This is a genomic window from Streptomyces rubradiris, assembly GCF_016860525.1.
Lineage (GTDB): Bacteria > Actinomycetota > Actinomycetes > Streptomycetales > Streptomycetaceae > Streptomyces > Streptomyces rubradiris.
The window spans coordinates 2,983,443-3,041,113 of sequence record NZ_BNEA01000015.1 but is presented as its reverse complement, the minus strand read 5'-3'; the positions used below and the strand labels follow the sequence as shown (position 1 = coordinate 3,041,113).

The 57,671-nt window shown below is 70.3% G+C and carries 40 protein-coding genes (1 of these 40 only partly in view); 16 read left to right on the top strand and 24 right to left on the bottom strand.

Features of this window, described 5'->3' with window-relative positions:
* Positions 1-143 precede the first annotated feature (143 nt).
* The 4 genes from Srubr_RS26475 to Srubr_RS26460 form a co-directional block, all read right to left on the bottom strand.
* Positions 144-734 carry a malonic semialdehyde reductase gene (locus Srubr_RS26475; protein ID WP_189997452.1) on the bottom strand — a complete coding sequence of 197 codons (591 nt, stop codon included), beginning with the start codon at positions 732-734 and terminating at the stop codon, positions 144-146.
* Positions 735-928: 194 nt separating this feature from the next.
* A complete protein-coding gene (locus tag Srubr_RS26470) occupies positions 929-1,159 on the bottom strand; it encodes an exodeoxyribonuclease VII small subunit (protein ID WP_189997451.1) in 231 nt (76 codons plus the stop codon).
* Positions 1,156-2,364: an exodeoxyribonuclease VII large subunit gene (xseA, locus tag Srubr_RS26465; protein WP_189997450.1), complete on the bottom strand. Its 1,209-nt coding sequence runs from the start codon at positions 2,362-2,364 to the stop codon at positions 1,156-1,158. The genes Srubr_RS26470 and xseA overlap by 4 nt, the downstream gene beginning before the upstream one ends.
* A 199-nt stretch (positions 2,365-2,563) precedes the next feature.
* Entirely contained in the window at positions 2,564-3,922 is a 1,359-nt protein-coding gene (locus Srubr_RS26460) for an APC family permease (RefSeq protein ID WP_189997449.1), read from the bottom strand.
* A 64-nt stretch (positions 3,923-3,986) separates the two neighbouring features.
* Between Srubr_RS26460 and Srubr_RS26455 the strand changes: the two genes are divergently transcribed.
* A complete protein-coding gene (locus Srubr_RS26455; protein ID WP_189997448.1) occupies positions 3,987-5,003 on the top strand; it encodes a 4-hydroxy-3-methylbut-2-enyl diphosphate reductase in 1,017 nt (338 codons plus the stop codon).
* A gap of 29 nt (positions 5,004-5,032) precedes the next feature.
* Entirely contained in the window at positions 5,033-5,779 is a 747-nt protein-coding gene (ppgK, locus tag Srubr_RS26450; RefSeq protein ID WP_189997447.1) for a polyphosphate--glucose phosphotransferase, read from the top strand.
* 218 nt (positions 5,780-5,997) lie between these two features.
* Here the strand turns inward: ppgK and Srubr_RS26445 are convergent, their stop codons facing one another.
* Positions 5,998-6,378, bottom strand: coding sequence for a DUF6542 domain-containing protein (locus Srubr_RS26445; RefSeq protein ID WP_373319191.1), 381 nt, complete (start codon positions 6,376-6,378; stop codon positions 5,998-6,000).
* 491 nt (positions 6,379-6,869) lie between these two features.
* Here Srubr_RS26445 and ychF point away from each other — a divergent pair, with 491 nt between their 5' ends.
* A complete protein-coding gene (ychF, locus tag Srubr_RS26440) occupies positions 6,870-7,958 on the top strand; it encodes a redox-regulated ATPase YchF (protein ID WP_189997445.1) in 1,089 nt (362 codons plus the stop codon).
* A gap of 258 nt (positions 7,959-8,216) precedes the next feature.
* Here the strand turns inward: ychF and asnB are convergent, their stop codons facing one another.
* The 5 genes from asnB to Srubr_RS26415 form a co-directional block, all read right to left on the bottom strand.
* Positions 8,217-10,052 carry an asparagine synthase (glutamine-hydrolyzing) gene (gene asnB, locus Srubr_RS26435; RefSeq protein ID WP_189997444.1) on the bottom strand — a complete coding sequence of 612 codons (1,836 nt, stop codon included), beginning with the start codon at positions 10,050-10,052 and terminating at the stop codon, positions 8,217-8,219.
* 59 nt (positions 10,053-10,111) lie between these two features.
* Entirely contained in the window at positions 10,112-10,300 is a 189-nt protein-coding gene (locus tag Srubr_RS26430; RefSeq protein ID WP_189997443.1) for a ferredoxin, read from the bottom strand.
* A 39-nt stretch (positions 10,301-10,339) separates the two neighbouring features.
* Positions 10,340-11,557, bottom strand: coding sequence for a cytochrome P450 (locus Srubr_RS26425; RefSeq protein WP_189997442.1), 1,218 nt, complete (start codon positions 11,555-11,557; stop codon positions 10,340-10,342).
* An 81-nt stretch (positions 11,558-11,638) separates the two neighbouring features.
* A complete protein-coding gene (locus tag Srubr_RS26420; RefSeq protein ID WP_229926825.1) occupies positions 11,639-12,652 on the bottom strand; it encodes a 3-oxoacyl-ACP synthase III family protein in 1,014 nt (337 codons plus the stop codon).
* Between the two features lie 13 nt (positions 12,653-12,665).
* A complete protein-coding gene (locus Srubr_RS26415; protein WP_189997441.1) occupies positions 12,666-13,424 on the bottom strand; it encodes a thioesterase II family protein in 759 nt (252 codons plus the stop codon).
* Between the two features lie 257 nt (positions 13,425-13,681).
* Here Srubr_RS26415 and ccrA point away from each other — a divergent pair, with 257 nt between their 5' ends.
* Both ccrA and Srubr_RS26405 read left to right on the top strand, forming a co-directional pair.
* On the top strand, positions 13,682-15,016 hold the full coding sequence (gene ccrA / locus Srubr_RS26410; protein ID WP_189997440.1) for a crotonyl-CoA carboxylase/reductase: 1,335 nt from the start codon (positions 13,682-13,684) through the stop codon (positions 15,014-15,016).
* Between the two features lie 34 nt (positions 15,017-15,050).
* A complete protein-coding gene (locus tag Srubr_RS26405) occupies positions 15,051-16,826 on the top strand; it encodes a 3-hydroxyacyl-CoA dehydrogenase family protein (RefSeq protein ID WP_229926824.1) in 1,776 nt (591 codons plus the stop codon).
* Here Srubr_RS26405 and Srubr_RS26400 read toward each other — a convergent pair.
* Complete coding sequence (locus Srubr_RS26400) at positions 16,798-19,581, bottom strand: helix-turn-helix transcriptional regulator (RefSeq protein ID WP_189997439.1); 2,784 nt, start codon at positions 19,579-19,581, stop codon at positions 16,798-16,800. The two genes, Srubr_RS26405 and Srubr_RS26400, sit on opposite strands and share 29 nt — an antisense overlap.
* 273 nt (positions 19,582-19,854) lie before the next feature.
* Here Srubr_RS26400 and Srubr_RS26395 point away from each other — a divergent pair, with 273 nt between their 5' ends.
* The 5 genes from Srubr_RS26395 to Srubr_RS26375 all read left to right on the top strand — a co-directional run bounded on the left by Srubr_RS26395 (position 19,855) and on the right by Srubr_RS26375 (position 33,987).
* A complete protein-coding gene (locus Srubr_RS26395) occupies positions 19,855-21,060 on the top strand; it encodes a beta-ketoacyl-[acyl-carrier-protein] synthase family protein (RefSeq protein ID WP_268257592.1) in 1,206 nt (401 codons plus the stop codon).
* 206 nt (positions 21,061-21,266) lie between these two features.
* Positions 21,267-22,409 (top strand): cytochrome P450, encoded by a 1,143-nt coding sequence (locus tag Srubr_RS26390; RefSeq protein WP_229926823.1) that lies wholly within the window; start codon positions 21,267-21,269, stop codon positions 22,407-22,409.
* Between the two features lie 2 nt (positions 22,410-22,411).
* Complete coding sequence (locus tag Srubr_RS26385; protein WP_189997436.1) at positions 22,412-24,517, top strand: beta-ketoacyl synthase N-terminal-like domain-containing protein; 2,106 nt, start codon at positions 22,412-22,414, stop codon at positions 24,515-24,517.
* Complete coding sequence (locus tag Srubr_RS26380) at positions 24,510-31,322, top strand: type I polyketide synthase (RefSeq protein WP_189997435.1); 6,813 nt, start codon at positions 24,510-24,512, stop codon at positions 31,320-31,322. The genes Srubr_RS26385 and Srubr_RS26380 overlap by 8 nt, the downstream gene beginning before the upstream one ends.
* Positions 31,306-33,987 (top strand): amino acid adenylation domain-containing protein, encoded by a 2,682-nt coding sequence (locus Srubr_RS26375; RefSeq protein ID WP_189997434.1) that lies wholly within the window; start codon positions 31,306-31,308, stop codon positions 33,985-33,987. Before Srubr_RS26380 ends, Srubr_RS26375 begins: the two co-directional genes overlap by 17 nt.
* Before the next feature lie 64 nt (positions 33,988-34,051).
* Here Srubr_RS26375 and Srubr_RS26370 read toward each other — a convergent pair whose 3' ends face one another.
* Positions 34,052-35,266, bottom strand: coding sequence for a beta-ketoacyl-[acyl-carrier-protein] synthase family protein (locus Srubr_RS26370; protein WP_203855059.1), 1,215 nt, complete (start codon positions 35,264-35,266; stop codon positions 34,052-34,054).
* A gap of 154 nt (positions 35,267-35,420) precedes the next feature.
* Here Srubr_RS26370 and Srubr_RS41015 point away from each other — a divergent pair, with 154 nt between their 5' ends.
* Positions 35,421-36,080, top strand: coding sequence for a coenzyme F420-0:L-glutamate ligase (locus tag Srubr_RS41015; RefSeq protein WP_229926822.1), 660 nt, complete (start codon positions 35,421-35,423; stop codon positions 36,078-36,080).
* Here Srubr_RS41015 and Srubr_RS26360 read toward each other — a convergent pair.
* The 6 genes from Srubr_RS26360 to Srubr_RS26335 form a co-directional block, all read right to left on the bottom strand.
* Positions 36,017-37,006 (bottom strand): sugar phosphate isomerase/epimerase family protein, encoded by a 990-nt coding sequence (locus Srubr_RS26360; protein WP_203855058.1) that lies wholly within the window; start codon positions 37,004-37,006, stop codon positions 36,017-36,019. The two genes, Srubr_RS41015 and Srubr_RS26360, sit on opposite strands and share 64 nt — an antisense overlap.
* A 2-nt stretch (positions 37,007-37,008) precedes the next feature.
* Positions 37,009-37,926 (bottom strand): myo-inosose-2 dehydratase, encoded by a 918-nt coding sequence (gene iolE / locus Srubr_RS26355; RefSeq protein ID WP_189997432.1) that lies wholly within the window; start codon positions 37,924-37,926, stop codon positions 37,009-37,011.
* Between the two features lie 17 nt (positions 37,927-37,943).
* On the bottom strand, positions 37,944-38,489 hold the full coding sequence (locus tag Srubr_RS26350; protein ID WP_189997431.1) for a hypothetical protein: 546 nt from the start codon (positions 38,487-38,489) through the stop codon (positions 37,944-37,946).
* Positions 38,490-38,511: 22 nt separating this feature from the next.
* Positions 38,512-39,654 carry a ferritin-like domain-containing protein gene (locus Srubr_RS26345; protein WP_189997430.1) on the bottom strand — a complete coding sequence of 381 codons (1,143 nt, stop codon included), beginning with the start codon at positions 39,652-39,654 and terminating at the stop codon, positions 38,512-38,514.
* 66 nt (positions 39,655-39,720) lie between these two features.
* Positions 39,721-41,634: a GMC family oxidoreductase gene (locus tag Srubr_RS26340; RefSeq protein WP_203855057.1), complete on the bottom strand. Its 1,914-nt coding sequence runs from the start codon at positions 41,632-41,634 to the stop codon at positions 39,721-39,723.
* Between the two features lie 468 nt (positions 41,635-42,102).
* The gene (locus Srubr_RS26335; protein WP_189997429.1) at positions 42,103-43,779 is read right to left on the bottom strand and encodes an NAD(P)/FAD-dependent oxidoreductase; all 1,677 of its coding nucleotides are present in this window, start codon (positions 43,777-43,779) and stop codon (positions 42,103-42,105) included.
* A gap of 1,242 nt (positions 43,780-45,021) precedes the next feature.
* Between Srubr_RS26335 and Srubr_RS26330 the strand changes: the two genes are divergently transcribed.
* Positions 45,022-46,545, top strand: a complete 1,524-nt coding sequence (locus tag Srubr_RS26330) for an NHL domain-containing protein (RefSeq protein ID WP_189997428.1) — start codon at positions 45,022-45,024, stop codon at positions 46,543-46,545.
* Between the two features lie 61 nt (positions 46,546-46,606).
* On the opposite strand, the gene Srubr_RS26325 is transcribed toward Srubr_RS26330, so the two are convergent.
* Together Srubr_RS26325 and Srubr_RS26320 are read right to left on the bottom strand one after the other, a co-directional pair.
* Entirely contained in the window at positions 46,607-47,113 is a 507-nt protein-coding gene (locus tag Srubr_RS26325; RefSeq protein WP_189997427.1) for a hypothetical protein, read from the bottom strand.
* Between the two features lie 43 nt (positions 47,114-47,156).
* Complete coding sequence (locus tag Srubr_RS26320; protein WP_189997426.1) at positions 47,157-48,251, bottom strand: hypothetical protein; 1,095 nt, start codon at positions 48,249-48,251, stop codon at positions 47,157-47,159.
* A gap of 399 nt (positions 48,252-48,650) precedes the next feature.
* Here Srubr_RS26320 and Srubr_RS26315 point away from each other — a divergent pair, with 399 nt between their 5' ends.
* The gene (locus Srubr_RS26315) at positions 48,651-49,370 is read left to right on the top strand and encodes a hypothetical protein (RefSeq protein WP_189997425.1); all 720 of its coding nucleotides are present in this window, start codon (positions 48,651-48,653) and stop codon (positions 49,368-49,370) included.
* A gap of 67 nt (positions 49,371-49,437) precedes the next feature.
* Positions 49,438-51,276 carry an FG-GAP-like repeat-containing protein gene (locus Srubr_RS26310; protein ID WP_189997424.1) on the top strand — a complete coding sequence of 613 codons (1,839 nt, stop codon included), beginning with the start codon at positions 49,438-49,440 and terminating at the stop codon, positions 51,274-51,276.
* 391 nt (positions 51,277-51,667) lie between these two features.
* Here Srubr_RS26310 and Srubr_RS26305 read toward each other — a convergent pair whose 3' ends face one another.
* The 4 genes from Srubr_RS26305 to Srubr_RS26290 all read right to left on the bottom strand — a co-directional run bounded on the left by Srubr_RS26305 (position 51,668) and on the right by Srubr_RS26290 (position 55,798).
* On the bottom strand, positions 51,668-52,087 hold the full coding sequence (locus Srubr_RS26305; protein WP_189997423.1) for an SRPBCC family protein: 420 nt from the start codon (positions 52,085-52,087) through the stop codon (positions 51,668-51,670).
* Positions 52,088-52,132: 45 nt separating this feature from the next.
* Positions 52,133-53,143 (bottom strand): aldo/keto reductase, encoded by a 1,011-nt coding sequence (locus tag Srubr_RS26300; RefSeq protein WP_189997422.1) that lies wholly within the window; start codon positions 53,141-53,143, stop codon positions 52,133-52,135.
* Between the two features lie 449 nt (positions 53,144-53,592).
* The gene (locus Srubr_RS26295) at positions 53,593-54,162 is read right to left on the bottom strand and encodes a hypothetical protein (protein ID WP_189997421.1); all 570 of its coding nucleotides are present in this window, start codon (positions 54,160-54,162) and stop codon (positions 53,593-53,595) included.
* A 364-nt stretch (positions 54,163-54,526) separates the two neighbouring features.
* Positions 54,527-55,798 carry a serpin family protein gene (locus tag Srubr_RS26290; protein WP_373313585.1) on the bottom strand — a complete coding sequence of 424 codons (1,272 nt, stop codon included), beginning with the start codon at positions 55,796-55,798 and terminating at the stop codon, positions 54,527-54,529.
* A gap of 292 nt (positions 55,799-56,090) precedes the next feature.
* On the opposite strand from Srubr_RS26290, the gene Srubr_RS26285 reads away from it, so the two are divergent.
* Both Srubr_RS26285 and Srubr_RS26280 read left to right on the top strand, forming a co-directional pair.
* Positions 56,091-57,170 carry a DUF4190 domain-containing protein gene (locus Srubr_RS26285; protein ID WP_229926821.1) on the top strand — a complete coding sequence of 360 codons (1,080 nt, stop codon included), beginning with the start codon at positions 56,091-56,093 and terminating at the stop codon, positions 57,168-57,170.
* 162 nt (positions 57,171-57,332) lie between these two features.
* Positions 57,333-57,671, top strand: partial view of a GntR family transcriptional regulator gene (locus Srubr_RS26280; RefSeq protein ID WP_189997419.1) — the start only. It continues 414 nt past the right edge of the window; the window shows 339 of its 753 coding nt (coding positions 1-339); its start codon is at positions 57,333-57,335; the stop codon falls past the right edge of the window.

Here is a 57,671-nt window from a genome sequence, read left to right as displayed (position 1 = left end):
CGCGTGCGGCGACACCGGCACCCCTCGAACACGACGCCGGCCTCCACGACCCCAGCGGGTCATGAAGGCCGGCGTCACGCTCGCCCCGGATTTCGCCGACGGTGGCGCTTCAGCGCCGGGGCCGGCTCATGCGTACGGGAGCGTCAGACGGTGGTGACGACGTCCTCGTAGGACAGGCGCGGGGAGCGCGGGAACCAGGCGTCCGGGCCCGGCTTGCCGATGTTGACGACCATCAGCGGGGTGTGGTCGTCGTCCAGGAACTCCTTGCGGACGCCCTCGAAGTCGAGGCCGGTCATCGGGCCGGCGGCCAGGCCCGCGGCGCGGACGCCGATGATGAAGTACGCGGCCTGGAGGGTGGCGTTCATCGCGGCGGCGCTCTCCCGGACCGCACGCTCGCTGAAGAAGGCGTCCTTGGCCTGCGGGAAGTGCGGGAAGAGGGCCGGCAGCTCCTCGTGGAACTCGTTGTCCGCGGACAGGATCGCGACCAGCGGGGCGGCGGCGGTCTTGGGCTGGTTGCCCTCGGCCATGAGCGCGACCAGGCGCTCGCGGGCCTCGGGGGAGCGGACCAGGGTGATGCGCAGCGGGCTCTGGTTGAAGGCGGTGGGGCCGTACTTGACCAGGTCGTAGATCGCCTGTACCTGCTCCTCGGTCACCGGCTCGTCGGTGAAGGTGTTGGCGGTACGGGCCTCGCGGAACAGCAGGTCCTGGGCGGCGGGGTCAAGAACGAGAGACATGCGTGTACTTCCTGGGGTGCGCGTCCGGTCCGACGGGAGGCCGGACCGGCTGACGCGGTCGACCCTACGCCAGCGAGGTTTAACGTTCAACTAAGAGGGGGGTGTGGTGAGCCGCCTCACAGCCGGGCGGCCGACAGCCCGGACGGTTCGCACCGGCTGACCGTTTGACCGGCGGCCCGTGTGCCCCGTGCCGCCTACTCGTCCGAGCCCTCGGAGCCCTCCTCTTCCTCGGCCAGCGCCGCGTCCAGCCGGGCCCGGGCCCCCTCCAGCCAGCGCCGGCACACCTTGGCCAGCTCCTCGCCGCGCTCCCACAGCGCCAGGGACTCCTCCAGCGTCGTACCGCCCGCCTCCAGCCGCCGTACGACCTCGATCAGCTCGTCCCGGGCCTGCTCGTAGGAGAGCGCCTCGTCCACCTTGCTCGTCATCCGTCCACCTTCACAGTCAGTTCACCGTCGGCGACGCGGGCCCGCAGCGCCTCGCCCGCCGTCACCTCGGCCGGATCGCGCACCACGTGCCCGTCCGCCCGTTGCAGCACCGCGTAGCCGCGCCGCAGCGTCGCCGCGGGGGAGAGGGCCACCACGCGCGCGTGCGTGTGCGTCAGCTCCGAGTCCGCGCGGTCCAGCAGATGTCCCAGCGTCCGCCGGCCGCGCTCCAGCAGGGACAGCACGTGGTCGGCGCGCTCGTCGAGCATCCGGTGCGGGTCCTGTATCGCCGGCCGGGCCAGGGCGTGCGCCAGCCCGCGCTCCTCCCGCTCCACGAACGCGGCGGCGCACCGCCGGGCCCGGTCGCGCAGCATCCGCACCCGCTCCAGCTCCTCGCCCACGTCGGGCACGACTTTCTTGGCCGCGTCCGTCGGCGTGGAAGCGCGCAGATCGGCGACGTAGTCCAGCAGCGGGGTGTCCGGCTCGTGCCCGATCGCCGACACCACGGGCGTACGGCAGCCGGCCACCGCCCGCACCAGCTGCTCGTCGGAGAACGGCAGCAGATCCTCCACGCTGCCGCCGCCGCGCGCGACGATGATCACGTCCACCTCGTCCATCGCGTCGAGCTCCTTGACCGCCTGCACGACCTGCGGGACGGCGTGCACGCCCTGCACGGGGACGTTGCGCACCTCGAAGCGGACGGCGGGCCAGCGGTACCGGGCGTTCTCCAGCACGTCCCGCTCCGCGGCGGAGGCCCGCCCGCACACCAGCCCGATCAGCTGCGGCAGGAACGGCAGCGCCGTCTTCCGCTCCGGCGCGAAGAGCCCCTCCGCGGCCAGGGACTTCTTCAGCTGCTCCAGCCGGGCCAGCAGCTCACCGACGCCGACGGGCCTTATCTCGGCGGCGCGCAGGGACAGCTGGCCGCGGGGCGCGTACCACTCCGGCTTCGCCAGTACGACGACACGGGCGCCCTCGCCGACGACGTCCGCGACCGCGTCGAAGACCTGGCGGTAGCAGGTCACGCTGACGGAGATGTCGTGCGACGGGTCGCGCAGCGTGAGGAACACGACACCGGCGCCGGGGCGGCGCGACAACTGCGTGATCTGCCCTTCGACCCACACCGCGCCGAGCCGGTCGATCCATCCCCCGATCAGCCGCGACACCTCGCCTACGGGCAGGGGGGACTCCGGGGACGTGTTCACAGCCATGCGGTCGAGAGTAACGGCCGGTACTGACAGCGGGGTGGCCGTGCGGTTGTGTGTGGCGGGGGCCGGGGGCGTGCGCTGGTGGGGGTGAGGGTGCTCGCCGCTTGCGGGTGCGGGTGCGCCGGGGTCGCTCGCGCGCTTCCCGCGCCCCTTCGGAGCCCGCAGGCCCGGCTGCCCGCGTCCTCCGGGACGCACCGGCCGGCTATCCGGGAATCCGTCCCCGCTGCCCCGCCAGCACCCCCAGCCCGATCACCAGCCACACCGCCCCCACCACCTGGGCCACCCCGGACGCCGCCACGATGACGGCCACCGTGATGCCGGCCCCGGCCACCGGCACCAGCACGTGCCGCCACCAGCTGACCTCCCCCCGGCGCCGTACGAAATACCCCACCACGCTCGCGTGCAGCAGCGTGAACGCCGTCAGCGCGCCGATGTCGACCACCGAGACCAGCTTGTCCAGCCCGTCGTCCCGCCGGGCCGCCCACCCCGCCGCGACCAGCGTGACCACCGCCGCGCACAGCAGCGCGACCCGCGGTACGCCCCCGTCCGTCCGGGACAGCCCGCGCGGCAGCCGCCGGTCGCGGCCCATCGCGAACAGCAGCCGTCCGGCCGCCGCCTGCCCCGCCAGCGCCGCGAACGCCGCTCCGAGCGCCTTGCTCGCGGCCACCAGATCGTGCAGCCACGTGCCGACCGAGGAGTCCACCGCGTCGTAGAAGGCCGACCCCTGCCGCCCCGGATCGCGCGCGAGCTCCGCGGAGGACACCGGCTCCAGCAGCGCCACCAGATACGTCTGCGCAACGAACAGCACCCCCGCCAGCGCCAGACAGAACAGCAGCGCCCGCGCCACCCGCGCCGAGCCCCCGGTGACCTCCTCGGCGAACGTCGCGATGGCGTCGAAACCCAGGTAGGACAGGACCGCCACGGACACCGCGCCGAGCACCGCGGCCGCCGCGAAACCACCTTGCGTACCGTCCCCCGTCAGCGGCGACAGCGGCCCCCGCTCCGCCCCGTCCCGGGCCAGCACCACGACGGCCGAGACCACGAACACCAGCAGGACCGCGATCTCCAGGGCCAGCACGGCGAAGCCCACGCGCGCGGCGACCCGTACGCCCCACAGGTTCAGCAGGGTCGTGAGCACCACGGCCAGCGCCGTCCACACCCACCGGGACACCTCCGGGACCAGCGCGTTCATCGCGATCCCGGAGAAGAGGTAGGCCACCGCGGGGATGAGCACGTAGTCCAGCATCGCCATCCAGCCGGCGACGAACCCGGCGCCCTTGCCGAGCCCCACGCGCGCGTAGGCGTACACCGACCCCGCCTGAGGTACGACCCGCACCATCTGCGCGTAGCTGAACGCCGTGAACCCCATGGCGACCGTCGCCACCGCGTACACCAGCGCCACCGCGCCGTGCGATCTGGCGTCCAGCGCCCCGAACACCCCGACCGGCGCCATGGGGGCGATGAACAGCAGCCCGTAGACCACGAGGTCCCGCAGGCCCAGGCTGCGCCGGAGGCGATGGCCCGCGTCGGCGGCGGAGGTTGTCGTTCCGGTGTTGGACATACACACAAGTCTTCCCCGCGCGGTGTGGGGAAGCGATCTCTGCGCTTGTGAACGCGGCCTTACGATGGGACGCATGACCGCTTCGTCTGGCCGCCGTGTCCTGCTCGCCGCCCCCCGGGGCTACTGCGCCGGCGTGGACCGCGCCGTGATCGCCGTCGAGAAAGCCCTGGAACAGTACGGGGCCCCGATCTACGTCCGGCACGAGATCGTCCACAACAAGTACGTGGTGCAGACCCTGGAGAAGAAGGGCGCCATCTTCGTAGAGCGCACGGAGGAAGTGCCGCCCGGCAACATCGTCATGTTCTCGGCGCACGGCGTCGCGCCCGTGGTGCACGAGGAGGCCCGCCAGGGCCGGCTCGCCACGATCGACGCCACCTGCCCCCTTGTCACCAAGGTCCACAAGGAGGCCGTCCGGTACGCCGCGGAGGACTACGACATCCTCCTGATCGGGCACGAGGGCCACGAGGAGGTCATCGGCACCTCCGGCGAGGCCCCCGACCACATCCAGCTGGTCGACGGCCCCGAGGACGTCGCCAAGGTCGAGGTCCGCGACCCGTCCAAGGTCGTCTGGCTCTCCCAGACCACCCTCTCCGTCGACGAGACCATGGAGACGGTCGACGCCCTGAAGACCAAGTTCCCGGGGCTCGTCTCCCCGCCCAGCGACGACATCTGCTACGCCACCCAGAACCGCCAGCTCGCGGTGAAGCAGATGGGCGCCGAGGCCGAGCTGGTCATCGTCGTCGGCTCGCGCAACTCCTCCAACTCCAAGCGGCTGGTCGAGGTCGCCAAGCTGGCCGGCGCCCGCGACGCCCACCTGGTGGACTTCGCCAGCGAGATCGACGAGTCCTGGCTGGACGGCGTGACGACCGTCGGCGTCACCTCCGGCGCCTCCGTGCCCGAGGTGCTGGTCGAGGAGGTCCTGGAGTGGCTCGCCGAGCGCGGCTACGGCGACGTGGAACTGGTCAGGGCGGCCGAGGAGACCATCACCTTCTCGCTGCCCAAGGAACTGCGCCGCGACCTGCGCGAGGAGGCGGCGGCGCTGGTGGCCGAGCGCGGCGGGAGCGGTACGCCCGCGGCGTGACTGTCAGTGGTCCGTCGTAACGTGGAGCCATGCAGATCTTCGGCGTGGACATCGGCGGATCAGGGATCAAGGGCGCTCCCGTGGATCTTGACCGGGGCGACCTGGCCCAGGAGCGCCACAAGGTGCTCACCCCGCACCCGGCGACGCCCGGCGCCGTCGCCGACGGGGTCAAGCAGGTGGTGGACCACTTCGGGTGGACCGGGCCGGTCGGCCTGACCTTCCCCGGAGTGGTCACCGGCGGCGCCACGGTCCGTACGGCCGCGAACGTGGACCCGAGCTGGATCGACACGGACGCGCGCGCGTTGTTCGCCGACCGGCTCGGCGGCCTGCCGGTGACCGTGGTGAACGACGCGGACGCGGCGGGCGTCGCCGAGATGGAGTTCGGCGCCGGCCGGGGCCGCCGGGGCACGGTCATCCTGCTCACCTTCGGCACCGGCATCGGCAGCGCCGTCTTCGTGGACGGCGCCCTGCTCCCCAACACGGAACTGGGCCACCTGGAGCTCAACGGCCACGAGGCCGAGAAGCGCGCCTCCAGCAAGGCCAAGGAGGACCAAGACCTCAACTGGGAGCGGTGGGCGCGCCGCGTCCAGCGGTATCTCCGGCACGTGGAGATGCTGTTCTCGCCGGAGCTGTTCATCATCGGCGGCGGGGTCAGCCGCAAGGCCGACAAGTTCCTGCACCTCATCGAGGACGTCAAGGCCGAGATCGTCCCGGCGCGACTCCAGAACAACGCGGGAATCGTGGGAGCGGCGATGAGAGCGGCGCAGTCGGCGTGAGACGGGGGGAACGGTTGGCCTGAGGGGGCGGAGCGGTCGGCCTGAGGGGGCGGAGCGGTCGGTAGCTCGCGGTGCCTGCGGGAAGCTCGCCGCCTGCCGGGCCACGGTTGACGGCGCCTGCCGACTACAGGCCCGGCCGGCCTCCGAGCCCCTCCGGGCCCCGGGCTCCGGTGGGGAGTGGCTCGCCCGGCCGACCGGGAACCCGGGCCCCAGCGGCGTCAGCCGCGCCGCTGTCGTCCCCGCACCCACCGCACCCGGCGGACGAGCACGATCGCCGCGGCCAGCAGCGTCCCCCCGTACAGCCACCCGGCCTGAGTGGCGAGCCCGGTGACCAGCCCCATCAGCCGGCCGAGCAGCCCCCCGCCGCCCTCCGCGACCGGCAGCAGCCCCACCGCGAACGCGATCGGCAGGACCACGGGCGCGCTCAGCACGTCCCCGCCGCGCACCCACAGCGCCGTCAGCACGCACACCGGCAGGAACAGCACGCCGTAGACCGCGGGGGAGGCACCGAACAGCAGCTGGTCCAGGCAGCCGAGCAGAAACATGGCCACGGTGCAGAACAGACCGCTGCCGAGCCCGGTCAGCCGGGGATTGGGCAACCGGGGCCCTGGGGACACGGTCGCGGACGCCCCCCGGGGCCGCCGCCCGGACCGACCGGCCCCCGCACCACCCCCGCTGCCGCCGCTGCTCGCACGGGCGCCCCCCGGCCGCCGTCGGCCCTGGGAGGGCATCGGAGAGGAAGGACCCATCGGAGCCGTAGGAGAGACAGGAGTCCCCGAGGCCCTGGGACCCGGCGACGACCCGGGGGCCGGCGACGGCGGGGGCTGCCGCAGGCCTCTGGGGCGCTGGGGCGGCATGCCGCGTCGCGGTCCGTCGTTCGGGGGTCGCTGCCTGTGTTGCTCCACAGGGACCAACCTAGGTCTGTTTATGTGCTGAATCAGCCCCCAGACACGCCGGGCGGGGGAGCTTGGCCGGGTGCCCGACGCTCTCGTGAGGCGGACGCGCGGGACGCCGTAAACTGGTGGATCGGCCAGTGTCGGTCTCTGGCCCCTGGCAGCCCCTGGCCCACTCAACTACGGGAAGTCGCAACGTGTCGCTCACGATCGGAATCGTCGGCCTGCCCAACGTCGGCAAGTCGACCCTGTTCAACGCCCTGACCAAGAACGACGTGCTGGCGGCCAACTACCCGTTCGCCACGATCGAGCCGAACGTGGGCGTGGTCGGCGTGCCCGACGCCCGCCTCGCCAAGCTGGCCTCGATCTTCAAGTCGGAACGCATCCTCCCGGCCACGGTGGACTTCGTCGACATCGCCGGCATCGTGCGCGGTGCCTCCGAGGGCGAGGGCCTGGGCAACAAGTTCCTGGCCAACATCCGCGAGTCCGACGCGATCTGCCAGGTCATCCGCGCCTTCAAGGACGAGAACGTCGTCCACGTCGACGGCAAGGTCTCGCCGAAGGACGACATCGAGACGATCAACACCGAGCTGATCCTCGCCGACCTCCAGACCATCGAGAAGGTCCTGCCCCGCCTCCAGAAGGAGTCGCGGATCAAGAAGGACATCGCGCCCAAGGTCAAGGCCGTCGAGGAGGCCAAGGAGATCCTGGAGAAGGGCGAGACGCTCTTCGCCCACGGCATCGTCCAGGGCAGCGAGCGCGCGGAGCTTCTCCACGACCTGCACCTGCTGACGACGAAGCCCTTCCTCTACGTCTTCAACGTCGACGAGGACGAGCTGGTGGACGAGGACTTCAAGAACGAGCAGCGCGCCCTGGTCGCTCCCGCCGAAGCGATCTTCCTCAACGCCAAGCTGGAGGCGGACCTCGCCGAGCTGGACGAGGAGGAGGCCCTGGAACTCCTCCAGTCCGTCGGCCAGGACGAGCCGGGCCTCGCGACCCTGGCCCGCGTGGGCTTCGACACCCTCGGCCTGCAGACGTACCTGACGGCCGGCCCCAAGGAGTCCCGCGCCTGGACGATCAAGAAGGGCGCCACGGCCCCCGAGGCGGCCGGTGTCATCCACACCGACTTCCAGAAGGGCTTCATCAAGGCCGAGGTCATCTCCTTCGACGACCTGGTGGAAACCGGCTCCGTCACCGAGGCCCGAGCCAAGGGCAAGGCCCGCATGGAGGGCAAGGACTACGTGATGCAGGACGGGGATGTGGTGGAGTTCCGGTTCAATGTGTAGCGGGTGACTTACCGCTGCATCGCTGATCTGGCAAACGTGCAGGCAAATGGGGGCTGACTCTCTCGGGTCAGCCCCATATCTTTACCGTGCTGGATAGGTGCTGGATTCTCTGACCTCTCGTCATCTGTCATCACCCTCCATATCCGTACCGTGCTGGATACCTGCGGGCCGCGTGGGCGCCACGAGGGTGCGCGTAAAGCACACCGCGGGCTGGGCTCGACCCCGCTAGGGGAGCGAGCCCAGCCCGCGGTGGCCAGGTCAGCCGAGTTTCAGCGTCGGGTTCCGTAGGTCGAGCCACGTCGCCAGGTCGAGCGAGCGTTCCAGTACCGTCCGCTGCTGGAGGCTGATGGTGTCCTGGTCCGCCCTCATCGCCTCGCTCAGGCGGTCCCGGCTGCACAGTGCCAGTGCCGGGTGGTCGCGGTGGAGGAGGTCGGCGACCTGGGACTGGACCGCCTTGAGGTACTGCGGGTCGAAGCTGCTGGGGTAGCCGCTCTTCTTACGGTCGGCCACGGACGGTGGCAGCAGGTCGCGCGCCGCGGCGCGCAGCAGGCTCTTCTCCCTGCCGTCGAACGCCTTCAGCGACCACGGGGTGTTGAACACGTACTGCACGAGCCGGTGGTCGCAGAACGGGACACGCACCTCGAGCCCGGCCGCCATGCTCATCCGGTCCTTGCGGTCGAGCAGGGGCTGCATCTTCCGCGTCACGTTCAGATAGCAGACCTGACGCATCCGCTTCTCCAGGCCGGTCTCGCCTTCCTTGAGCGGGACCTCTTTCAGGGCGCTGAGGTAGTGGTCGCGGACGTAGGTTCCCAGGTCGAGCCGGCGTGCCAGGTCGTCGTCCAGCAGGCCGCCCGCTTCGAAGAGGGAGCCCTTGCCCGCGAGCCAGGGGAAGGTGTCCGCGTAGCGGAACCTGTCCTCGTGGAACCATGGGTAGCCGCCGAACAACTCGTCCGCCGACTCCCCAGAGAGCGCCACCGTCGAGTGTTCGCGGACGGCCTTGAAGAGGAGGTGGAGCGAGTTGTCCCGGTCGCCGATCCCGTTCGGGAAGTCCCGTGCGCCGACGGCCGCCCGCCGTACCTCCGGGTCGGCAAGCGCGCTGCCGTGGAGCATGATGTCCCGGTGGTCGCTCCCCACGTGCTCGGCCACCGCGTGCGCGTACGGGGTGTCCCGGGTGGGGGCGAGGTCAATCGCCTTGAAGTTCTTCTCCTGGTCCGGGAAGTCCACGGCGAAGGTGCGGACCGTCTCCCCGTGCTTCCTGAGCTGCCGGGCCGCGAGGGCGGTGATGACGGAGGAGTCGAGACCGCCGGAGAGCAGCGTGCACCGGGGGACGTCCGCGACGAGCTGCCGGGAGATGATGTCCTCCAGCAGCTCCCTGACGTGCGCGACGGTGGCCTGCTGGTCGTCCGTGTGCTCGTCGGCTTCGAGGCGCCAGTAGGCGTACTCCCGCAGCCCGTTGACGTCGGTCACGGCGACGTGACCGGGGCGCAGCTCGCGCATGCCCTCCCAGATCGCGTGCCCCGGGGTCTTGGCGAAGGAGAACATCTCCCGCAGCCCGTCCAGGCCGACGATGGCGGAGCAGAGCGGGTTCGCCAGGATCGCCTTGGGCTCGGAGCCGAAGAGGGCGCCGTCCTCGGTCTCGTAGTAGTAGAAGGGCTTGACACCCAGCCTGTCCCGGACCATGACGAGCTTCTCGGTGCGCGCGTCCCAGATGGCGAATGCGAACATGCCGTTCAGGTGCTCACCGATCGCCTCACCCCACTCCAGGTACCCGCGGAGCACCACCTCGGTGTCCGAGTCGGTGGTGAAACGGTGCCCGCGGCGGCGGAGTTCGGCGCGCAGTTCGGGGTAGTTGTAGGTCTCTCCCGAATACACCATCACCACGTCGCCGTCCCCGGTCTCCACCCGCATCGGCTGCGCGCCGCCGGGCAGGTCGATGACGGCGAGCCGCCGGTGGCCAAGGGCGGCGTGCCGGTCCGCCCACGTGTCTCGTGCGTCGGGACCGCGGCAGGCCATGGTCTCGGTCATCGCGTCGAGGATCTGCGACTGCTGCGTCAGATCCCGACGGTACGAAACCCAGCCGGCAATACCGCACATGGCGATCAAACCCTTTTCTCGACGTTGGTTGCATCACATCCGCTGATCCGGCCGTGGAATCACTCCACGTGGATGACATTCGCCGGGCAGACGGCCGCGGCCTCCTCGACCGCTTCGCGCAGGTCGTCGGAGGGTGACGGGTTCAGGAGAACGACGATCCCGTCGTCGTCCTGGTCGAACACCTCGGGGGCAACGAGCACACACTGCCCGGCGCCACAGCACTTCTCCTCGTCAAAAGTGATCTTCACGCGTGTTTCTCCTGATCAGACAGCGGGAATGGGGCGTCGCTACCACGTCACGGGCAATGCGTGGCAGCCGTAGACCAGCATGTCGCTGCGGAACGGAACGTCTTCGAACTCCACAGCGAGGCGCAGCTCCGGGAAGCGGCGCAGGAGGGTGTTCAAAGAGATCTGGAGTTCGGCTCGTGCCAACGCCTGGCCGAGGCACTGGTGGACGCCGTAGCCGAAGGCGACGTGACGCTGGGAGTTGGCGCGCCGCGGATCGAACCCGTCGGGATCCGGGAACACCTCGGGGTCACGGTTCGCCGAGGCGAGCGCGCAGATGATGCCCTCTCCCGCCTTGATGACCTGACCGCCCACCTCGACGTCGGCGGTCGCCGCCCGACGGGGCCCGCTCCGGGTGACGCTGTGGAAACGGAGTAGCTCCTCGACGGCTCCAGGCATGAGCGACGGGTCCTTGCGCAGCTCCTCGGCCGCGTGCGGGTACCGCAGCAGGGTCAGCGCGCCGAGGCCGATCATGTTGGCGGTGGTCTCGTGTCCGGCCACCAGCAGGAGAGCGGCGGTACCCACCACCTCGTCGTGGGTGAGTTCGCCCGCTCCCATCCTGTCGTGGATCAGTCCGCTCAGGATGTCGTCGCCCGGGTTCCGTTCCTTGCCGGCGACCAGCTCGCGGAGGTAGGTGAGCAGTCGCGCCCGGGCGGCGGTGCGCTCTTCCTCGGCGTTCACCCGAGACATCACGGTGGCGGTGATGCTCTGGAAGACGTCGTGGTCCTCGTCCGGTACCCCGAGCAGCAGACTGATGACCGACGACGGAAGCGGCAGGGCCAGTGACCTGACGAGGTCCACGTACCCGGGGGAGCCCGCTGCCTCCCGCTCGGCCTCCATCGCATCGCACAGTTCGTCGGTGATCTCCTGGATGCGGGGGCGCAGGGCCGACACGCTCTTGACCGTGACATGGGGCGTGAGCATCCGCCGGCGGCGGGTGTGCTCAGGAGGATCGGTCCGGATCAGGCTGCCCGCTTCCCCGGCGGTGACCATGCCGCTGCGCGGAAAACCCGGGGCGGCCGAGTCCGAACTGAACCGCGGGTCGGAGAGGACGGCCCGGACGTCCTCGTACCGGGTGATCAGCCAGGCCCAGCTTCCGTCCGGGAGTGAGACACGGCTGACCGGTTCCTCGACGCGGAGCACCGCGTACTGCGGAGGAGGAGAGAACGGGCAGCCGCGCGGGGGTTCGGCGGGCAGCGGAGAGACGGGCTTGGACAACATCACGTTACTCCTGGAATTCGGCTCGCGGACGGTCAGCCGTCCGCGACATGGGTGGGACGTCCGCGACATGGGTGGGATCCGTCAGAGGCCCCAGGCGAGCAGAGCGGCACTCGTTGTCATGCCGCCTCCGAACCCGGCCAGCAGGACCAGGTCTCCGTCGGACAGCTCTCCGGAGCGGTGCGCGTGGTCGAGTGCGAGCGGGACGGAAGCGGCGCCCGTGTTCCCGTGGCGGGCCACGGGCAGGTGAGCCCGCGCACGGGGCAGGCCCAGGTTCTCCAGGACCTCCCCGAGCATCGCGCCGTTGGCCTGGTGGGGGATGAAGTGCCGCACCAGGTCGGGTGGGACCGAGAGATCTCGCAGCAGGGCCTGGACCGCGCGGGGCAGCTCGCGCATCACGTACGCACGCACTTCACGCCCGCGCATGCGGAAGAAGTGCTCACCCCTGGCGAGGGTCTCGGCGGACGGCGGAGTCCGGCTGCCGCCGGCGGAGATGCCGATGAGGTCGAGCAAGCGGCTGTCCGTGGCGGAGTGACTGCCCAGGACGCCCCGCTGCGCGGGGACCGGGCCGAGGACCACGGCCCCCGCTCCGTCCCCGAACAGCGGCGCGGTACGCCGGTCGGTGGGGTCGATGACGCGTGAGTACACCTCGCTGCCGATCACCAGGGCGGGTCCGCGGCTCGCCCCGTCACCGGCGAGCATGCGCGCCGCGACGTCCAACGCCACGACGAAACCCGCGCAGACGGCGTTGACGTCGAAGCTCGCGGCACGGCCCGCGCCCAGACGCTGCTGGACGATGGCGGCGGTGGGTGGCTGGGGCTGGTCGGGAGTGGTGGTGGCGACGATGACCCAGCCCAGCTCCTCCGCCGTGAGCCCGGCGTCCTCCAGTGCCCGTCGGCCCGCCTCCGCGGCGAGGTCGGACGTCGCTTGGTGGGCGGCCGCGTAACGCCGTTCGATAATCCCGGTCTTGCGCTCGATCCATTCGGGGCTCACCCCCGTCGACGCGGCGATGTCCTGATTGCGGACCACGTGATCGGGCAGATAAGAACCGGTACCCCATACTCCCGTGCGCAGCGGTCCGGATGAATAAGCGGGCACTACGTCCAGTCCTTCAGGGTGATACGGGGAGCAGGGCGCCCTGGATTTCCTTTACGATCGCGTCGTGGTTTTCCAGGAGGTAGAAATGGCCACCGGAGAACACGTCGAGCCGGAACGACTGGGTGGTGTGACGGCTCCAGTGATGGAGTTCGCTCACCTCCACCCGGGGATCGGACAGGCCGGTGAAGGCGCGGAGTGGGCAGTTCAGGACGGGGCCGGCGACATACTGATAGGTCTCCGCGGCGTGATAGTCGCTGCGTATCGCCGGAAGAATGATCCGGAGTACTTCCTCGTCGCCGAACACTTCTGAACCTGTGCCGTCCAGGGCGCGTATGTCATCGACGATCTCGCTGTCCGAGAGCCGGTGCAGTCCCGTGTCGACGTTACGGTGCGGGGCCGGACGCCCGGATACGAAGAGCGTCTCGGGCTCCTGGCCCGCCTCCTGCAGTCGCAGGGCGACTTCGTAGGCGAGGGTGGCGCCCATGCTGTGCCCGAACAGCGCGTATGGCCGGTCGAGTTGCGGGCCGACGCTCTCGGCGATGTGATCGGCGAGCTCGTGTATGTGCGGGATGTTCGGCTCCGCGCGACGGTCCTGCCGGCCTGGGTACTGCACGGCCCAGACGTCCATGGCCGGCGACAGGTCCCGGGAGAAGGGAAAGAAGAAGCTGGCGGATCCGCCCGAGTGCGGGAAACAGAGAAGCTGGAATTCTGCTTCGGACGAAGGGTGGAACCGGCGTACCCAGGAGGCGGCGCCGACGGGGCTGTCAACCACTCTTTCCCTCTCCAAGAAGAACTGTGTCGGGCAAGCATTCGGCCGGGATCGGGCGGCGGCCTGCGTCCCCCATGATGCATGAGCGAGTGAGGGGCCAACAATCCCCTACCCCCTTTTGACCAGGCGCGTAGGGCCCCCTCAAAGACCCTGGCCGCCTTTTTAGGGGGTTGCCCCGGGAGCCGGGCTTTCTCTAGGGTCGACCCGGTCATATACGGGTGCAATATCCACCGTCGTGCCAGCCTCGGGAGGAAACCCACGTGAAGGAAATAGTCGATGCCGTCCTCTCCGGTACGGCAACGCCCGGCGACTACGCGGCACTGCCCCTTCCGGACAGCTATCGGGGCGTGGTCATCCGTCGCGAGGACGTCGGAATGTTCGACGGCGTGGACTCGCGGGTGAAGGATCCACGGAAATCCCTTCACGTCATGGACGTCCCGGTGCCGGAGCTGGGCCCGGGCGAGGCCCTGGTGGCCGTCATGGCCTCCTCGGTGAACTACAACTCCGTGTGGACCTCGATCTTCGAGCCGGTGCCGACGTTCGCCTTCCTGGAGCGTTACGGCAAGCTCTCGCCGCTGACCGCGCGGCACGACCTGCCGTACCACGTCATCGGCTCCGACCTGGCCGGCGTCGTCCTGCGCACCGGCCCGGGCGTCAACGCCTGGAAGCCCGGCGACGAGGTCGTCGCGCACTGCCTGAGCGTCGAGCTGGAGTCGCCCGACGGCCACGACGACACGATGCTCGACCCCGAGCAGCGCATCTGGGGCTTCGAGACCAACTTCGGCGGCCTCGCCGAGATAGCGCTGGTGAAGACCAACCAGCTGATGCCCAAGCCCAAGCACCTGACCTGGGAGGAGGCGGCGGCCCCGGGCCTGGTGAACTCCACCGCGTACCGGCAGCTGGTGTCCCGCAACGGCGCGGCCATGAAGCAGGGCGACAACGTCCTGATCTGGGGCGCGAGCGGCGGACTCGGCTCGTACGCGACCCAGTTCGCGCTGGCCGGCGGCGCCAACCCGATCTGTGTCGTCTCCTCCCCGGAGAAGGCGGAGATCTGCCGCTCGATGGGCGCCGAGCTGATCATAGACCGCAACGCCGAGGGCTACAGGTTCTGGAAGGACGAGCACACCCAGGACCCCAAGGAGTGGAAGCGGTTCGGCAAGCGCATCCGCGAACTCACCGGCGGCGAGGACATCGACATCGTCTTCGAGCACCCCGGCCGCGAGACCTTCGGCGCCTCCGTCTACGTCACCCGCAAGGGCGGCACCATCACCACCTGCGCCTCCACCTCGGGCTACATGCACGAGTACGACAACCGCTACCTGTGGATGTCCCTGAAGCGGATCATCGGCTCGCACTTCGCCAACTACCGCGAGGCGTACGAGGCCAACCGCCTGATCGCCAAGGGCAAGATCCACCCGACCCTGTCGAAGACGTACTCCCTTGAGGACACCGGCCAGGCGGCCTACGACGTCCACCGCAACCTGCACCAGGGCAAGGTCGGCGTCCTGTGCCTCGCCCCCGAGGAGGGCCTGGGCGTGCGCGACCACGAGATGCGCGCGCGGCACATCGACGCCATCAACCGGTTCCGGGTCTGACCTGGTACACGGCAGCACGAGAGGTAAGAAGAGCGTGCACCGCAAGACGGTGGAAGAAACGGTCGTCGGAGTCGTGGGACTCGGGACCGTCGGAGAGGCCCTGCTGGGCCTGCTGAGCGAGGCGGGCTGTCGGGTCGTCGGCGTGGACCGCGACCTCGACGTACTGGCCAGGGTCGAGCGGCGCGTCAAGGCGCGCGGGGAAGGCGGCGCCTTCGACCGGCCGCCGCCGACCCTGACGGCCGACATCGGCTCCCTGGCCGAGGCCGACCTCGTGATCGAGGCCGTGGACGAGGACCTGGCGGTCAAGAGCACTCTGCTGCACCGGCTGCACGGGGTCTGCGCCGGCACCACCGTGTTCCTCACGACGACCGCCTCGCTGCCGCTGTTCCGCCTCGCCACCGCGTCCCGGCGGCCGGAGCGAACCGTCGGTCTGCGCCTGCTCAGGCCGCCTGCGGCGGGGGGCCGTGCGGACGTGGTGCCCACCTCGCTGACCTCAGATGACGCGATCAGCGCGGCGAGGGAACTCACGGCGGCTCTCGGCCTCGAACCCGCCGCCGTCGAGGTCCAGGCAGGCGGGCTCGCCACCGGACTCGTCCACGCTTTCGTCAACCGTGCCGCCGTGATGGTCGCGCAGGGCTTCGCCGCCGCCCAGGACATCGACACCGCCATGCGGCTCGGCTGCGGACTGCCGTCCGGCCCCCTGCAGCTCATCGACGAACTGGGCGTGGACGAGGTGCACGCCGGCCTCACCGCGCTGTGCGAGCGCACCGGTGACGCCCGGTACCGGCCGGCCCCGCTGCTCAGCTCGATGCTCGACCGCGGCACGCTCGGCCGGAAGAGCGGCCAGGGTTTCTACCGCTACGACGACACCGGTCGCCGGATCGCCGCAGCGGACGCCCCTCGCGTCCACGGCGGTTCACCGGCAGCGCCTCTCGAGCACGTGGGGGTGCTCGGCTCCGGCACGATGGCGCGGGGCATCGCGGAGGCCTGCGCGGTGGCGGGGTTCCGGACCACGCTGGTCGCCCGCAGCCCGCAAAAGGCCAGCGCGTCCCTGGCCTTCATCGAGAAGTCACTGGCCAAGGCGGTACGGCGGGGCAAGGTCACGCCGGCGGGCGAGGCACAGGCCCGCGCCTGCCTGACGACCGCCGACGACATGGTCGCTCTCGCCGACTGTGACCTGGTGATAGAGGCCGTCGCGGAGGACCTCCTGCTGAAGCGCAGCCTCTTCGCCCGGCTGGGCAGGGTGTGCCGGCCCGGCGCGCTGCTCGCCACGACGACGTCCAGCCTGCCGGTCGCCGCCTGCACGGAACCGGCGGGACGGCCGGAGGACACGCTCGGCCTGCACTTCTTCAATCCCGCGCCGGTGATGAAGCTGGTGGAACTGGTCCGCACCCCGGCCACGGGAGAGCGTGCCGTCGATGTCGCGCACGCGTTCTGCGGCACGCTCGGCAAGGTCGCCGTGGCATGCCCCGACCGGGCCGGGTTCATCGTCAACCACCTGCTCTTCCCGTACCTCGCCGACGCGGTGCGGCTGCTGGACGAGCACGCGGTGGACGCCGCGGACGTCGACGGAGCGATGGAACGCGGCTTCGGTTACCCCATGGGCCCCTTCACGTTGCTCGACAGCATCGGGTTGGACGTCTCCCTCGCCATCCTGCGCTGCCTGGACACGGAGTTCCCGAAATCCGGGTACGAACCCCCCGTACTCGTAGAGGAGTTGGTCGAGCAGGGCTTCCTGGGACACAAGTCGGGACGGGGGATACGCGGGCCCCGGGAACGGGTCAGCTCCGGCGCGACTCGAAACGGCTGAGCGCCACCGGCACGGCGGCTCTGCCCCGGACCCCCAGCTTCCGGTAGACCCGGGTGAGATGCTGCTCGACTGTGCTGGGCGTGACACACAGCCGGGCGGCGATCTCCCGGTTGGTCAGCCCCTCGCAGACCAGCCGGGCGACCCGGTGCTCCGCCTTGCTCAGCCTCACCGGCACGTCGGCGTCGGGTGCCGCCCCGCCCGACACGGCCCGTGCCCGCGCGCTGCGGAGCCGCTCGTGCAGGAGACGTGCCTGCTCGCGCAGCCACGGGCTCCCGGCGTCCGGCTGACCCAGTTCCTCGTTCAGCAGCCGGTCCGCTTCCGCCAGGTCTCCCAGGGCGATCTGCGCCTCCGCCGCGTACACGCGCCAGGCCGTGAACACGGAGACGTTGAGCTTCCAGGCCACCATCAGGTCCCTGCAGGCATAGAAGTCACCGAGCGCCGCCCGGTAGCGGCCCTCGGACAGATGGTGCCGGCCGCGGGCCTGGAGGTAGTGCAGACCGGGCAGCGTCTGGAACATCAGATGAGGGACCGGGATCCGGAAACACGCGGCCGACGCCTCGGCGTCCCCGAGGGCGGTACACGCCAGCACCTTCGCGGACAGGGGCAGACCGATGGCGACGCCCCACGCGGCCGCGGGGAGCAGGCCGAGCGCCTGTTCCGCACGCTCCCGCGCCGTCGTGAAGTTGCCCAGCCAGCTCTCCAGGATCGCGCTGGAGGCCAGCAGAAGCGCCTGCGCGGTGGGGGTGCGCCGCGTGTGATCCGCCACGAGTGCCTCGCACCACTCGGCAGCCCGCTCCAAACGTGCCGCACGGATGAGGGCGATCAGCGCGGCCATCGCCGGAGCCACCGGCGGGTTGTGCGGTATCAGGGCCTGCAGAAGCCGCTCGGCCGCGTCACGTGCCTCCTCGGTCGGGCCGTTGGTGAGCAGCGAGGTGAGGATGAGGGCTCCGTCGCGGTGCGGGTCGACGGACACGACGCTCTGGCCGGGGTCGGGCCCGGACACCGGGGGGCCGTGGTGGTACCGGGTGCCGAAGGTCGGGTAGAAGTACGCGAACCACACGTGCAGTGCGTGCAGGCGGGCCTGCAACTCGTCGGTGCACTCACCTGGCGCGGCATCGAGGTCGGCGAGGATCTCGTCCGCCTCCTGGGGCCGTCCCGACCACAGCAGATACACGACGAGCAGAACACTGTGCTTCCGGCTCAGGCGCCCGGCGCGGTGATCGTCCAGCAGATCGGTCAGGTACCAGCGCACCGCGCCCGGGTCCACCTCCCATTCCGCCTGCGCCAGTTCGGCCATGACCGTCGCACGCAGCGGACCGTCGGCACACGCCGCGTAGGCGGCCCGGAGGAACGTGATGGCCCGCTCGGCGTCCTGGTCGTGCAGGGCCTGAGCGCCGGCTTCCCGCAGCGCGATGACCGCCCAGTCCTCGTGCAGGGGGCGCGTCTGTACCAGGTGACCGGCCACCTCGGTCAGATCCGCCTTGCTCTCCCGCAGCACCTGGGCGGCGGTGCGGTGCAGCAGTTCCCGCTCCTCGGCCGGTGTGCTGTCCAGGACCACCAGGCGAGAGGCCGCCAGGCGGTAGTGGGTCCCGTCGGTCAGACCCGCGGCCTCCAGGACACCGCGGGCGCGCACGGCCTCGCTGGCGGACATGCCGAGCATGTGGAGCAGCCGCTCCACCCGTTCCGTGGTCGCCGCGTCGCCCAGGACGGCGAGAGCCCGCGCGGTGCGCAGGACGTCCTCGGTCAGCAGGTCGTGAATGTACTGGACGGCGAACCGTACGGCCCTTCCGTCCTCCGGCGGCTCGGCCGGATCCCCGTCCTCCGGCGGCACGGTCGGCGCGCCGGCCGCCGGGGCTGCCGGCCTGGCGGCCACCTCACGGGTGGACCAGTCCGCGGCGAGCGCCTGGAGCAGCAGCGGACTGCCGCCGGCGGCCTGCTGCCAGACAGGTGCCGCACGGTGAGCCGGGCCCCGGCCCAGACGTTCGGCGATCATCTCCTCGGTGCACGCCGTGCACAGGGCTGCCAGGGTGATCAGGGAACACCGGGGATTGCGTACGTACTCGGCGGTCAGCGCGAGGTTGTCCTCGGGCAGGTCGGAGCGGGCGGTGAGCAGGAGCAGGACCCGCAGGGACTCCACCCGCTGGATGACGTGGAGCAGGCACCGCAGGCTCTCGCCGTCGATGTGGTGGGCATCGTCGACGATCACGATCAGGGGGGCCTGCTTGGCCGCCGCGGACACGGTGTCGTACACGGCGCCGGCGGCCGTGCTCGGCGCCTCGGGGAGCGCCGCGAGCGCGGCCGGGGAACGGCCCAGGCCGGCAAGGAGCTGGCTGACGAGCCCGAAGGCGAACGAACGCTCCGTCGCGGAGGCCACGGCGCTCACGACGACCGCGCCCGATCTCTCCGCACGCGCCCGGACGTGCGAGGCGAGTGAGCTCTTGCCCGCCCCAGGGGGACCGAGGACGAGTGCAGCCTGCCCCCTACCCGCACTCGCCTGTTGCCACAGGCCGTCAAGAAGGCGTTGTGCCCTGCACCGCTCTGCCGTCTCCACGGCGGACCTCAGCTCCCTCCTGGACGGCCGGGTTTTCGGCCATCCACACGTCGTGCGCGGATAGATCAAATCATGCTGCGCTCTCTCCCGCTTCCGGCCGCCGTGGCCGCCTTCCGCCTCGGCAGAGCGACTTGGGACCACGGACCGGAACGAGGTGACCGCGCCCGCCGCATGGCCGGACTGCGCACCCTTATGCGGAACCATGGCCAACCACCCGGCAAATAGGGGGGTAAGGCACCCCCCTATGCGCCAACAGGCCGCAAAAGTAGGAAGGTTGCGATGCGGATCAACGGTTGGTTAGCGTGCGGGCCATGCGGGGCGCCTTCACCCGGCAAACATGGATCGGCCACTCACCCGCGCGCAGCCCCTTCCGGCCGCACTTCCCTCCTGTCGGACGAGCCGCCGAGAAATGCGTCTCGCTTACGCCGGGCAACCCGGTCCACGCAACAAAACGAAAGCGATGAGGAAGTAAAGACGGTGGACGTATGGGTAACGGGCCTGGGCGCCCTGACGCCGATCGGCGCTGGCATGGCGAGCACCTGGGCCGCGATGCAGGCCGGTGCCAACGGGGTCGCGTACATCGACGAGAAATGGGCCGAAGGGCTCCCCGTGCGTATCGCCGCGCGCCTCACGGCGGACCCCGCTGACTCCCTTGACCGCACCGAGGCCCGCCGCCTGGACCGGGCCGAACAGACGGGGCTGGTCGCCGCGCGGGAGGCCTGGCGCGACGCCGGCTCACCCGACGTCGACCCGGAGCGCCTCGCGGTGGCCGTGGGCACGGGCATCGGGGGTGTCACCTCGCTCCTCGCCCAGAACGACCTGCTGGCCGCCAAGGGTCCGCGCCGGGTCTCCCCGCACACCGTGCCCATGCTGATGGCGAACGGGCCCGCGGCCTGGATCAGCATGGACCTGGGCGCGCAGGCCGGCGCCCACGCCCCGGTCAGTGCCTGCGCGTCCGGCGCGGAGGCGATCGCGCTCGGGCTGGACCTGATCCGCGCGGGCCGCGCCGACGTGGTGGTGGCGGGTGGCGTGGAGGCCAGCGTCCTGCCGCTGCCGCTGACCGGCTTCGCGCAGATGATGGCCCTGTCGACCGCGAACGACGATCCGGCCCACGCCAGCCGCCCCTTCGACGCCCGGCGCCACGGGTTCGTCCTCGCCGAGGGCGGAACGATCGTCGTGCTGGAACGGGCGGAGCACGCCCGTGCTCGCGGGGCGCGCGCGCATGCCGCGGTGCTCGGGGCGGGTGTCAGCTCGAGCGCCGCCCACATCACGGCGTCCGACGTGCCCGGGCAGGTCCGGGCCATGACCGCGTCCCTGCGCGATGCCGGCGTCGGACCCGGTGACGTGAACCATGTGCACGCCCATGCCACCTCCACACCCCAGGGTGATCTGGCAGAGGCCAGGGCGATCGCTCAGGCCATCGGAACGCATCCGGTGGTGACGGCGACGAAATCCATGACCGGGCACATGCTGGGCGCGTCCGGGGCGATGGGCGCGGCCGCCGCGATCCTGGCGCTGCGCGACGGCACGGTGCCGGCCATCCGCAATCTGGACGAGGTGGATCCCGAGGTGGAACTCGACGTCGTCAGGGATGCACCGCGCAGCGGCCGGCTGGAAACCGCGCTCGCCAATTCCTTCGGTTTCGGCGGACACAACGTCTCCCTGGTCTTCGGCCGCGTCTGACCGATTTCCGCACCTCGTCACCAGCTTGCCCCCGCCCCGTTCACGACCGTCTGATATCACAGCGAAAGAATGACATGACAGCCCATAAAAGCGAGGGTGAATGTCCCCTCTCACTCGGCCGTGACTTCTTCGAGGATCCACACTCGGTCTACCGAGTCATCAAGGAGAACGGAAACAGGCCGACGAAAGTCGTGTTGGAGACGGGAATGGCCTACCTCCCGCCGAACCTGCACGCCTGGGTCGTGACCTCGTACGAGGACATCGAATTCGTTCTGCGAGATCCGCGGTTCTGCAAGAGCATCGATGAGGCCATGGCGTTGTTCCGGGCGAACAGTCCCGACGGCGAGCAGGCGCGGGAACGCAGCTCGCTGCTGTACGACAACATGGCCAACAACGACCCTCCGGCTCACACCGCCCTCCGCAAGCCGCTCAACAGCGCCTTCACCGCGCGCGCCGTGGCGACCAAGCGCGAGGCCATGGAGGAGCTGGCCGATTCGGTGCTGGACGCCGTGGCCGGGCGGGAGACGTTCGACCTTGTCCAGGACTTCGCTTTTCCCTACTCGATATCCGTGATATGCGGCATGCTCGGGGTTCCGCGCGAGGACCGCGGCACTTTCCACGCGTGGGTGCAGACGATCACCGGGGACGCCGCCGCCACGGCATTGGCTCGTGCCACCGAGCAGATGGTCGGTTACCTCAGCAAACTGATTCGTCACAAGCGCGAGGGCGACGCCGATGACATCCTGACGCAACTCGCCGTGTCGTTGGACGAGCCCCAGGCCGTGGCGCAGGCATATGCGCTGCTCGCCGCGGGTTACGAGACGACGGCGAACCTGATCGTCACGGGTTTTCTCACCCTGGAGTCCACCCCGGAGCAAAAGGCCCGGCTGTGGCGCGACCGTTCACTCGTGCCGACGGCGGTCGAGGAGATGCTGCGCCACCAGTCTCCGTTCAACCTGTCGCTGTACCGGTACACCACCGAGTCCGCCGAGGTGGGCGGCGTGACGATCCCGGCCGGTTCTGTCGTCTTCCTTGCCTTCGCCGCGGCAAACCGGGACCCCGAGCGGTTCACGGATGCCGACACCTTCGACTTCGGCCAGCCGCGCCGCGAACACCTGGCGTTCGGCGGCGGCCTCCACAACTGCATCGGCAAGCATCTGGCCCGGCTGGAGACGGAGGTCGCCTTCCACGCCCTGATCGAGCGCTGTCCGGACCTTCGTGTCGTCATGCCGAGGGAACGGATGGAATGGAAGGCGAGCCCGACCTTCCGGGGCCTGCGGAACCTGACCGTCGGACCGGGGCCCTTGCCCGCCCGGTCCTGCGCCCCCGGGAAGAGGGCCGCCTCGTGACCATGACGACGCATGGGATCGACCCCACGGCGCCCATCGCCGTGGTGGGCATGTCCTGCCGCTTCCCGGGCGCCACCCACCCGGTGGGTTTCTGGAACAACCTCATGTCCGGCACGGACAGCGTGGGAACGGCCCCGCAGGGCCGCTGGGAGCAGTGGCTCGGGGACGGACCCGCCGTACCGGGCACACCCGTCACGCAGGGCGGCTTCATCGACGGACCGGACACGTTCGACGCCGGGTTCTTCGGCGTCGCGCGCCGTGAGGCCGAGCACATGGATCCGCAGCAGCGGCTGCTGCTGGAACTCGCCTGGCAGGCCCTGGAGGACGCCGCCGTCTCCCCCTCGACCGTGCACGGCGCTCCCTGGGGGGTGTATGTCGGGGCGTGCGCCGACGACTTCCGGACCCAGTACCTCGCCGCGGGCCGACTGGACAGGTTCGGGCACATGGGCACGAGCCGGTCCCTGCTCGCCGGCCGTCTCTCGCACCACTTCGGTCTGCACGGGCCCAGTGAGGTGATCGACACGGGCCAGTCGTCGTCGCTGTGCGCCCTGCACCGGGCGGTCGTGAGCCTGCGGCTCGGCGAGTGCGAGGGAGCGCTCGTCGCCGGGGTCAACCTCAATCTCCTGCCCGAGGTCACCGAACAGGTCCGGCTGTGGGGCGGGCTGTCCGCGGACGGCCGCTGCCGCACCCTGGACGAGCGCGCCGACGGTTACGTACGGGCGGAGGGCGGCGGCTGCGTCGTCCTCAAGCCGCTGGACACCGCCCTCCGCGACGGCGACCACGTCTACGCCGTCGTCCGGGGCAGTGCCACCAACAACGACGGCGGCCGGTGCGGGCTCGGTGTGCCCAGCCACGACGCCCAGTGCGAGGTCATCCGGGCGGCGCACCGCACGGCCGGTGTGACGGCCGACCAGGTCGCCTATCTGGAGCTGCACGGAACCGGTACGCCCGTGGGGGACCCGGTGGAGGCCCGGGCCGTGGCCGCCGTCATCGGGCGGCAGCGCCCGCAGGCCGATCCGCTGCGGGTCGGCTCGGTGAAGACGAACATCGGGCACCTGGAGTCCGCCGCGGGGATCGCCGGGTTCATCAAGGCCTGTCTGGCCGTGCACCACGGTCAGCTGCCTCCCACCCTCCACCACCACCGCAGCCCCGCGGACCTGCCGCTGGGCGACCTCAACCTCCGCGTGATCGTGCGGCCCGAGGAGTACACGTTCGGCGCCGACGACGTCGTCGGAGTCAGCTCGTTCGGTATGGGCGGCACCAACGTCCACGTGGTCCTCGGGCCGCCCCCCGCACCCGGGCCGGCCCACGGCCGCGACCCCGTCGAGCGCCCCGACGCCGTGCTGTGCCTCTCCGGCCGCTCCCGGGAAGCGGTGCGCGCACTGGCCCGCGCCCTGCTGGACCACCCTCTCCCCGCGCGGAGCCCTTCCGTGGCCGACGTCGCGTGGACACTGGTGCAGCGGGCCCAGTGGGAGCACCGGGCGGCCGTCGTCGGCGGTGACTGGGAGGAGATCCGCGAAGGGCTGCACAAGGTCGTCGCCGGTCACGACCTGGCCATGCCGGCCGGCTGGACGCAGGGCGCGGACCCGGGCCGTATCGCCGCGGTCGGGGCCGCCAGCTCCTACGTGTGCACCGGTGGCATCGCCGACGTGACACGGCATCTCGGCCCAGGGCTGCGCAAGGTTCCCGGCCTGCCCACCTACCCCTTCGAGCGGGACACGTTCGCGCTTCCCCGGCCCGTCCGCACGACCGCGACGACGGCCCCGGCCACGCAGCCGGCGCCGGTGCCCGACGGACAGGACGCCACCGGGTCCCTGCTCGATGAGTGGACCCGGGCGAGCACCCCGGACCGGCTGTGGCTCATCCGCTCGTTCCTGGAGCGAGAGCTGCTCACGGTGTTGGGCGAAGCGGGGAGCTCACCCCTGCGCATCGACCCCGACCACACCTTCAACGACCTCGGCATCGACTCCATGTCCCTCCTCGAGTTCCAGGAGCGCATCGTCTCCGCGACGTCGCTCGCGATCCCGGAGTCGGCGCTTTTCGACCACCCGACCATCAACGAACTGGCGGCGCATGTGAACACCGAGATGGAGGCCATCCGTGGCTGAGCACACAACGGAGCCGGAGGACATCGCCGTCATCGGCATGGCCTGTCGCTACCCGGGCGGCGTGGACACCCCGGAACGTCTGTGGGAGCTCGTCAACGAGGGACGCGACGCGATCAGCGACTTCCCCGCGAACCGGGAGTGGCATACCGAGGACCTCTACGACCCGACGTTCGTGCGCCAGGGTGGGTTCCTCCACGACGCCGACCTCTTCGACGCCGAGTTCTTCAACATCAGGGCCGCCGAGGCCGTCTCCATGGACCCCCAGCAGCGGGTGCTGCTCCAGGTCACCTGGGAGGCGATCGAGCGCTCCGGCATCGTCCCGTCGAGCCTGAAGGGCTCCCAGACGGGCGTGTTCGTCGGGCTCATGGCGAACGAGTACGGCATGCCACTGTGGAAGTGGCAGGACGAGACGGCCGGGTTCATGGGCACCGGCACCTCGCCGAGCGTGGCCTCCGGCCGCATCGCCTACCTCCTCGGCCTGGAGGGGCCGGCGCTGACCATCGACACGGCCTGCTCGTCGTCGGGTGTCGCGATCCACACCGCCGTACGCTCCCTGCGCAGCGGCGAGACGGACCTGGCACTCGCCGGCGGCTGTACCGTCCTGGCGGGCCCGGGCATGTTCGTCGACTACGCCAAGAAGGGCGCGCTCTCCCCCGACGGGCGCTGCCGTACGTTCTCCGACACCGCCAACGGCACGGTGTGGGCCGAAGGTGCGGGTGTCCTCGTACTCGAGCGTCTCTCCGAGGCGAGGCGCAAGGGACGCCGCATCTACGGCGTCATCAAGGGCACCGCCGTCAACCAGGACGGAGCGAGCAACGGCCTGACCGCGCCGAGCGGCAAGGCCCAGGTCAAGGTCATCAAGCAGGCGCTGGCCGACGCCCGGCTCACGCCCGGGCAGATCCAGCTCGTGGAGGCACACGGCACCGCCACCAAGCTCGGTGACCCCATCGAGGCCAACGCCATCCAGGCCACCTACGGGCAGGACCGGGCTGCCGAACCCGTCTGGATCGGGTCCTTCAAGTCGAACATCGGCCACTCCATGGCCGCGGCCGGCGTCGGCGGAGTCATCAAGTGCCTGATGGCCATGCGCGCCGGCACGATGCCCAGGACCCTGCACGTGGAGGAGCTCAACTCCCACGTGGACTGGTCCTCCTCCGTGGACGTCCTGCGGGACAGCAGGCCGTGGGAGACCACGCCGGATGGCGTACGCCGCTGTGCCGTCTCCTCCTTCGGCGTCAGTGGCACCAACTCCCATGTCGTCCTGGAGAGTTGGGAAGAGCCACAAGCCCTCCCCGACCCCGGTCCCGAGGGTGCCGGCCGAGCCCACACCCTCACGCTCTCCGCCAAGACGGCGACCGCCCTGCGCTCCTACGCCGCGGCCGTCGCCGACCACCTCGCCGCGAGCACCGCACCGCTGGCGGTGACCGCCCAGGCACTGGCGACGCAGCGCGAGCACTACGACCACCGCGCGGTGGCGGTCGGGACGGGACGCGGGGAACTCCTCGACGCGCTCCGGGCCTTCGCTGCGGGAGACGAGGCACCGTCGGTAGTCCAGGGCGAAGCCCGGCGCATCCGCCGTCCCGTCTTCGTCTTCCCCGGCCAGGGATCCCAGTGGGACGAGATGGCGGTACGACTCCTGGCGGAGTCCGACGTCTTCCGCCTGCGGGTCGAGGAATGCGCCGGCGCCTTCAAGCCGTACCTCGACTACGACCTGATGGCCGTCCTGTCCGGCGACGACCGCGAGACGGATCGCGACCGCACCGACGTCGTGCAGCCGCTCATCTTCACCATGATGCTCGGCCTCGCCGCGCTGTGGCGATCCGTCGGCGTCGAGCCCGCCGCGGTGGTCGGACACTCCCAGGGCGAGGTCGCCGCCGCCTGCCTCGCCGGTGTGCTCAGCCTGGACGACGCGGCCCGCGTGGTGGCCTGCCGCAGCCGCGTCCTGGAGGAGCGGGGCCGCGGCGGCATGGCGGCGGTGGCCCTCGGCCGCGAGGAGGCACTCGCGCTCACCGAGGAGGCGGGCGCCGATCTGGTCGTCGCAGCGTCCAACGGCCCGGCGTTCACGATCGTGTCCGGCGACGACGAGCCCGGCATCCGCCGGCTGCTCGACCTGTGCGAGGACCGCGGCGTGTACGCCCGCCGCGTCCCGGCGAAGTGCGCCTCGCACTCCCCGGTGATGGCCGAGCTCGAACACCCGATCACCGAGGGGCTCGATGGGCTGCAGCCGGCCGTGGGAGAGGTGGCCTTCTTCTCCACGGTCGAAGGCCGTCGTCTGGAGGGCACGGAGCTGACCGCCGCGTACTGGTACCGCAACGTGCGCGAGCAGGTCCGGTTCGCCGAGACCGTCGAGGTCATGCTGACGCACGGCTACGACGCCTTCGTCGAGATCAGCCCGCATCCCGTCCTGCTCTCGTCGCTGCAGCAGGTGCTGGCACAGGCCGGCAGCGAGGCCCCGGTCTGCGCGACACTGCGCCGGGACCAGGGCTCCTACCAGCGCTTCCTCACCGCGGCCGGCGAAGCCCATGTCCAGGGGCACACCGTCGACTGGACGGCCGCCCACACCGGTGCGTGGCCCGACCGGCCCGCTCAGGCGGAGCTGCCCACCTATCCCTTCGAGGGCCGCCGGTTCTGGCTCCCGGCGCAGATGGACCGGGCGGCGACGACGGTCCCCGGCACCGCGCCGCGCCGGGAACACGCCCGCATCGCCGAGGGCGCCCACCCGTTCCTTACGTCCGTGGTCGAGACCGTCGACGGCACGGTGGTGATGAGCGGCCGGTTCTCCCTGCGCAGTCACCCCTGGCTGATGGACCACCGGGTCCGGCAGACACCGCTGCTGCCCGGTACGGCCTTCGTGGAGCTGCTCGTCTCGGCGGGCCGGGAGCTCGGCTGCGAGAGCCTGGACGAGCTGGTGCTGCGCGACCCGCTGCCGGTGCCGGTCGACGGCGGCCTCATCGACCTCCAGCTCACCGTGAAACCCGCGGACGCACAGGGCGCGCGGGCGGCAGCGGTCTTCTCCCGCCCGGCGGGCGACGGCACCTGGGTGCACCACGTGGACGCGGTGCTGTCCCGGCCGCACACCGTGGCCCGCGCCGCCTGCGATCTCACGGCACCCGCGCACGCCACCCGGATCGACCCCGCCGATCTGTACGCCCGGCTGCGGAGCATGGGCTACGGCTACGGCGACGCCTTCCAGGGAGTACAGAGCGGGGAACAGGACGGAAACCGGGTCAGGTCTCGGGTCGTCCTGCCCCAAAGCGCCCGCGTCAACCACGGTGGCTTCGCCGTGCATCCCGCCCTGGTGGACGCCGCTCTGCACGCCGCGGTGGGCTGCGGACTGTTCGGCGCGCCGCGGCCCGGGGATGTCGCCGTCCCCTTCGTCTTCAGCGGCGTACGGACGGGGGAGGACAGCGACACGGACGAGTGCTGGGCGCTGGCCCGTCAGGTGGCACCCGAGACCATCGCGCTCACCCTGGTGGACGACGCGGGGCGCACCCTCCTGCACATCGATCGCATCGTGGTGCGGGGACTCGCCCTGCCCGCCCGGCCGGCGGGCGGCGAGGAGGCCGCCCTCTACACGACCGAGTGGGCGCAGCTGGACGGCGAGGCGCCCGCCGACCAGCGGCTGTGCGTGGTGGGCGCGGACGGACCACTGGCCTCGGCCCTGAGGGATGCGGCGCGCTCCGGCATCGCGGTGGCGACCCTGGACGAGGCCATGCTCGTCGTCAAGGGACTGCCCGGAACGTGGCAGCTCGCCCTTCCCGCTCCGCAGGGCGCCCCCGGACGGAGCGTCGCCGAGCAGGCCCACGACTCCGCGGCCTGGGCGCTGGAGACGATCCAACAGTGGCTGCGCGCCGAGGACCTGGACGGCCGGGCCCAGCTCACCCTCGTCACGCAGAACGCCATAGCCGTCACCGGCGACACCGTCCACGACCTCGGTCAGGGCGCGCTGTGGGGAATGGTGCGGTCCGCGCAGACCGAGAACCCCGGCCGCGTCCGCGTCATCGACGTCGACGCGTCGGCCGCCGACACGCCCCAGACCCTGCTGCGGGCACTGACGCGGTCCGAGGCGCAGCTGGCCGTCCGCGCGGACCGCGTGCTGCTGCCGTACCTGTGGCCGCTTGCCGCCTCCGCGGGCCGGACCCCGGACCTCGGCGACGGCACCGTCGTGATCACGGGCGGCACCGGCACGATCGGTCGTGCGCTGGCCCGCCACCTGGTGACACGGTGGGGAGTGCGCTCCCTGGCGCTGCTCAGCCGCAGCGGACAGCAGTCCCCCGGAATCGCCGAGTTCACCGCCGAGCTGCACGGCCTCGGAGCGTCCGTCGCCGTCCTCGGCGTCGATGTGGCCCAGGCGGACAGCGTGCGCGGGGCACTCGCCCGGCTGCGCGCCGAACGGCCCCTGGTGGGCGTCGTCCACGCGGCCGGCCTGCTCGACGACGCGATCGTCACCAACATGACGCCGGACCAGCTGCACACTGTCCTGGCGAGCAAGGTGGACTCGGCACTGAACGTCGACGAGGCGACGCGCGAGGACCAGCTGCGCTTCTTCACGGTCTTCTCCTCCCTCTACGGCGTCCTGGGCGGCCCTGGACAGGCCAACTACGCCGGTGCGAACGCCTTCCTGGACCAGTTCGCCCAGTGGCGACGGGCCCAGGGCCGGCCGGCCAACTCGGTCGCCTGGGGGCTCTGGGCCGAGGCGACCGGCATGACGGGGCACCTGGACGAGGGCGACCTGCTGCGCCTGCGGCGTAACGGCGTGGCCCCGTTCGAGGTGGACGAGGGACTCGCCCTGTTCGACGCGGCGCTGGCCGGTGACGCGCCCGCCGTGGTCGCGGCGCGCCTGGCCGTGAGCGACGCGACCGAACACGGCCGTACCGCCGGACCGTTCCTGTTTTCCCGCCTGGTGGGGGAGACGAGCGGAGCCGTCGCCGGGACCCCGGTGGCCGGCGCGCCCAGCGCTCCGGAAGTGCGTCCGCCCCTGCCCGGCACGGCGCCGCGGCCGCAGCCGGGCGCGGAGGCCGGGCAGGACGCGGCAGCGCCGGAAACCGCCTCGGTGGTGGACCTGCTGAGGTCGCCCGATGCCTCGCACGACCAGCGTGCCGCCGGGCTGCTCTCCCTCGTCAAGGAGGGCGTGGCCGAGTTGCTCGGTACCGAGGCACGGCGGGTGGACGCCCAGAAATCCTTCTACGAGATGGGCTTCGACTCCCTCACGTCGATGGAGCTGCGGGTCCGTCTCGGCCGGAAGCTCGGCACGCGGCTGGGTGCCACCGTCGTCTTCGACCACCCGACGCCGGATGCCCTTGTCTCCCACATCCTGGACCTGTTCGAGGAGGACGAGGCCACCGGGGGAGCCAGCGCACCGGACGCACCGGACGCACCGGACGCACCGGCCGCGGCGGAAGCACCGCCGCAGACCTTCGCCGCCCCCCGTCCGCGCGCCACGGCGGAACGCAGGCGCCCCACGCGAGAAGACTCCCGGCCCGCTCTGCCGGACTCGGAGCCCTTCCCACTGACCCAGTTGCAGGAGGCGTACCTGGCGGGACGCGCGGGTGACTTCGAACTCGGCAACGTCTCCACCTACCTGTACGTGGAGGTCGACCTGACCGGCTTCGACGTCACGGCTGCCGAGCAAGCCCTCGACAGGCTCGTGCGACGGCATCCAATGCTGCGGGCCGTCTTCGACCCCGAAGCGGGCACCCAGCGGGTCCTCGGAACCGTCCCCAGGGTGTCGATCCCCGTCGAGGACCTCACCCGGCTGACCGATGAGGAACGCGGGCAGCGGCTCACCGAGATCCACGACGAGCTGAGGGCCCACGACTTCGATGTCACCAGCTGGCCCCTGTTCCTGGTCCGGGCGACGCGTGTGACCGAGGCCGTGACCCGTCTGCACTTCGGACTCGACGTCCTCATATCCGACGGCGGCAGCACCGCCCTGCTCTTCAAGGAGTGGGCCGAGCTCTACCGCGACCCGGACACTGAGCCGGCCGAGCCCGCTGCCCGGTACGAGGAGTACGTCCGGACGATGCGTGCCCACGCCGCGTCCCCGGATGCCGAGCCGAGCAGGTCGTACTGGCGTGAGCGCCTCGCCACCCTGCCGGCGGCACCGGAACTGCCGCTCGCGTGCCGGCTCTCCGACGTGCCGGTGCCGGTCTTCAGCAACCGGTTCCTCCGCGTCGACGCACCGGAGTGGGAGCAGTTCAAGCGCAACGCCGCCGCCGCGGGCCTCACCCCGTCCTGCGCGGTGCTCGCGGCCTACTGCCACGTGCTGGCAGCTTGGTCGAAGACGCCCGACTTCACCGTCAACTGCCTGGTATCCCACCGCGGTTCGGTGCCCGGGCTGGACACCACCGGGGTGGTGGGCAACTTCTCCGCCACCAGCCTGCTCGAAGTCCACGTCGACCCGGCATCCCCGTTCCGGGACTCCGCGCGGCAGATCCAACGGCAGCTGCTGCTCGACATGGAGCACACCGCGTACACCGGCCTCGACGTCCTGCGGGACCTGGGCCGGCGGGACGCGGGTGCCGGCCGGGCCCGCATGCCGGTGGTTTTCAACAGTGCCCTCGGGGTCAGCGCGGCGGACGGTACGACGACCGGCCCGGTGGGTTCGCTGTGCCGCATGGGCGAGACCGGCGTGCCGGTGTGGAGCGGCGTCCGCACCCCCCAGGTGATCCTGGACCACACGGCGTTCGAGGAGAACGGTGGCCTGATCCTCAACTGGGACGTGCTGGAGGACGTGTTCCCCGAGGGAGTCGTCGATTCGATGTTCTCCGCGTACGAAAGGCTGATTCGTGAACTCGCTCGCTGACACCGCCTGGCTGGAACCCGTCTGGGCCCGCGACCCCGTCCTGGGCCCCGGCGCGTGGCCGGGGGACGCGGACCGGCCCACCGAGCCCGGCGCGGACGCGCTGCTCCACGACCGGTTCGTCGCCCAGGCGGCTCGCACCCCCGACGCGGTGGCCGTCATCACCCCCGACCGTCGGCTCAGCTACGCCGAGGCCGCTCGGGAGTCGGCAGGTGTCGCCCATCGGCTGGCGCAGGGCGGCAACGGCCCGGGGGACCTCGTCGGTGTCGTGATGGAGAAGGGATGGGAGCAGGTCGTCGGGTGCCTGGGTGTGGTGCGGGCCGGTGCCGCGTACGTGCCCCTCGACCCGCACTGGCCGGCCCGGCGTCTGCGTGACGTCCTGGCGGCGGCCGGCATCAGCACCGTGCTCACCCAGCCGTCCGTGCGGGACGCCGTGGACTGGCCCGACGGAGTCGAGGTGCTGGACATCACGGTGCCGGACTCCGGCACAGCCCCGGCCGCGGCGCCGGACGTCGCGGTGAAACCCGGCGACGTCGCGTACGTGATCTACACGTCCGGTTCCACCGGTGTGCCCAAGGGCGTGGTGATCGAGCACGGTGCGGCCGTCAACACGGTCAGGGACGTCAACGAGCAGATGTCGCTGACGGCCGACGACCGGGTCCTGGGCCTGTCGGCGCTCACCTTCGACCTGTCGGTGTACGACATCTTCGGCCCGCTCTCCGTCGGTGGCGCCGTCGTGCTCCCCGCACCGGAGGACTCCCGCGAACCGGCCCGCTGGCTGGAGCTGATGAACGAGTCGGGCGTCACGGTCTGGAACAGCGTGCCCGCGCTGATGGCCATGCTGTGCGAGTACCTGACCTCGGCCACGGACCTCGCGTCCCCGGCCCGCGACGGCCTGCCGCCGCTGCGGACCGTCCTCATGAGCGGCGACTGGATACCGGTCACGTTGCCGACGGAGATATGGCGCTTCTTCCCGCAGGCCGAGCTGTGGAGCCTCGGGGGCGCGACGGAGGCGTCGATCTGGTCGATCTGGCACCGCATCACCCCGGCCGACGCCTCCCTGCCGTCCATCCCCTACGGCACGTCCATGCGGAACCAACGTGTCTTCGTCGCGGACCGGCTCCTGCGGCCGCGTCCACCGTGGGTGTCCGGCGAGATCTGCATCGCCGGCGCCGGTCTCGCCCGGGGCTACCTCGGGGACGAGGAGCGCACCGACCGGAGCTTCGTCACCTCACCGGTGACCGGCGAGCGGATCTACCGCACGGGCGACTGGGGACGGCTGCTGCCCAGCGGTGAAGTCGAGTTCCTCGGCCGCGAGGACATGCAGGTGAAGGTGGGTGGCTACCGCATCGAGCTGGGCGATGTGGAAGCCGCGCTGATGCGCTGCGACGGTGTCGCGGCGGCGGTCGTGACCGCGCCGGGTGACCGGGGCAGGGTGAAGCTGGTCGCGCACGTCGTCCTGGACGCCGGCTCCGAGCTGACCGGTGGGGACATCAGGCGGGCCGTCGGCGAGTTCCTCCCCCCGTACATGGTTCCGGCCCACCTCGTGGTGCGGGACGAGCTGCCGCTGACCAGGAACGGAAAGGTGGACCGGGCGGCGCTCGCCCAGCTGCCCGGGGAGGCCGCCGTGGCCGAGGAGGACGCTCTCCCCGCCACCGCGGAAGAACACCTCCTCCTGTCCGTCTGGCGGAGCTTCTTCGAAGCGCCCGCCCTGTCCGTCCTGGACAACTTCTTCGAACTCGGCGGCGACTCGCTGCAAGCGGTGCGGATGATGTCTGTCCTGAGGCGGGAGGCAGGCGTCACGCTGCCCGTGTCGACGCTCTTCTCCGCCCCGACCGTACGCGCGCTGGCGCTCCGCGTCCGGGAGTCCCGGTCCGACGGTGACCTGTCCGAACCGCTGGTGATCCCGCTGCGCACCACGGGAAGCGCGGTCCCCCTGGTGTTCCTCCACCCGGTGGGAGGTGGCGTCCTGTGCTATTCGGACCTGGCGCGCAGCCTGGGGGAGGACCAGCCGTTCTACGCCGTGCAGTCGGATGACTCCGGAACCGAGGACGCCACGCTGACCGGGCTCGCCGCCGCGTATGCGAAGGCCATCACGCGGACCGTGCCGGGGGAACGGTTCCGGCTCGGCGGCTGGTCGATGGGCGGCCTGCTCGCTCTGGAGACGGCCAGGGAGCTTCGCGGGCTCGGGTACGCCGTCGACTCCGTGGCCGCCATCGACGTCCTGGAGGGCCCGGAGGAGCTGCGGCGGGCCCCGTCGACCGACGGCGAACTGCTGCTGTGGCTGGGCAAGGACCTCGCGGGAACGGCCGGCGTGCCTTGGCGGCCGTCGGCTCCGGTCACCACACCCGACGAGCTGTACGGCGCGCTGGGTGCGGCCGGAGTGCTCTCCGCGGACCTGGGCCGGCCCGAGTTCCAGAAGGTGTACCGCCGCTTCGCGCGCAACGCCCAGGCCCTGTACCGCTACCGGCCGACCGGGTTCGACGGCCCGGTCCTCTTCGTGCGAGCGGAGTCCGGAGCGGCCCCTGAGGTGGTCGAGGGCTGGCGGCAGCTGTGCCAGGGCCGCTTCCGGCAGGTGACGGTGGCCGGTGACCACTACACGATCGTGCAGAAGCCGAACGTCGACGCCGTGGCCAAGGCCCTGAGCGATGTCCAGGAGAACCGCTGAGACAGAACGCGTGATGCCGTGACCGGCCTGACGACCAGGCCGGTCTGCGGTCGGTGTCACGTCGTCACGTCGTGAAGACGAGACTGACGTTGTGTCCGCCGAACCCGAACGAGTTGGCCAGGGCGGCGGACCACCGGCCGGTGCGCCGCTCACCGCGCACCACATCGAGGTCCACGCGCGGGTCGAGCGCGTCCAGGTTACGCGTGGCCGGCACCGTGCCGTCTCGGAGCGCGAACAGAGCGGCCATGGCGCCCACCGCTCCGGACGCGCCCATCATGTGGCCGGTCATCGACTTCGTCGCTGTCACCGCGGCGTGGCTGCCGATCACGCGGCCGATCGCCTCGGCCTCCGCCAGGTCACCGGACTCCGTCGAGGTGGCGTGGGCGTGTACGACTCCGATGTCCGCCGGGGCCAGGCCGGCGTCGCGCAGCGCCAGTTCCATGGCGAAGGCCTGGCCCTCCGCGTCGGAGGCCGTGATGTGGTGCGCGCTCGAACTCACGGCGCTGCCGGCCAGCGTGCCGTAGGCACGCGCGCCACGGGCCCGGGCGAACTCGGCGCGTTCGAGCACCATCATCCCCGCGCCCTCGCCCATGACGAACCCGGACCGCCCGACGTCGAACGGGCGGGACACGGTCTCCGGGTCGGTGGACTGTGTGGACAGGGCCTTCATCTGGGCGAACGCCGCGAGGGTGAAGGGGTGCAGGCATGCCTCCACCCCACCGGCGACGACCACGTCCGCCCGCCCGCTGCGGATCAGGTCCTGCCCCAGGGAGAGGGCCTCGGCTCCGGACGCACAGGCACTGACCGGAGTCCTGGCGCCTCCCTTCGCGCCCAGGTCCATGCTCACCCAGGCGGCCGGCCCGTTGGGCATCAGCATGGGGACCGCGAACGGTGACAGCCGGCGAGCCCCGGCGTGTTCGAAGACGTCGTCCTGCCCCAGTGTGGTGAGCACACCACCGGTCCCCGTACCGATGACGACGGCGAACCGTTCCGGCTCGACCCCCGGGGCACCGGCGTCCTTCCAGGCTTCGCGCGCAGTGAGGACGGCGACCTGCTCTCCGCGGTCCAGCTTCCTGGCCTCGGTCCTCGGAAGCAGGGAGGCCGGGTCCACCGTGAGCCCGGCCGCGACGTGCACGGGCAGGTCCGCGGCCCAGTCCTCCTCCAGGAAACGCACTCCCGACTTGCCGTCCAGCAGCCCCGACCACGACGACGGCGCATCGGCTCCCAGCGGCGTCATCGCGCCGACACCCGTCACCAGCACACGACCGCTACGGGTCACATGAGCCTCCTTGGATTGTGGAGATGCCACATAGTGTCTGACGTGTCCTCATGGTGATCATGGCAGCTATCCATTGCAAAATCGGAGCGGGAGTCGACTGATGTAAAAGCGAGAAACTGTAGTATCCCAACAACAATGTCCTGGTGGAGCGTCAGTGCATGGACGATGGGTCTTCGGGGCGTCTGAAGCACTGCGGGCGATCACGCGGTGGCAAAGCCCTCGGTCAAGGAAGGGCTGCTGGCCCGGCTCCGTCGGCGAGGGCGTCCCTTGTCATGACAGGCAGCCGATCATCGCCCGCCACACGCTCGGTTACCAGCTCACCTCCGCCGGGATCGACCGGGCCGGCACCGAAGGCGCCTGGCTGCTGCCCGCAGACCCCGACGCTTCCGCCCGCTCCCTGCGCGACGCCCTGAATACCTACTCCGGTCCCACGGTCGCTGTGGTCATCGCCGACTCCGACGGCCGGGCTGACCGCCGCGGCGCCACCGTCGTCTCCATCGGCGCGGCAGGCGTGGCACCCCTCCGGGTGACGGAGCACGGCGGCAAACGGCAGGAGGAGACCTTCACCGACCTCATCGCCGCGGCAGCCGGCATCATCCTCGGCCAGCGCGGCCGTACACCAGCCCTCCGCTCGTCATGTGCACAGAAGCGAGGACGCCTGAGCTGCATGGTGCTGGGATGGTGCTCAGAAGCGACGCCGCGCAGGCGACTGCTGTTCATGGCGCCTTGGCCGATGAGCAGTCCGGATTATCACGCGTGCAGGGTGGCCAGCTCCGAACGCAGTTTCTTGATCCCCGCCTCGGCGACCTCGTAGGCGCTCGGTACGTCCGGAACCGGATCGTCCTCCATGGGGATCCAGAACTTCCGCCTTGTCAGCCGCAAGGAATTGAGGAACGCCGGGATGGCGTTGAAGACTTCGATGAGCAGCGGTCCGTCGTACACGGGCAGGATGGGATCGAGGAACGTGCGCCAGGGGATCCAACTGTCCGCGACCTCGCCGCGGTCCGGCGGGGACACCTGTACGTAGTGCAGGCGCCGCTGGTCGGCGGCATCCCGGATGTCGCGGCGGTACGCCTCCGGACCGCTGCTGCCGAGGACGACGTGGGAGCTGTCCACGCACACGCCGATGTGCGGACTGCGCGCGTCGGCGAGGAAGTCGAGCACGTCGCGCACCATGTTCGGGGCCGGTGTCTCCCAGTGGTCGACGGGTTCGATGGCGACCTGGACGCCCTTCTCCGCCGCGTACTCGCCGAGCTGCTCGAAGAGCGGCTGCGCGATGCGGTACCGGGGCTGCAGCCAGTCCTGCAGGGCGTCACTCCACAGCGGTTCGCCGTTGAGGGTGGGAAACACGTTGTAGGGGAAGAGGACGGGGCCCGCCATGATGGTGCCGCGCAGGGCCGCTGTGATGTCCACCCTGGACTTGAGGTAGGCCAGGGCTGCCTCGCGTTCCCCGGCGTTCAGCGATGTGGGGTTGTAGGCCGGCGTCGTGGCCACGTTGGTGGTCAGGCCCACGTCCTCCAAGCCGGCTGCGTCGAGAGCCTTCCTGAGCCGTTCGTAGCGGGGCACGTCTGCTTGGGGGTCGCCCGTCCCGTTCGGGAAAACGGGCATGTCGAAGCCCGTGTATCCGATGTCCCGCAGTTTCCTCATGTGCCTGACGATGACCTCGGTGTACCGGGGGTCATCCGGGTGCAGGTTGACGGTGAACATGAAGAAGCTGAGGTAGATGTCGCGTGCCTTCATCGTCACCATCCCAGGACTTCGGTGAGGTGACCGCGGGCCATCTTGGCGTACGTCAGCGGGTGTGCCGTCGCCGGATTCTGTTCGGCCTCGACGACCAGCCATCCCTCGTAGCCGGCTTCCCCCAGCGTCGAGAGGATGGGCTTGAAGTCGATCGCACCTTCTGGATCTCCGGGCACGGTGAAGACGCCTTCCAGGATTCCCTCCTGGAAGGACAGGTGGTCGCTCTTCACCTTGTCGACCATGGGCTGGCGGACGTTCTTGAGATGAACGTGCTTGATCCGCTGCTTGTGTTTTTTCGCGGTCGTGAGCGGGTCGTCGCCCGCGAACCGGAGATGCCCGGTGTCGAGCAGCAGATGCACGTGGTCCGGGTTGGTGCCCGCCATCAACCTGTCGACGTGCTCGGCCGTCTGCACGCCAGTGCCCATGTGATGGTGGTAACAGAGCCGCATCCCCTTGTCTGCGGCCAGCTTACCGATTTCGTTGAGCCCGGCGGTGAGGAGACCCCATTCTTCGTCGGTGAACTCGGGGCGGTGCTTGAAAACCGGGATGGGCTGCAGGTGCGACGACCGCCCGAATTCCGCGACCACGATGTCCTTGCCGCCCACTTTTTCGAGGAACTCCAGCTGCCTCTTGAAGTTTTCGACGGTCCGACCCTTTTCGCCGATGGTGAAGTAGGTGCTCACCCAGGGCTCGGACACCTTCAGGCCGCGCAGGTCGAGTGCCTTCTTCAGTACGGCGGGGTCGGCCGGGTACTTGTGACCGATGCTACAGCCCTGGAACCCCGCGAGCGCCATCTCGCTCACGCATTGCTCGAACGGGATGCCGATGTCGATCAGCGGAAAGTCGTCGTTCCACCACAGGGTCGGCGTTACGCCGAGTGACACCTTGTCGGGACTCAGGTCGGGGACAATGCTGGTCATGACACTCCCTCCTCTTGTCAGTCCTCGAATACGGGCGGGTTGACCCACGATCCGTAGCCCGGCGCCTTCGCGCCGGACGGGTGGGCGCCGATGGCCCGCCACAACAGCCCCTCTGTGTAGGCGTCGGGGGAGACGACGAACAGGGGTTTGCGTTCGTCTGCGCCGTGTGCGCGATCTTCGCCGGCCTGGTGTTGTCCGGACATGGCCTGCCAGGCCCTGCCGCCCTCGGGCCGGCTGTCATCCGGGACGGCGGGCTTCGATCCGCTTTTCCCGGGCGCAGTCCAGGCCGCCACGTCCATGCGTCCCGCCAGTTCCGGGCCGTACCAGACACCGACATACCAGAGCTTGATGATGCTTCCCACCACTGGATCGGCGGGGACAACAGAGGGACCGGAAGCCATGGCCTTCTCGATCGCATCCGGCCCTACTTGATTCACCACCGTCTTGTAGTACGCCTCCGCCTGACCAGTTCCCCATAGATCGAACTCGCTGAACCCGGTCACCGCGGCAGAGAACTTCACGAAATCGCGCAACTTGTCTTCTGCGGCCGTGCTTTGCGTCATGACCCCGCCTCCTTCGACGGTCTTAGAGCTCGAATGTCGGGCCGGCGTTCGCCCCCGGATGCCCTGTGAGCGGGTTGCGGATGAGTCGGTTCATGCTGTCGCGCACGCGGAACATCTCCCAGACCGCCTTGAGCAGAAGGTCGGGCTGACCGTTGTAGGCCAGATTGACGTTGGTCAGGAAGGTGGCGTAGAACTGGTTGAATTCCTTGGCCGCCGCCAGGATTTCCGGATCTCTCGCGAGGTCCGCCAGCTTGATGTCCGGCTTCACCGGATAGACGGCACCCCAGTCGACGTGCAGAACCGGGCCGGAAGGCTCGCCCGGCTTGTCGCCCTTCTGGTAGTACCTCCCCTTTTCCAGTTGCTGGAACCGGTAGTAGTGGGCGAGTTCGTCCTGGCTGTCGTAGATGCCGCCGTGCAGCCCTTCGCCCTGCTCCGCGACGAGGGTCAGCGCCGCGACCGCGGTGTCGCGGCCGGTCACCTCGATCACATCGCCGCCACCGGAATAGAAGTACTCGGGAGTCACCTGGCGAGCGGGATCGCCGGTGAAAATCGTCGTCCCTGCCTGGCGGGCCTGGTCCTCCAGGTGGTTGATGCCCCGGATGATCTCCTCGTAGAACTCACCGATGCTCGAGAAACGCTTGGTGGGTTCTCCGGGGACGAGGCCGAAGATTGTCCCGGACTCCTCGAGTTCCGCTAGTTTCTCCGGTGGCGGCGGCGCGCCGTTGGACGACAGTCCAAGGGCCGCCCAGTCCATCGGTACGAACCTGTCTTCCTCGGTAGCCGCCTCCGGGGGCTTCTCGATCTTCAGGAACGTGTCGAGAGCCTCGCGCGAGAACGGCCGGAGATGGACATCGAAGTAATCGGGACCACATGGCAGGCGCGTCGGGTAATTCGGCACGAATCCCGGCTTGGTGAGGTCCGGTTTCCCGCCCACTGCGTTCAGGACGTTCGCGACCAGGGTGAGGTGCAGCATCTCCTCGACGGCCACGACCCTGATGACATGCCGGGCATCCGAGTTTGTCTCCGGACGCAGCGAGTAGAGCGCGGTCAGGTAGGGCGGGAGCGTCGCATGCTCCAACTGGAGCCCTTTGTAGAGGTAGTCGTACAGCTCCTCGATGGTCTTGATCTTGGGGTCCGGAGCGGGCTCTGATTCTGAAACGGACATGGTCCCCCAATCGTGGGCGGTGGAGGGTGGGCGGTGTCGCGTTCAACCCGCCGATCTGCGAGCTGTCTAGCCGCGGACGGCGACCGGCGCTTTCGCGGCACGCAGGTGCTTGACGATGTGGGCCGCACTGCGGAAGGCGAGCGCCGCCATGGTCAGGCTGATGTTGGACGTCCCGATCGAGGGCATGCTGCCGGGCCCGACAAGGTAGAGGTTCTCGTGGTCCCACGAGTGCTGGGTGTGGTCGACCACGGAGTTCGCCGGGTCGGTCCCCATGATGTGCGTGCCCGCCAGGTGGTTGCCGCCCACGATGTTGTACCACTGGCCGTCGTGCTCGACGGCGCTGTAGCTGTTCTTGTCGTACGTGGTCCTGTCCTCGGCGCCGAGCTTCTCGAAGATGTCGGTCGCGAGCTTGCGGGCGAACGCGGCGCCCCGCATGGTGTAGGGCGGGATCTTGAACGACACGACCGGCTTCAAGTTGCCGAGGGCATCCTTGTATCGCTCGTCCACGGTGACCGTGTTGCTCCTGTCGGGCAGCAGGTCGATCATGAAGGCCAGCAGAAGCTGCCGGGAGATCCGGTTCCCGAGCGTCCTGCGCAACTCCCGCCCGCGCAGGCCCCGCTTGTCCACGAGTTCGACCAGGTCCGTGTAGGGCGAGCCGGTCGCCCACCCCCAGCCGTCGTTGTGGATGTCCACGCCGAATCCGGCCTGGGTCGCGCGGAATCGCCCGCCGCGCAGGTCGGTGATCCCGCCCGTGCAGGTTGTGCCTCGCATCGTGCCGGCCGGCTCGGGCAGCAGGCCCCAGGTCAGCAGGTACGCGTGGTCCATCAGGTTGCAGCCGATCAGCTTGCTTCGGCTCATACGCTGCATGTCGGAGGCCAGCATGAGCCGGGCGTTCTCGATGGCGTGCGCGCAGAGGATGTAGACGGTGCCCTTCACCGTGTACTCCTCGTACTTCTCGGAGTTGAGCGACTCGTATTTCTTGACGGTGATCCCGGTCACCCGTCGGTCATGCTCGCTGATCTCGACCTTGGACGCGACGGCTTGCGTCACGATCTTGACGTTGCCCTTGCTGAGCGCCTTGGCCAGCGTCTTTCCCGAGTGATATTTGGCCTGCACCGGGCAGATCGGGACGCAGTTGGTGTTGCCCTGACAGCGCTCGCCCTCTTCCACCTGGCTCGTGCTCACCGCGCCGACCGGCACGAAGCCCTTGCCGCCGTCGTACGCGGCGTTCGGCACGCCGTTACGGGCCTGCGGAAAGCTCCGCACCTGGAGCGTGTAATCGTCGTCCGCCAGGGTGACCCGCATGCCGTCCACCCCCCGGGCGACCACCTGGTCGAGATAGGACGGCGGCATGCGGTGCATCGGGAACACGTATCCCTTCGGGAAATGCATTCCCAGGTACGTCTGGTCCTCGACTTCGGCGGCTACGCCCAGTTCGGCCTCGGCCTTGCGGTAGTAGGGTTCCAGGTCGTCGTAGCTGAGCGGCCAGTTCAGGCCCTGGCCGTACTTGGTCCGCAGGTCGAAGTCCTCGGGAAGCATGCGCAGCGCTTTGCCCTCCCAATGCATGGAGGTGCCGCCGAGGACCCGGGTGAAGGTGGTGTCCGTGCAGTACTTGTCCTCTTGCACGAGGTAGAAGTCGTCCCGGGGTGTTTCCGGACGCACCGGCATCGTGTCGGTGCTCCTGGGCATCCGGGCATTCGGATTGAACGGGTACGGAGACTGGTTGTCCTTGACGACCGCGCCGTAGAACCGCGACAGGTACGACTCGTACTCGGCGAGGTCCAAATCCTTGCCGGGGCCGGCTTCGAGAATCACCACCTTGTAGCCCGCCTGGCCCAACTGCTCGGCGACGATGGAACCTGCCATGCCGCCACCGACGACAACGGCATCCCACTCGCCTTGCGCAGCCTCTGCGGCGCTGGTCTGCGTCGCGGCACCGGCTGGAAAGATCACCGGGTCCGTACCGTCGTAAGACACCATTGATGCCCCTTGTCGCGTCTGGGGGTGACCTCACCCCGGTTATGGGCAGAACAGCCCGATGGCAGATCCGGCCAGCCGTCAGAACGGATGGTGATTGAATGGCTGTCGAAGGCCGCCCCTGCCACTAGCAAAGAGAATCAGCTCGGAATCCGAGTTCAAGCTGGATAACTAGGGCAAGCAAGCATCGCGGCGCCCACCGATGAACCACTGAGGGCTTCCCGTAATCCCAGCGCGTCTCGCCGCCGACTGCGGCCACCCCCCGCGTTGTCGGATCGTCCGAGCACGTCGCATACGAGGATCACCCTCCGCTTTGCGATTGACCACATCCGATGCCGCCCGCCGACCCACTGGGGATCGGAGAAGGGCCTCGGTACGAGGCTTGCATAGACGCTGTCATTCCGCTCTACGGCAGCGGGGACCTTGTCGGTGAATCCACCGTTCGGGCGTGATCAGCGCGCCTTTTCAGCGTCAGGCGTAGTAGGCGCCCAGCGCCGCGTTGGCGGTGCCGCCGTCGGCCCGTAGCACTTCCGGGCGGCCGGTGAAGTAGTTGTGGACGGCGAGCGCGGCCGCCGCTCCTTCACCCGCGGCCATCGCGATACGGCGCACGCCGCGGTACCGCACGTCTCCAGCGGCGAAGACCCCCGGCACGCTGGTGGCGTACGCGGGCCTGACCGTGCCGGAGACATCGGTGCCCGTGACCACGTACCTCTTCTTCAGCTCCACTCCGACGCCCTCGAGCCATGAGGTGTCCGGGTCGGCGCCGATCAGCACGTAGACGGCGTTCACCGGCAGCGTGTCCGTGCCCTTCCCCGTTTTCACCCGCACCGCGGTGAGGCGCCCCTCGGTCCCCAGGTACTCGGTGATCTCGGTGTTCGAGCGCACGCGGATGGCCGACTCCTTGATGGCCCTGACCAGACTGGGCAGCATCGTGGAGTCCTCCAGGGTCCTGCGGACGAGCAAGGTGACCTTGGCGGCCTTCGCCGCGAACATCAGCGCGGCACGGCCCGCGGTGTCACCGGCGCCGACGACAACGATCTGGTCGCCTTCGGAGACCTGCTCGGCGTCTGCCGGCAGGGCCATGTAGTACACGCCCTGGTTCTCGTAGTCGGTCTCGTGCTTGCCGCCCTGACGGCGGGCGGCCGCTCCGCAGGCCACCACCACGGCAGCAGCGTTCACCTCGACCTTCTGACCGTCATCAGTGCGCGCCGTCAGCTGCAGTCGCCTCAGCGGCGGCTGTCCGTCACCCGCGGCGCGCTCCTCCAGCGTCGACAGTTCCTGCGCCCGGGCCGCGGGCAACCACTGCACCTTCTTGAGCAGGGCCTGCTGCAACCCTCGCTGGGCCAGCTCACCTGCCACGATGCCGCGGGGGAAACCGAAGTGGTTGTCGATGACGTTGACCGCGGTGCCGGCCGCACCCCCCGGTGCCTCGTTCTCGATGATGAGGACCTTGTGGCCGAACAGGCCGGCGTGATTGATCGCCGCAGTCAGTCCCGCGGGCCCGCCGCCGACCACGACCACGTCGAAGTCACTTCCTCCGCTGTACCGCGTCAGGTCCAGCGCCTTGGCCAGTGTGATCAGATGCGGATTCAGCAGCCACTGGCCGTCGATCTCCACGGCGACCTCCACCTCCGCCGTCGGCGTGCCCTCCACCGTGAACGTGACGTGGTTGAGCAGCAGGAAGCGCACCACCCGGTACACAGCGGCGGCCCTGCGGTCCCCCTGGACCACGACCCTTCGCTCCCCTTCAGGGGTCGTGTCGTAGAGCATCCGTTCCAGCCGCGGCCACAGCTCGTCCTCGTCCGGACGGGCAGGCAGCACCTGGATGCCGTCCAGGCCCTCACCGCCGGCCCGGGCACCGCTGTCGGACAGCAGCAGGCGTCCGGCCGGCGGCACAGCGCCGGTCTCCTGCAGCAGGTCCGAGCCCGATCCGTCGGACAGGTCCTCCGCCGCCACCACGGCCGCGACACGCCGTCCGGCCGACGCAGCGCCCTCCAGTACCTGCTCGGCCTCACCACGTGTAGCCGCGCTCAGCACCTCGTAGGCATCGGCGAAATATCGCTCGATCCGTTCGGCCAGGTCCTGCGCCGACCAGCGGTCTGCGCCTGCCACCACAACGGTGGCGCGTCGGTCGGTGGTGCCGGGCATCACAGCTCCTTCAGCATCGTGGTCGGGGCACCGCGGCCCGCCGGTGCGGACGCGTATCGAGGACGGGCGACGGCGGGGTGTCAGGGCACTGCCGCGCCGCCGGTGCAGCCACCAAAAGCGAGCGACCTCGACCCAAGATCACTGTCCGCGGCGCAACCGGCACGGAGGCGCGCGGTTCCTCCCCCAATCAGCGGACGGCGCACCGAGAGGGGCGGCTGCTGCCCGGCCTCGTCGACGTCTTCACTGTGCGCAGTGCCTGTGTCTGTCTGGACACCTGGACCGCGGTACCGCCGTGGCCCTGCCGGAGAGCGCACGGCGGGGCGTCGCACCGGCACCGAACTGCGTGATGGTGACATCGTCGTCGCCGGCAAGGCCGTTTTCGTCGCGGAGAAGCGGTACGTCGACCTGCCGACGTCACCCCGGCCCCGAGGCCCTGGCTCTGTCCGCCAAGACGGGCAAGCCCGCCGAGATCGTGCGGCTGATCCTCGACTCCTCCAGAGCACTTCCTGGCCACAGAGAGGGGGGCCGATCACCGCCCGCCACACGCTCGGCTACCAGCTCACCTCCGCGGGGATCGACCGGGCCGGTGCCGAAGGCGCTCCCGAGCCGACCTGGCTGACGGGGGCGGTTTTCGAAGAGAACCGGCCATTCTCGCCGCACTGGCCAGGTACTGAGGCGCGGCACTCGGGGCCGAGTGCGGAAATCACCCTGAAGGGTGGTGTGAGTGACACGAACGGGTGACGGAAGCTCTCAGGGCAGTCCGGGACCACCTCACGGTTGGTGGACTCGCCGCTGCCAGGTTTTCGTCACCCGCACGGGACTCCGAGAACGGGGAAGCTTATGACGGTCCTGCCCATCGGGGTGCAACAGATCGCCTCCGCGTCCGCGGGCGGCAGCGAACCTGGTGGCTCGACGCGCTGTGCCTGTACTAGAGGCCGCATTGATTCGTCAGGTGTGGTGCGTTTATTCGGTCACCGGGTGCCGCGACGCGGCACTGTGCCCGGTGATCGGTCCTGACGGTCTCCCGGCCGCTTCACGCCCCGGCCGACCGACCGTGGCCATTGCCGCCCTGCTCTCTTGAATGCCCTGTAGTGCGGCAAGGGGGGCGGCCTGCTCAAGGAGCCACAGTTGGCTGTGGTGCCTTGTCCACGTGCTTCACACCATCTTGCGGCCCAGCACTTATGTGAGGTTCGGACCCAATTGAGAGCCGCCTGTAGTGGGCGGTCGGTGAAGGGATGAACGATGAGCACTGCCCCCGCAGCCACGAACGACGAGAATTCCGTGCCGCCGATCAGTACGGTCGCGGGGACCGGAGTCGCGGGGTTCAAGGGAGACGGCGAGGCCGCCGTTTCCGCTCAGTTGCACCGCCCGTACGGGGTCGCGGTGGACGGTACGGGAACCTTGTACTTCTCCGATTACAACAACCACCGGATCCGGAAGATCACCACCGACGGGAAGATCGGCACGGTCGCGGGGAACGGAACCGCGGGTTTCAGCGGCGACGGCGGCCCCGCGACCGCCGCCCAGCTGAACTGCCCGCGCGGGGTGGCCGTGGACAGCACGGGCACCCTCTACATCGCCGACGGCACCAACCATCGGGTCCGGAAGGTCACGCCCGATGGGAAGATCAGTACGGTCGCGGGGAACGGAACCGCGGGGTTCGGCGGCGACGGCGGTCCCGCGACCGCCGCCCGGCTGAACCTCCCCCTGGCCGTAGCGGTGGACAGCGCCGGAGTCCTCTACATCACCGAGTACCACAACCATCGGGTCCGGAAGGTCACGCCCGATGGGAAGATCAGTACGGTCGCGGGGAACGGAACCGCGGGGTTCGGCGGCGACGGCGGTCCCGCGACCGCCGCCCGGCTGAACCTTCCGTACGGAGTGGTGGTGGGCGGCGAGGGCGAGCTCTATATCGCCGAGTACGGCAATCACCGGGTCCGGAAGGTCGCGGCCGACGGCACGATCAGTACGGTCGCGGGCACTGGTACCGCGGGGTTCGGTGGTGACGGCGGCCCGGCCGCTTCGGCCCAGTTGAACAACCCTCTGGGTGTGGCGGTGGACAGTGCCGGCGCCCTCTATATCGCCGAGTACGGCAATCACCGGGTCCGGAAGGTCGCGCTCGACGGCACGATCAGTACGGTCGCGGGCACTGGTACCGCGGGGTTCGGTGGTGACGGCGGCCCGGCCGCTTCGGCCCAGTTGAACAACCCTCTGGGTGTGGCGGTGGACTGCGTCGACGCGCTCTACATCGCCGACTACAACAATCACCGGGTCCGGAAGGTCGCGTCGGTGAAGTTGGCCGGGCTGCCGGATGCGGGCACGGTCGTCTCCTGGGCCAATGTCCGCAGCAGGCTGCGGATGGGGGTCCACCAGGAGTCGACCAAGGACGGGGCCGAGGTCCACCAGGTCCTGGCCGTCCCGAGGGATCACCAGCGGTGGCGGCTGATCCCGACGGGCCAGCACGACGGTGCGGTGCTGTACCGGATCGAGAACGTGCGCAGCGGCAAGGTCCTGGAGGTCGCCGGCGCACAGGAGAGGGCGGGTGCGGTGGTCGCGCAACGGGCCTATGAAGGCGTCGACGCACACCACCAGCACTGGCGGCTGATCCCGGTCGGCTCCGCGACCGACACACCTCGGGTGTTCGAGATCGCCAACCACAACAGCGGTCTGCTGCTGAGGGTCGACACCAACGCCCGCACACCGGTCAAGCAGCACGGGTCGGAGGGTGACCACCGGGGCCGGCAGTGGCAGTTGCTTCCCGTATGACGCGCGAGAGGGGGGAGGAGGAGCGATCCGCTTCCTCCTCCCCCCTCTCACAAGCCCGTCTCTACTCGGACCGGGACGGCTTCTCCGCAGCCGCCTTGGGCGCCTTGGGCGCTTCCGGGGCCTTGGGCGTCTCGGGAGTCTTGGGGGCCTTCGCGTAGTCGCTCTTCTTCGGCTTGCTCTCCAGGTCCTCGTCCTTCTGGAGGTCGCCGTGCTCCTTCACCGTCGTGCTCGCTTCCTGCATTCCGGCGGACGCTGCCTTGGTGACCGAGCCGGGATCCTGGTTGTACCGGGCCTGTGCGTCGGCTGACGCCTGGGTGGTCTGGACGAAGGAGCCGAGGAAGCCCAGGACGGCCCGTGCTTCGGGCGACGTCTCCTGTACGACCTTCGCACGGGAGGAGGCCCCGTGGATCGCGTTGTTGAACAGGCTGCTGCTCGTGTCGTCGTACGTACCGTCGTCGGCGTCCTCGAAGTCGATGTCCGCACCGGGCTGTGGTTTGGAGCTGTCGGTGGTCACGGAGAAGAGCCCGGCGCTCTTGCCCGCGGAGTTGAAGATGTTGTCGAACACCATGGTCGTCACCTCTGGTCGTCGTCGTGGCGGTGGTGCCTCGCGGTCAGGGCTGCTTGTAGGGCGTCTGCTGCCTGAGGGTCAGGCTTTCGACGTCGAGCATGGTGTGGTCGACCTCCAGAGCGGAGACGACCTCGGCCAGTCCCTTCATGCGGAAGCCGCCGGGTGCCAGATCGATGTCGCCGATGTCACGGGCGACCACCTGGTCGAGACCGGGGTAGTTCCCGGGCTGTGGAGGGGACAGGACCGCCACCGGCACGGCGTACTGCACCGCGATCAGGCCGGAGAAGGTCACGGGGATCTCGTAGGTGTACTGCTTGCGGGTGCGCCGCTGCGTGACGAGGGTCTGCACGCGGGAGTTCGCCGGCACCGTGCCCGAGATCTGCGACTTCGAGGCCCAGCTGGTGGTCAGGGAACCCCCGACGGTGGCCGCGATGCCCAGAGCCAGCGATGCGTTGAGCGACGCGTTGCCGGTGGCGCTGCCCGACGTCGTGAACCCCACCGAGTTGGTCATTCCGTTCGTCGAGGAGTTCGTCGCCGAGCTGCTCGCGGACGTCTCGCTGGTGTTGGCGTTGTCGACCCCGATGTTGTCCTTGCTGTTTTTGTTGGTCACCGTGTTCGCGTTCTTGTTCGCCGTCCCGTTCTGGCACGACGCCTGGAGCTGGGACTGGAGGTCCAGCCGGAGTTGGTTCTGCAACTGCAGCTGGAGCGAGGCACCGATGCTGCCGCCGAAGGTGAGCTTGGCGTCCCCGTGGAGCGACCACGTGACCCCGTTCGAAACGGTGAAATCGACCGAATCGGTGAAGGTCATGTCGGACTGGCTGCGGTTGACGTAGGAACGCGAGGAGAACGTGTCGGGCGGGGGCTGGCCGATGTCGCCCCGCTCCTCGATCAGCGGCTCCCCGAGAGTCATGTAGGCGAGCCAGCCCCGCTCGAACGCGGTCCCGGAGAATGTGCCGAAGCTCGACTTGTTCACCGAGAACCCGACGGGTTTGTGTTTTACGCCGTTGTTGTCGACATAGACCAGATTGGGGTGGTTCAGGACAACCTGCCAGGTCTGCTCGATATCGAGTTCCCGCAGGTTCTTCTTCGTCAGCGGCTGGCGCTTGGCGCGTTCCAGGATGTACGCGGTGGAAGGCATTCCCCGTCCTCGACTGATTCCGGCCGAACCATGCCGGGTGAAATGGAAGCAGGTATCTGCGCGCGGTCTGACAATCGAAGCTAGCACGGGCTCGATTCACCGGTACGGCGTCTTCCCTTATCCCGCTCAATCGGGTGATGAGTGTTCCATTGCGATACTCAACTCGTCGCTCGATACGGTAACTTGAGATTCGGTCGGCCACTCGGTCGGCGGCATCCGGACGCCCTGTCCGGGAATCTCGCGACCTCGGATGTCTGCCGTAGATGAGACCTGACTCATTTTAGCCTTCACGTTTCCGGTGAAGGCTGCCAAGCCCGGCGGGAATTCCATGTGGCAGGCCATGGCGCTGAGTGTCCGACGCGTTTTTTCTCCACTTCCAGAACAGGTGAGGTTTCCGCGATGTACACCCAAGAACGCACGGCGATGACGAACCTGGTGGTCGGCGGTCCGGTCGCGGTGAACAGTTATGACAACGCGATCGTGGCGGCGTTGGTCGAGAACCGGCCGGTCATGCTGGTCCACGCCTTCAACGGCGGCTACCTGCGGCCCGTCGAACTGAAGGAGGAGAGTCACGACAAGGGGGTCCAGTTGGCGACCGCACTCGATTCGGCCACCAAGGAGGCGAAGGGCCACCTCTGGCACATCACCCCCGCCGGCTTCTTCGGGCAGCGACCGCTGTACTTCATCGAGAGCGCCGCGGGTCAGGTGACGCCCAAGCCGCCTGCCGCGGGGCAGGCCGACGCCGGGCGCGGCGACGACGGCACGCCCAAGCCGCGGCGCAGGCGCATCACCGTCCACCGGGACGCGCCCAAGAGCACGTGCGACACCGTTCAGGTGGGTCTGCCGGACAAGGTCGGGGACAACTGGCGCGGGAAGAACGGCGCGCCCGAGGACACCCAGCTCTGGGTCGTCACGGTGACGCCATGGGGCGGCATCACCTTCGTGCCGATCACCCACCCCGACGCCATCCTCGGATTCAAGGACCACGCGGTGACGGCCAACGGCGAGGTACGGGTCACCTACAACTGGGGCGGGGACTTCACCGGCACGGTGATCAACACCTTCTACCCGCGGCTGCCCAACGAGTGGGACGTCCCGTACCACCACGTCTTCACGTGATCCGCGGCCACCAGCCCGCCGCACCCGTCCCGAGCCAACGCCCCCACCGCCTGGAAGAGGCATCACGATGCCCGTGCCCACGGAAGAACTGAAACTTCACATCGTCAACGCCGCCACCGGTAAAACCCTCGGTGCCAGGGCCGCGCCGAGCACGGACGGGGCGCTCGTCGTCCGCGACTTCCCCGACGAGGGCCCGCGCCCGGAACAGTGGCAGCTCACGCCCGTGCAGGGCGGGCAAGCAGAAGCGGACCAGACCTACGTGATCCGCAACGCGGCCAACGGCAAGGTCTTCGACAACCCCGCCGCCGCGGACCACGGCGTCCGCCAGTGGGACGCCACCGCCGGACGGAAGGGCCAGCAGTGGCACGTCGTCCCCGTCGTGGGCGAAGCGGGCCTGTTCTTCATCGAGGCCGCCACCGGCGGGACCGTTCTCGACCTCGCCGACCCCGGCGCGGAGGAAGCCCGTGTCGTCCTGCGCGAGTACGACGACAACTCGGAAAGCCAGCGGTGGCGGTTCGTCACGTCCGCTCCCGAGCGGACCAGCGATCCCGTGCTGCGCTGGGCGCCCCTGAGCCACTGGAACGGCCGCCGGTCCTGGCGGCTGGCCCGCTCGGCCGCGCTGCGGCCGGCACCCGACGCGACGCCGTCCTTCAGCGACATGCTGCTGGTCCTCGAACGGTTCGGGAGCGACCAGGGCGCCGGCGGGTGGAACAGCGACGGGCCCAGTCCCTCGCCCGGTGGGCGAACGGGCTGGTGGGCCGGGCTCGGTGCGCGGTTTCTCGCCGACACCTCCGGAACAGGACGGGCGGACATCGTCGGGCTCAAACCCGGGAAGGGGGCTGTGACCTCGTCCGGCAGGGGCGACGGTACCTTCGACGACGAAGAGCGCGTTCTGCACCCCTCCGCGCCCTCCTCGAACCCGGCGGACTTGTGGACCCTCGTGGACATGACGGGAGACGGCAGGCCCGATGTCGTCGTGCTCGCCTCCGATGGCGTCCGGGTGTCCGCCCGGGACCAGACGGGAGCGTTCGCGCCGGCCGGCGGCAAGCAGGTGCTCAAGGCGTTCGGGCACGGCCAGCAGGCCGGCGGCTGGCTGGCCGACAAGCATCCCCGTTTCCTCGTGGACACCACCGGTGACGGACGTGTCGACATCGTCGGCTGTCACGATGACGGTGTGTGGATCTCGCTCCAGGACGAGGACGGCACGTTCGCACCGCTCGCCGGCCAACCGGTGCTCAGGGCGTTCGGGCACGGCGAGAAGGCGGGTGGCTGGCTGGCCGACAAGCATCCCCGTTTCCTCGTGGACACCACCGGTGACGGACGTGTCGACATCGTCGGCTGTCACGATGACGGTGTGTGGATCTCGCTCCAGGACGAGGACGGCACGTTCGCCGAGCCCTTGTACATCCTCGACGACTTCGGCGTCGACCAAGGATGGGTCTCGGCCGAGGAGCACCCCCGCTTCCTGCTCGCGACCACCGATGGCGGGGCGGCGGACATCGTCGGCTTCGGCCCGCAGGGCGTCGTCGTCGCACGCGGGCGCGGTGACGGCACGTTCGAGCCCGCCCGCCTCGTCCTGAACGACTTCGGGCACGTCCAGGGATGGACGAGCGAGAAGCACCTCCGCTTCCTCGCCGACGTCACCGGCGACGGCACCCCGGACATCGTCGGCTTCGGTGACGAGGGAGTCTGGGTGTCGCACAACCGCGGCGACGGCCGGTTCGAGCACGCCCAGCTGGTGTGCCGAGGGTTCGGGTACAACGACGACGCCGGCGCCTGGCGAGTCGACCGCCACCCCCGGTTCCTCGCCGACATCACCGGTGACGGACGTGTCGACATCGTCGGCTTCGGCGGTCCGGGGGTCTACGTGGCCCGGAACCTCTACCGCCGCTTCCGCACCCGATAACCCTTACGGCCTTCTGCCGTGACTCCATCAGACGGTCCGGTGGGCACGGGCGGCGCAGCGCCGGTACGCGCTCGGCCGTGTACCCGCCGACCGGCTGTGGAGGTACGCCCGGAGCCGGTTCCGGCCGGCGCCGCCGGCCGCCCGGGACTTCTCCGGGGGCCGCACGGGGGCGGGCGGACCGGAGCGAAGGACGGCCCCGGCGGACCGATGCCGCGCCGAGGCGTCGCCTGCGGTGCGCTGTCCGCGCGAGCACGCGGTCCGAGGGTCCGTCCTGGCGCGCGCTCGTGGGAGCGCGTTCCGTCTGCTCGCTGCGGTGTGGCTACGGGCCGCAGCCCGGGCACGCGTGGGGCGTGGCCGGGCTGCGTGGCTGGGCTCCGTGGCGGCCCCGGTGTCAGGCGGCGAGGGCCTTGTGGAGGGCGTCGAGGCCGTCGCGATAGATACCGGTGAACAGGTCGACGACCTCGTCCTCGGTGGCGCCGTCCGGGTTGAAGCGGCCGGACCACTGGACCTCGGCGATGTCCTCCCGGCCGGGGACCGCGTGGACGCGGATGGTGGAGACGTAGCCGTTGACGGGGAACGGGGCCTGGAGGATGGCGTAGCTGTAGTGGCGCTCGGCCTCGTTGAAGGCCATGAGGCGCTCGATGATGACCTCGCCCTCGGGGTTCGTCAGCCGGCGTACCCGGCCGCCTTCGAGCGCGGTGCTCTCGGGGATGTAGGGAAGCCAGTCGGGCAGTGCGTCGAAGCCGCCTATGAGGCTCCAGACCTTTTCGGGCGAGGCGGGGACTGTGCGGCTGACGGACGTCGAAGCCATGGTCTTGCTCCTGGGTCTTGCCGTGGGGGGGGGGTGGGTGCGTGGTCAGGCGGCGTCGGGCAGCGGGGCGGCGGGGCTGACCAGGCCGGCTGCGCGCAGGTCGTGCCAGAAGGCGGCCGGGATGTTCTCGTTCAGGGCGGAGAGGTCCTCGGCGATCCGGCTCGGGCGGGTGGCGCCCGGGATGACCGCGGCGGTCACCGGGTGGGCGAGGGAGAACTGCAGGGCGGCGGCCTTGATGCTGATGCCGTGCTTCTCGGCGAGGGCCTTCAGACGGGAGACCTTCTCGATGATCTCCGGCGGGGCCTGCTGGTACTCGAAGTGGCTGCCGCCGGCGAGGATGCCGGAGCTGTAGGGGCCGCCGACGACCATCTCGACGCCCTGCTCCCGGGCCATGGGCAGCAGGCGCTGGAGTGCGTGCTCGTGGTCGAGGAGGGTGTAGCGGCCGGCGAGGAGGAAGCCGTCGGGCCGTGGCTCGTCCAGGGCGAGGGTCAGCTCGATGGGCTCGGTCTTGTTGACGCCCAGGCCCCACGCCTTGATGACGCCCTCGTCGCGCAGGCGGGACAGGACGCGGAAGGCTCCGGTGCGAGCCTCCTCGAACTTCTGGATCCAGGCGTCGCCGTGGAAGTCCTGGGCGATGTCGTGCACCCAGACGATGTCGAGCCGGTCGATGCCCAGGCGCTTGAGGCTGCCCTCGATGGAGCGCTCGGTGGCCTCGGCGGTCCACTCGTGGAGGATCTTGTTGGGGTTGCCGTGCTCGAAGAGGCCGCCCTTCTCGCCGAAGTCGGGGACGTCGGTCTCGATCTCGTCGAGGATGACGCGGCCGACCTTGGTGGACAGCACGTAGGAGTCGCGGGGCTTGGTCGACAGGACCTGGCCCAGGCGTTCCTCGGCGAGGCCGGCGCCGTAGAAGGGGGCGGTGTCGTAGTAGCGGATGCCCTGGTCCCAGGCGGCCTCGACGGTGGCGCGGGCCTCGTCGTCGGGGATCGCGCGGAACATGTTGCCCAGCGGGGCGGTGCCGAAGCCGAGGCGGCCGGGGAGGAGGTTCTTCAGCGACATGGTGGTGCCTTTTCGATCAGTTTTCGATCAGTGTCTCCGCGCCGGGGGTTTCCCTGGCACGGGCCGGGTGAGGTGTCGTCTGTGGACAGGCGCCTCGCGAGCTGCCGGCTCTGCCGAGGGGGCCGCGGGCACTCGGTGCACTGCCGCGCTCCGCTGAGCCGGACGCACGCCCCAGGTAATTGCAGACGCGCTTTGTTGTCAACGACGATAATTGCATGCGCGGGGTAATGCAAGTGGTGGTCCTGTGGCGCCGCGAACGGCGGAGGCCGACGATTCTTCGGCGCGGCGCCGGAGCTCGAACCTCAGCGGGTCCCCATCGGGCTATCGCCTGAGCCCGGGCGCCGCGCGTGTCCAGGGCTCTTGCCGCGTACTGCCGTGCCATTCGGCCATGAAGTTGCTCGATCAGGGGCTCAACCGCCCTTGGAAGTCCAGGCCCCCTTGTGGTGGGGTCACCGGGCCGGTCGGAGGGTGTGGGGGCGGGTCAGTGGGGTGAGGGCGGTCATGAGGACGAGGGCTGCCAGGGGGAGCAGGTCGAGGTTGATGGTGATCAGGAGGAAGAACATGAACGCCAGCGCCGGGCTCCAGACCGGGAGCCGTCTGGGGCGGGTGGTCACCAGCAAGATCATGAGGGTGAGCAGGCCCCCTTCGAAGGCCAGGGGGCCTGCCAGCTCCAGTGGGGCGGGGAGTGGGGCCGTGTCGGAGAGGGTGGGGAACAGGTCGCCCAGGATCACCCACACGAAGCAGGCCGCGCCGAACAAGCCCGCCGCCGTCGCGGCGCCGGCTGCCGTTCTCCTCCGGGCCGTGGAGGCGGGGACCAAGGCGCGTAGTTCCCACACCAAGGCACCTAGCAGGAGGAACGCGGCCAGGAAGCATAAGTGGCCGGCGTTCCAGGCCGGTCCTGGGCCGTGGTGGCCGTCCATGCCGTCGATCAGGCGCAGCACGCCGTACGACAGCAGGAGGAGGGGGACGAGGGTGCAGCACAGTCGGGACAGCCGGGACGCGGTGGGTGCCGAGGTCATGTGTCCACGGTCCCGGTCCGGGGCGCGTACGGGTATCCGGACCGTCCCCCAGCGGTCCCTGGCAGGTCCCTTAGGGGTTGAGCGGGTGGGGCGCCGGGATGCTCGGGGGTGCGCGGGCGCGGGGCCGATGGGTGCCCTCTTCCGTGGGTGGCCTTCTCGGGGTGGCGGGGGCGGTCCCCCTCCGGCGGGTGTGCTCCTCGGTGGTCCGAGCCGGTCCTCCGGTCCTCCGGCCTACCGGCCCACGCGCAGGGCGCTTCGGCGTACTGGCCCACGCGCAGGGCTCCGGCGTACCGGCCCACGCGCAGGGCTCTCCGGCGTACCGGCCCGCCCGCCGGGCCCCGGCGCACCGGCCCTCCGGTAGCACTCAGAGAGTCGGCGGAATGCCCGAATCCGGGTCCAGGTCCAGGTCCGGATCCAGGCCCGGACTCAGGTCCAGGTCCAGGCCCAGGCCCGTCGCCGGGTACGGGGCCGGGTCCGTGACCCAGCCCGCCGCCAGCACCAGGCGGGAGTCGCGGTCGGCGGCGAGGAAGCCGAACGGGCGGTCGAAGGCGACCCGGACGACCGTGGTCTCGTAGCGGAACTCCGGAAGGCCGCCCGGCGTCATCGTCACCGCCGTCACCGCCGCCGCCCGGAAGCCCAGCGCGCCGAACTGGGCCACCGCCGACTGCCGGGCCTCGCCGACGGCCAGCGGTCGGTCGCTCACCCCCGGGAAGTGCCCGGTCCTGGCGTCCAGCGCCGTGGTGAGCCCGAACAGGTTGGACAGGGCGAGCAGATCGTGGTCGGCGCGGACCTCGTACGCCACCGTCCGCACGTCCAGCGTCCTCGGCTCCGGTGTGACGGCCGGCTCCTGCTCCACATGCAGGCCGGGGCCGACATGCCCGTGCGGCAGGGCGCCGCCCGCGGTCAGCGGCAGGCTCCGCTCCACGATGCCGACCCCGGCCGCCAGCACCTGGCCCGGTGTCATCCGCTCCTCGCCGAGGACGAGATGGACGTCGACGCCGTTGTCCCCGGGCACCGTCAGCGCGGTGACGAAACCGTCCGGGGTGCCCGTGACCCCCACCCGGTCCGGTCGCACGCTGCGCCGGTGCAGTCCGCGCAGGGTACGGCCCTGCCAGGGCCCGGCATCCGGCATGAACGGCGTTTCCGTGAACGGCTGGCGCCACCGGGTGTGCAGCGCCAGCGCGCTCGCCAGCACCATCCGGGAGTCGCGGGTCAGTGTCACCGGCATCCGCTCGACCAGTCCGCCGGTCCGCTCGGCCGCCCACGCGTCCAGCCGCTCCTGCGCGGTGACCAGGTCGTCCCCGAACCGGCCGTGGGCGCCGGCGGGCAGCCCGGCCCGCCACTCCTCGCGCAGCGCCAGCCCGTGGTGCGTCCACAGGCCGAGCGCCGCGTCCAGCCCGGACACCGACGCGAGCCCCGCCAGCAACTCCCGCGCGGCCCCGGCCGCCCGATCGGCCGGTACCCCCAGGGCGCCGGCCAGCTCCGCGCGCGCCGGGCCCGCGGCGCCGTCGGCCAGGAAGGCCAGCAGGGGCCACACGCCCGGCGCCGAGAACACCGTCCCCCCGGACAGGGCCTGCGCCCAGCGGGTCGTCAGTCCGTTGACCCGCCGGACCGTCTCCTCGGCCACCCCGCTCACTCGTGTCCCTCCCGGCCCGCCCTGCTCATTCCCACCCGGCCCCCTCGTCCCGTGCCCGTCCGGGGCCGTGTTCCGCCCCCGTACGGGCCCCGCTTACCATGCGGCCAGTCGTACGTCAGTCCAGCCGCCGGCCGGCCGCCGGTCCTGTGCTGCCGCCGCCCGACCCAGGAGCACGGTACCGGTGTCCATACCCCCGCCTTCCGGCCCCCACCAGCCAGAAGGGTCCGTTCCGCCGCCCCAGGGGCCGTACGGCCCGCCGGATCGTCCCCGGTCTCCGGGCGTTCCCCCGGGGGTGCCCGCGTATCAGCCGTGGACCCAGGGCTACCGCCCGTACAACGCCCCGGCGCCGGTCAACGGTCTCGCCATCGCCTCCCTGGTGCTCGGGGTGCTGTGCTTCCTGCCCGGCGCGGGGCTGGTGCTCGGACTGACCGGGCTGCGGCAGATCCGCCGGCGCGGCGAGCGCGGCACCGGGCTGGCCGTGGGCGGCGCGGTGCTGTCCGGGGTGGGACTGCTGCTCTGGGCGCTGCTGTTCGCCACGGGCGGTGCCTCGGCCCTGTGGCACGGAATCAGAGAGGGCGCACGCGACGGCGCCACCGTCTCGCTGACGGAAGGCCAGTGCTTCAACGCGCCGGGCGGTGCGCTGACCGGTGTGACCTACGACGTGGACACGGTGCCGTGCACCGGCGCGCACGACGGTGAGGCCTTCGCGTCGTTCCGGCTGCCGGGCGGCGGCCCGTACCCGGGGGACGACGTGGTCGCCGACACCGCCGACGAGCGCTGCCAGGCCCTGCGGGACGGTTACGCGATGGACGGCTGGGCCGTGCCGGCGTACGTCGAGGTGTACTTCCTGACACCGACCGAGGACAGCTGGGCCGCCGGGGACCGCGAGGTCACCTGCGTGTTCGGCCACACCGACGAGGGCGGCGACCTCACCGGTTCGCTGCGCAACGACGAGACCGACCTGGACGCCGACCAGGTCGCCTACCTGAAGGCCGCGCACGTGCTCAACGCGGCGCTGGAGACCGCCCCCGGCGAGGAGTACGTGGAGGACGACCTGCCGGGCCACAAGGCGTGGGCCGGCCGGGTGGCGGCCGCGCTCGGCGAGCAGGCCCGGATGCTGCGCGCGCACTCCTGGCCGGCCGACGCCGCCGGGCCGGTGGAGGCGCTCGCCGCCGGCCTGGACAAGGCGCGCGCGGAATGGACGAAGGCGGCCGGGGCCGGGGACGCGGACACCTTCTCCGCGCACTACGAGAACGGCCTGGACCTGATCGATCCGGTCCGCGCGGTCATCGTCCGGTCGGTCCTGGGGTTGTCCACCACCCCGCCCACGGCGGGGGACGACGGGGGAAGCGGCACCCGCATGCAGGTGTGAGCCGGTGCGGACCGAGGGCACCTATACGGGAGGAAAAGTGCCTGCGTAAAGGGCTGCCCGCCGCTACGTCATCACATCGAGTGATTCTCTGGCCTCTGCTTGCACCGCTGAACCCACGGTTGCCAGGCTGTTGCTGTCTGTACAACCTGAGGGGAGTGGCCAGTGGCTTTCGGTGAGCAGCCGGCGTATCTGCGTGTCGCGGGTGATCTCCGCAAGAAGATCGTCGACGGCTTGCTGCCGCCCCACACCCGGCTGCCCTCGCAGGCCCGCATCCGCGAGGAGTACGGCGTCTCGGACACGGTCGCGCTGGAGGCCCGCAAGGTGCTGATGGCCGAGGGGCTGGTCGAGGGCCGCTCCGGCTCGGGCACCTACGTGCGCGAGCGGCCCGTGCCCCGGCGGGTGGCCCGCTCCGGATACCGCCCGGCCGGCGGCGCCACCCCCTTCCGGCAGGAGCAGGCCGACACCTCGGTGCGCGGCACCTGGGAGTCCAGCAGCGAGCGG

What these genes read in the sequence shown, in the direction of transcription:
- Srubr_RS26475 (WP_189997452.1), bottom strand. Translation starts at nt 734, where the DNA reads ATGTCTCTCGTTCTTGACCCCGCCGCCCAGGACCTGCTGTTCCGCGAG.
- Srubr_RS26470 (WP_189997451.1), bottom strand. Translation starts at nt 1,159, where the DNA reads ATGACGAGCAAGGTGGACGAGGCGCTCTCCTACGAGCAGGCCCGGGAC.
- xseA (WP_189997450.1), bottom strand. Translation starts at nt 2,364, where the DNA reads ATGGCTGTGAACACGTCCCCGGAGTCCCCCCTGCCCGTAGGCGAGGTG.
- Srubr_RS26460 (WP_189997449.1), bottom strand. Translation starts at nt 3,922, where the DNA reads ATGTCCAACACCGGAACGACAACCTCCGCCGCCGACGCGGGCCATCGC.
- Srubr_RS26455 (WP_189997448.1), top strand. Translation starts at nt 3,987, where the DNA reads ATGGGACGCATGACCGCTTCGTCTGGCCGCCGTGTCCTGCTCGCCGCC.
- ppgK (WP_189997447.1), top strand. Translation starts at nt 5,033, where the DNA reads ATGCAGATCTTCGGCGTGGACATCGGCGGATCAGGGATCAAGGGCGCT.
- asnB (WP_189997444.1), bottom strand. Translation starts at nt 10,052, where the DNA reads ATGTGCGGTATTGCCGGCTGGGTTTCGTACCGTCGGGATCTGACGCAG.
- Srubr_RS26425 (WP_189997442.1), bottom strand. Translation starts at nt 11,557, where the DNA reads ATGTTGTCCAAGCCCGTCTCTCCGCTGCCCGCCGAACCCCCGCGCGGC.
- Srubr_RS26400 (WP_189997439.1), bottom strand. Translation starts at nt 19,581, where the DNA reads ATGGTTCCGCATAAGGGTGCGCAGTCCGGCCATGCGGCGGGCGCGGTC.
- Srubr_RS26390 (WP_229926823.1), top strand. Translation starts at nt 21,267, where the DNA reads ATGGCCTACCTCCCGCCGAACCTGCACGCCTGGGTCGTGACCTCGTAC.
- Srubr_RS26385 (WP_189997436.1), top strand. Translation starts at nt 22,412, where the DNA reads ATGACGACGCATGGGATCGACCCCACGGCGCCCATCGCCGTGGTGGGC.
- Srubr_RS26360 (WP_203855058.1), bottom strand. Translation starts at nt 37,006, where the DNA reads ATGAAGGCACGCGACATCTACCTCAGCTTCTTCATGTTCACCGTCAAC.
- iolE (WP_189997432.1), bottom strand. Translation starts at nt 37,926, where the DNA reads ATGACCAGCATTGTCCCCGACCTGAGTCCCGACAAGGTGTCACTCGGC.
- Srubr_RS26350 (WP_189997431.1), bottom strand. Translation starts at nt 38,489, where the DNA reads ATGACGCAAAGCACGGCCGCAGAAGACAAGTTGCGCGATTTCGTGAAG.
- Srubr_RS26345 (WP_189997430.1), bottom strand. Translation starts at nt 39,654, where the DNA reads ATGTCCGTTTCAGAATCAGAGCCCGCTCCGGACCCCAAGATCAAGACC.
- Srubr_RS26340 (WP_203855057.1), bottom strand. Translation starts at nt 41,634, where the DNA reads ATGGTGTCTTACGACGGTACGGACCCGGTGATCTTTCCAGCCGGTGCC.
- Srubr_RS26335 (WP_189997429.1), bottom strand. Translation starts at nt 43,779, where the DNA reads ATGCCCGGCACCACCGACCGACGCGCCACCGTTGTGGTGGCAGGCGCA.
- Srubr_RS26330 (WP_189997428.1), top strand. Translation starts at nt 45,022, where the DNA reads ATGAGCACTGCCCCCGCAGCCACGAACGACGAGAATTCCGTGCCGCCG.
- Srubr_RS26325 (WP_189997427.1), bottom strand. Translation starts at nt 47,113, where the DNA reads ATGGTGTTCGACAACATCTTCAACTCCGCGGGCAAGAGCGCCGGGCTC.
- Srubr_RS26320 (WP_189997426.1), bottom strand. Translation starts at nt 48,251, where the DNA reads ATGCCTTCCACCGCGTACATCCTGGAACGCGCCAAGCGCCAGCCGCTG.
- Srubr_RS26315 (WP_189997425.1), top strand. Translation starts at nt 48,651, where the DNA reads ATGTACACCCAAGAACGCACGGCGATGACGAACCTGGTGGTCGGCGGT.
- Srubr_RS26310 (WP_189997424.1), top strand. Translation starts at nt 49,438, where the DNA reads ATGCCCGTGCCCACGGAAGAACTGAAACTTCACATCGTCAACGCCGCC.
- Srubr_RS26305 (WP_189997423.1), bottom strand. Translation starts at nt 52,087, where the DNA reads ATGGCTTCGACGTCCGTCAGCCGCACAGTCCCCGCCTCGCCCGAAAAG.
- Srubr_RS26300 (WP_189997422.1), bottom strand. Translation starts at nt 53,143, where the DNA reads ATGTCGCTGAAGAACCTCCTCCCCGGCCGCCTCGGCTTCGGCACCGCC.
- Srubr_RS26295 (WP_189997421.1), bottom strand. Translation starts at nt 54,162, where the DNA reads ATGACCTCGGCACCCACCGCGTCCCGGCTGTCCCGACTGTGCTGCACC.